At 71.1% G+C, this 56,575-nt stretch carries 53 protein-coding genes and 1 riboswitch (2 of these 54 running past the window's edge); of the genes, 24 read left to right on the forward strand and 29 right to left on the reverse strand.

Annotation, left to right across the window (positions count from 1 at the left end):
* The 10 genes from K8F61_RS08140 to K8F61_RS08185 form a co-directional block, all read right to left on the reverse strand.
* A protein-coding gene (locus K8F61_RS08140; RefSeq protein WP_231821299.1) for an FAD-dependent oxidoreductase crosses the window boundary here: on the reverse strand, positions 1–169 show its start. It extends 2,042 nt beyond the left edge of the window; only the first 169 of its 2,211 coding nucleotides appear in the window; its start codon is at positions 167–169; the stop codon falls past the left edge of the window.
* 31 nt (positions 170–200) lie between these two features.
* Complete coding sequence (locus tag K8F61_RS08145; protein ID WP_231821300.1) at positions 201–2,543, reverse strand: hypothetical protein; 2,343 nt, start codon at positions 2,541–2,543, stop codon at positions 201–203.
* 79 nt (positions 2,544–2,622) lie between these two features.
* A complete protein-coding gene (locus K8F61_RS08150) occupies positions 2,623–3,492 on the reverse strand; it encodes a carbohydrate ABC transporter permease (protein WP_231821301.1) in 870 nt (289 codons plus the stop codon).
* The gene (locus K8F61_RS08155; protein WP_231821302.1) at positions 3,492–4,439 is read right to left on the reverse strand and encodes a carbohydrate ABC transporter permease; all 948 of its coding nucleotides are present in this window, start codon (positions 4,437–4,439) and stop codon (positions 3,492–3,494) included. Before K8F61_RS08155 ends, K8F61_RS08150 begins: the two co-directional genes overlap by 1 nt.
* Entirely contained in the window at positions 4,436–5,815 is a 1,380-nt protein-coding gene (locus tag K8F61_RS08160) for an ABC transporter substrate-binding protein (protein ID WP_231821303.1), read from the reverse strand. Before K8F61_RS08160 ends, K8F61_RS08155 begins: the two co-directional genes overlap by 4 nt.
* A gap of 34 nt (positions 5,816–5,849) precedes the next feature.
* Positions 5,850–6,833, reverse strand: a complete 984-nt coding sequence (locus tag K8F61_RS08165) for a LacI family DNA-binding transcriptional regulator (protein ID WP_219085085.1) — start codon at positions 6,831–6,833, stop codon at positions 5,850–5,852.
* Between the two features lie 216 nt (positions 6,834–7,049).
* Positions 7,050–7,922: a carbohydrate kinase family protein gene (locus K8F61_RS08170; RefSeq protein WP_067246114.1), complete on the reverse strand. Its 873-nt coding sequence runs from the start codon at positions 7,920–7,922 to the stop codon at positions 7,050–7,052.
* A gap of 17 nt (positions 7,923–7,939) precedes the next feature.
* Positions 7,940–8,419: an Lrp/AsnC family transcriptional regulator gene (locus K8F61_RS08175; protein ID WP_067246110.1), complete on the reverse strand. Its 480-nt coding sequence runs from the start codon at positions 8,417–8,419 to the stop codon at positions 7,940–7,942.
* Between the two features lie 29 nt (positions 8,420–8,448).
* Positions 8,449–9,918, reverse strand: a complete 1,470-nt coding sequence (locus K8F61_RS08180) for an aldehyde dehydrogenase family protein (protein WP_231821304.1) — start codon at positions 9,916–9,918, stop codon at positions 8,449–8,451.
* 38 nt (positions 9,919–9,956) lie between these two features.
* Positions 9,957–11,396: an APC family permease gene (locus tag K8F61_RS08185; RefSeq protein WP_231821305.1), complete on the reverse strand. Its 1,440-nt coding sequence runs from the start codon at positions 11,394–11,396 to the stop codon at positions 9,957–9,959.
* A gap of 190 nt (positions 11,397–11,586) precedes the next feature.
* Between K8F61_RS08185 and K8F61_RS08190 the strand changes: the two genes are divergently transcribed.
* Complete coding sequence (locus K8F61_RS08190) at positions 11,587–13,002, forward strand: NAD(P)/FAD-dependent oxidoreductase (protein WP_231821306.1); 1,416 nt, start codon at positions 11,587–11,589, stop codon at positions 13,000–13,002.
* Positions 13,003–13,029: 27 nt separating this feature from the next.
* Here K8F61_RS08190 and K8F61_RS08195 read toward each other — a convergent pair whose 3' ends face one another.
* The 10 genes from K8F61_RS08195 to K8F61_RS08240 form a co-directional block, all read right to left on the reverse strand.
* Complete coding sequence (locus K8F61_RS08195) at positions 13,030–13,350, reverse strand: DMT family transporter (RefSeq protein WP_067246096.1); 321 nt, start codon at positions 13,348–13,350, stop codon at positions 13,030–13,032.
* A complete protein-coding gene (locus K8F61_RS08200; RefSeq protein ID WP_067246094.1) occupies positions 13,347–13,724 on the reverse strand; it encodes a DMT family transporter in 378 nt (125 codons plus the stop codon). The genes K8F61_RS08195 and K8F61_RS08200 overlap by 4 nt, the downstream gene beginning before the upstream one ends.
* Before the next feature lie 19 nt (positions 13,725–13,743).
* A complete protein-coding gene (locus tag K8F61_RS08205; protein WP_231821307.1) occupies positions 13,744–14,874 on the reverse strand; it encodes an adenosine deaminase in 1,131 nt (376 codons plus the stop codon).
* 127 nt (positions 14,875–15,001) lie between these two features.
* Positions 15,002–16,294: a thymidine phosphorylase gene (locus tag K8F61_RS08210; RefSeq protein WP_231821308.1), complete on the reverse strand. Its 1,293-nt coding sequence runs from the start codon at positions 16,292–16,294 to the stop codon at positions 15,002–15,004.
* A complete protein-coding gene (locus K8F61_RS08215) occupies positions 16,291–16,689 on the reverse strand; it encodes a cytidine deaminase (RefSeq protein WP_219085079.1) in 399 nt (132 codons plus the stop codon). The genes K8F61_RS08210 and K8F61_RS08215 overlap by 4 nt, the downstream gene beginning before the upstream one ends.
* 8 nt (positions 16,690–16,697) lie before the next feature.
* A complete protein-coding gene (locus K8F61_RS08220; RefSeq protein WP_219085078.1) occupies positions 16,698–17,972 on the reverse strand; it encodes an ABC transporter permease in 1,275 nt (424 codons plus the stop codon).
* On the reverse strand, positions 17,969–19,231 hold the full coding sequence (locus tag K8F61_RS08225) for an ABC transporter permease (RefSeq protein WP_231821309.1): 1,263 nt from the start codon (positions 19,229–19,231) through the stop codon (positions 17,969–17,971). Before K8F61_RS08225 ends, K8F61_RS08220 begins: the two co-directional genes overlap by 4 nt.
* The gene (locus K8F61_RS08230) at positions 19,228–20,742 is read right to left on the reverse strand and encodes an ABC transporter ATP-binding protein (protein WP_067246078.1); all 1,515 of its coding nucleotides are present in this window, start codon (positions 20,740–20,742) and stop codon (positions 19,228–19,230) included. Before K8F61_RS08230 ends, K8F61_RS08225 begins: the two co-directional genes overlap by 4 nt.
* 105 nt (positions 20,743–20,847) lie before the next feature.
* The gene (locus tag K8F61_RS08235) at positions 20,848–21,933 is read right to left on the reverse strand and encodes a BMP family lipoprotein (protein ID WP_217996220.1); all 1,086 of its coding nucleotides are present in this window, start codon (positions 21,931–21,933) and stop codon (positions 20,848–20,850) included.
* A 186-nt stretch (positions 21,934–22,119) separates the two neighbouring features.
* Positions 22,120–23,235, reverse strand: a complete 1,116-nt coding sequence (locus K8F61_RS08240) for a mannose-1-phosphate guanylyltransferase (RefSeq protein ID WP_067246075.1) — start codon at positions 23,233–23,235, stop codon at positions 22,120–22,122.
* 168 nt (positions 23,236–23,403) lie between these two features.
* Between K8F61_RS08240 and sdhC the strand changes: the two genes are divergently transcribed.
* From sdhC to K8F61_RS08325, 17 genes are all read left to right on the forward strand, one after another.
* Positions 23,404–23,841 carry a succinate dehydrogenase, cytochrome b556 subunit gene (gene sdhC, locus K8F61_RS08245; protein ID WP_084344533.1) on the forward strand — a complete coding sequence of 146 codons (438 nt, stop codon included), beginning with the start codon at positions 23,404–23,406 and terminating at the stop codon, positions 23,839–23,841.
* On the forward strand, positions 23,841–24,290 hold the full coding sequence (locus K8F61_RS08250) for a succinate dehydrogenase hydrophobic membrane anchor subunit (RefSeq protein ID WP_067246070.1): 450 nt from the start codon (positions 23,841–23,843) through the stop codon (positions 24,288–24,290). The genes sdhC and K8F61_RS08250 overlap by 1 nt, the downstream gene beginning before the upstream one ends.
* 39 nt (positions 24,291–24,329) lie before the next feature.
* Positions 24,330–26,156 (forward strand): succinate dehydrogenase flavoprotein subunit, encoded by a 1,827-nt coding sequence (sdhA, locus tag K8F61_RS08255; RefSeq protein WP_231821310.1) that lies wholly within the window; start codon positions 24,330–24,332, stop codon positions 26,154–26,156.
* Positions 26,156–26,917, forward strand: a complete 762-nt coding sequence (locus tag K8F61_RS08260; protein WP_067246065.1) for a succinate dehydrogenase iron-sulfur subunit — start codon at positions 26,156–26,158, stop codon at positions 26,915–26,917. Before sdhA ends, K8F61_RS08260 begins: the two co-directional genes overlap by 1 nt.
* A gap of 48 nt (positions 26,918–26,965) precedes the next feature.
* Positions 26,966–28,162: a YihY/virulence factor BrkB family protein gene (locus tag K8F61_RS08265; RefSeq protein ID WP_231821311.1), complete on the forward strand. Its 1,197-nt coding sequence runs from the start codon at positions 26,966–26,968 to the stop codon at positions 28,160–28,162.
* 49 nt (positions 28,163–28,211) lie between these two features.
* Positions 28,212–29,051 (forward strand): exodeoxyribonuclease III, encoded by an 840-nt coding sequence (locus K8F61_RS08270; RefSeq protein WP_067247755.1) that lies wholly within the window; start codon positions 28,212–28,214, stop codon positions 29,049–29,051.
* A 159-nt stretch (positions 29,052–29,210) separates the two neighbouring features.
* On the forward strand, positions 29,211–29,774 hold the full coding sequence (locus K8F61_RS08275; RefSeq protein ID WP_231821312.1) for a hypothetical protein: 564 nt from the start codon (positions 29,211–29,213) through the stop codon (positions 29,772–29,774).
* A 112-nt stretch (positions 29,775–29,886) separates the two neighbouring features.
* Positions 29,887–30,864 (forward strand): tryptophan--tRNA ligase, encoded by a 978-nt coding sequence (gene trpS, locus K8F61_RS08280; protein WP_231821525.1) that lies wholly within the window; start codon positions 29,887–29,889, stop codon positions 30,862–30,864.
* Positions 30,865–31,016: 152 nt separating this feature from the next.
* Positions 31,017–31,586, forward strand: coding sequence for a GNAT family N-acetyltransferase (locus tag K8F61_RS08285; RefSeq protein WP_219085071.1), 570 nt, complete (start codon positions 31,017–31,019; stop codon positions 31,584–31,586).
* 54 nt (positions 31,587–31,640) lie between these two features.
* The gene (locus K8F61_RS08290; protein ID WP_231821313.1) at positions 31,641–32,516 is read left to right on the forward strand and encodes an Fpg/Nei family DNA glycosylase; all 876 of its coding nucleotides are present in this window, start codon (positions 31,641–31,643) and stop codon (positions 32,514–32,516) included.
* Between the two features lie 68 nt (positions 32,517–32,584).
* Positions 32,585–32,737: riboswitch (FMN riboswitch) on the forward strand.
* Positions 32,738–32,792: 55 nt separating this feature from the next.
* Positions 32,793–33,842, forward strand: coding sequence for a bifunctional diaminohydroxyphosphoribosylaminopyrimidine deaminase/5-amino-6-(5-phosphoribosylamino)uracil reductase RibD (ribD, locus tag K8F61_RS08295; protein ID WP_219085069.1), 1,050 nt, complete (start codon positions 32,793–32,795; stop codon positions 33,840–33,842).
* The gene (locus K8F61_RS08300; protein ID WP_067247776.1) at positions 33,842–34,513 is read left to right on the forward strand and encodes a riboflavin synthase; all 672 of its coding nucleotides are present in this window, start codon (positions 33,842–33,844) and stop codon (positions 34,511–34,513) included. Before ribD ends, K8F61_RS08300 begins: the two co-directional genes overlap by 1 nt.
* The gene (gene ribA / locus K8F61_RS08305) at positions 34,510–35,811 is read left to right on the forward strand and encodes a GTP cyclohydrolase II (protein ID WP_231821314.1); all 1,302 of its coding nucleotides are present in this window, start codon (positions 34,510–34,512) and stop codon (positions 35,809–35,811) included. The genes K8F61_RS08300 and ribA overlap by 4 nt, the downstream gene beginning before the upstream one ends.
* Complete coding sequence (gene ribH, locus K8F61_RS08310) at positions 35,808–36,284, forward strand: 6,7-dimethyl-8-ribityllumazine synthase (RefSeq protein WP_231821315.1); 477 nt, start codon at positions 35,808–35,810, stop codon at positions 36,282–36,284. The genes ribA and ribH overlap by 4 nt, the downstream gene beginning before the upstream one ends.
* 47 nt (positions 36,285–36,331) lie before the next feature.
* Positions 36,332–36,685: a Fe-S protein gene (locus tag K8F61_RS08315; protein WP_219085065.1), complete on the forward strand. Its 354-nt coding sequence runs from the start codon at positions 36,332–36,334 to the stop codon at positions 36,683–36,685.
* A 163-nt stretch (positions 36,686–36,848) separates the two neighbouring features.
* On the forward strand, positions 36,849–38,303 hold the full coding sequence (locus tag K8F61_RS08320) for an MFS transporter (RefSeq protein ID WP_067247786.1): 1,455 nt from the start codon (positions 36,849–36,851) through the stop codon (positions 38,301–38,303).
* A 32-nt stretch (positions 38,304–38,335) separates the two neighbouring features.
* The gene (locus K8F61_RS08325; RefSeq protein WP_231821316.1) at positions 38,336–38,746 is read left to right on the forward strand and encodes an MmcQ/YjbR family DNA-binding protein; all 411 of its coding nucleotides are present in this window, start codon (positions 38,336–38,338) and stop codon (positions 38,744–38,746) included.
* Between the two features lie 88 nt (positions 38,747–38,834).
* Here the strand turns inward: K8F61_RS08325 and K8F61_RS08330 are convergent, their stop codons facing one another.
* Genes K8F61_RS08330 through K8F61_RS08340 form a run of 3 tightly spaced genes read right to left on the reverse strand, consistent with a single transcriptional unit; the run spans position 38,835 to position 42,189 of the window.
* On the reverse strand, positions 38,835–39,581 hold the full coding sequence (locus K8F61_RS08330) for a glucose 1-dehydrogenase (protein WP_231821317.1): 747 nt from the start codon (positions 39,579–39,581) through the stop codon (positions 38,835–38,837).
* Positions 39,578–41,242 (reverse strand): flavin-containing monooxygenase, encoded by a 1,665-nt coding sequence (locus K8F61_RS08335; protein ID WP_231821318.1) that lies wholly within the window; start codon positions 41,240–41,242, stop codon positions 39,578–39,580. Before K8F61_RS08335 ends, K8F61_RS08330 begins: the two co-directional genes overlap by 4 nt.
* Positions 41,239–42,189, reverse strand: a complete 951-nt coding sequence (locus K8F61_RS08340) for an alpha/beta hydrolase (RefSeq protein WP_231821319.1) — start codon at positions 42,187–42,189, stop codon at positions 41,239–41,241. The genes K8F61_RS08335 and K8F61_RS08340 overlap by 4 nt, the downstream gene beginning before the upstream one ends.
* Positions 42,190–42,333: 144 nt before the next feature.
* Here K8F61_RS08340 and K8F61_RS08345 point away from each other — a divergent pair, with 144 nt between their 5' ends.
* Entirely contained in the window at positions 42,334–42,939 is a 606-nt protein-coding gene (locus K8F61_RS08345) for a TetR/AcrR family transcriptional regulator (RefSeq protein ID WP_231821320.1), read from the forward strand.
* Positions 42,940–42,991: 52 nt separating this feature from the next.
* On the opposite strand, the gene K8F61_RS08350 is transcribed toward K8F61_RS08345, so the two are convergent.
* A complete protein-coding gene (locus K8F61_RS08350; protein ID WP_231821321.1) occupies positions 42,992–43,912 on the reverse strand; it encodes an NADP-dependent oxidoreductase in 921 nt (306 codons plus the stop codon).
* Between the two features lie 154 nt (positions 43,913–44,066).
* On the opposite strand from K8F61_RS08350, the gene K8F61_RS08355 reads away from it, so the two are divergent.
* On the forward strand, positions 44,067–44,273 hold the full coding sequence (locus K8F61_RS08355; RefSeq protein ID WP_157518194.1) for an AsnC family protein: 207 nt from the start codon (positions 44,067–44,069) through the stop codon (positions 44,271–44,273).
* A 59-nt stretch (positions 44,274–44,332) separates the two neighbouring features.
* Positions 44,333–46,210: an ABC transporter ATP-binding protein gene (locus tag K8F61_RS08360; protein WP_231821322.1), complete on the forward strand. Its 1,878-nt coding sequence runs from the start codon at positions 44,333–44,335 to the stop codon at positions 46,208–46,210.
* A gap of 332 nt (positions 46,211–46,542) precedes the next feature.
* Here the strand turns inward: K8F61_RS08360 and K8F61_RS08365 are convergent, their stop codons facing one another.
* Positions 46,543–48,411 (reverse strand): phosphoenolpyruvate carboxykinase (GTP), encoded by a 1,869-nt coding sequence (locus K8F61_RS08365; protein WP_231821323.1) that lies wholly within the window; start codon positions 48,409–48,411, stop codon positions 46,543–46,545.
* A gap of 109 nt (positions 48,412–48,520) precedes the next feature.
* Here K8F61_RS08365 and K8F61_RS08370 point away from each other — a divergent pair, with 109 nt between their 5' ends.
* Positions 48,521–49,960, forward strand: a complete 1,440-nt coding sequence (locus tag K8F61_RS08370; RefSeq protein ID WP_219085056.1) for a helix-turn-helix domain-containing protein — start codon at positions 48,521–48,523, stop codon at positions 49,958–49,960.
* A gap of 60 nt (positions 49,961–50,020) precedes the next feature.
* Here K8F61_RS08370 and K8F61_RS08375 read toward each other — a convergent pair whose 3' ends face one another.
* The 4 genes from K8F61_RS08375 to K8F61_RS08390 all read right to left on the reverse strand — a co-directional run bounded on the left by K8F61_RS08375 (position 50,021) and on the right by K8F61_RS08390 (position 54,201).
* Entirely contained in the window at positions 50,021–50,809 is a 789-nt protein-coding gene (locus K8F61_RS08375; protein WP_231821324.1) for a thioesterase family protein, read from the reverse strand.
* 38 nt (positions 50,810–50,847) lie between these two features.
* Positions 50,848–51,912 (reverse strand): winged helix DNA-binding domain-containing protein, encoded by a 1,065-nt coding sequence (locus K8F61_RS08380; RefSeq protein ID WP_231821325.1) that lies wholly within the window; start codon positions 51,910–51,912, stop codon positions 50,848–50,850.
* 130 nt (positions 51,913–52,042) lie between these two features.
* Positions 52,043–53,491 (reverse strand): glyceraldehyde-3-phosphate dehydrogenase, encoded by a 1,449-nt coding sequence (locus K8F61_RS08385; protein ID WP_231821326.1) that lies wholly within the window; start codon positions 53,489–53,491, stop codon positions 52,043–52,045.
* Positions 53,492–53,667: 176 nt separating this feature from the next.
* Entirely contained in the window at positions 53,668–54,201 is a 534-nt protein-coding gene (locus tag K8F61_RS08390) for a hypothetical protein (RefSeq protein ID WP_231821327.1), read from the reverse strand.
* A gap of 89 nt (positions 54,202–54,290) precedes the next feature.
* Between K8F61_RS08390 and K8F61_RS08395 the strand changes: the two genes are divergently transcribed.
* Together K8F61_RS08395 and K8F61_RS08400 are read left to right on the forward strand one after the other, a co-directional pair.
* On the forward strand, positions 54,291–54,890 hold the full coding sequence (locus K8F61_RS08395) for a TetR/AcrR family transcriptional regulator (protein WP_231821328.1): 600 nt from the start codon (positions 54,291–54,293) through the stop codon (positions 54,888–54,890).
* 216 nt (positions 54,891–55,106) lie between these two features.
* On the forward strand, positions 55,107–56,575 hold the 5' portion of the coding sequence (locus K8F61_RS08400) for a primary-amine oxidase (RefSeq protein WP_231821526.1). Its footprint extends 508 nt past the window's final position; 1,469 of the gene's 1,977 nt are visible here — the first part of the coding sequence; it begins with the start codon at positions 55,107–55,109; its stop codon lies off the right edge, out of view.

Genomic DNA, 56,575 nt, shown 5'->3' on the forward strand with positions numbered 1-56,575 from the left:
CGCCGACCACCCACACCCGCACCTCGGACGACGAGTTCCCGCCCAGCACCGGCCGGTTGGTGATCAGGGCCACCGTCCGCCCCTCCCGTGCCGCCGCGACCGCGGCGCACACGCCCGCGAGGCCGCCGCCGATCACCGTGAGGTCGGTCCGGCTCGTGCGCTCCTGCATCGTGTCTCCTGTCCTCTCCTGCGCCGTCGGCTCAGTCCTCGGTCGCGTCGCAGTCGCGGACGAGACCCCACACCAGCAGCGGTGCCCCGTCGAGCACGAGCGTGACGTGCCCCTGCTCCACCGGGATCGTCCGCTCCTGGCCGATCACGTCGATCACGCGGACCTCCTGCCCGGTCGCGGCCAGCCGCACCGGCGTCTTCGTCTGCCACGTGTCGATCCACGGCTCGGGGGACGCGTAGTCCGATCCCGCCCCGTGGTCGGCGTTGAGGATGTACCCGTCCTTCCGCGACCAGAGGACGGCCAGGTGGTCGCCGCCCTCTCCGGCGAACGACAGGCCGCGCAGGTCCGCGTCGGCGAACTCCAGCCGGCGCAGGAAGCTCGTGCGGTCGAACTGGCGCGCGGCCGTCGCGTAGGCCAGCAGCGACGCCTTGGGCGAGGTGTCGCGGTTCATCAGGCCGTAGTGGAACTCGGGGTTCGCGGGGTCGGCTTCCTGCGGGTGGTGCACGGTCGTGTCGTGCAGCTGGTACCAGTTGACGCCGTTGACCCCCTCGGACAACGCCAGCGCGAACGTCAGGACGACGTTCTCCGCCGCGTGCCGATGCGTGTCGTGCCACCAGGAGTTGGGTTTCGTGCAGGCGTACGCCTCGGTCAGCCACAGCTCCTTCCCGCCGCCCTCCTCCGCGATCAGGCGCTTGGCCTCCTGCACGGAGCCGAGGAAGTTCCAGTAGAGCCCGTTCGCACCCGGGTCCCAGTCCTCCACGGGCGGGGCGAAGTCGGGCGTGAAGTTCCCGCGCCCGGGGTGGATCGCGAGACCGTCGATGAGGTCCCATCCCCCGGCGTCGATGAAGTTGCGCAGCCACACCACGTCCATCCCGCCTGTGCCGGCGTTGAGCACCTTCATGTCTGATCCGGCTGCTCTCAGCGCGTCGACGGCGGGCCGGAGCCCCTGAGCCACGTACTCCGCGGCCTTGAGCCCCTGCATCCAGGGACTGTTGACCTCGTTGCCCACCTCGAACCACTGGGCGCCGGAGGCGATGGCGCTCGCGACGTTGGTCGCCGCCCACGCCTGGCCCTCCGCCGGGGTGCCGTCGATCGGGATGCGTCCGAGCTGCGTGTTGTGATCGATCCCGGCCGCGTCCAGCACCGCGGGATCCATGCCCTCGGTGTAGCCCATCGCGTTCCCCGGCTCGTAGGCGATGCGGACGCGGCGGACGCCGATCCGCTGCATGAGGGCGACGAGGTCCGCCGCGCTGGGCACGTGCAGCCACGGGTAGTTCGCGATGCCGAAGACGCTCTCGGCGCCCGCGAGGTAGGTGAACGGCGGCAGCACGGCGAGGGTCGTCCGGGCGAAGGAGCTCCCCTGGGGCGACGCGGCCACCGCCTCCACGAAGGCGATCCCCGAGGCCAGCGGCACGGCGAAGTCCGCATCGACGACGCCGCCAGGATCCACGGTGAACGACTGCGTGGTCGAGGTGAGCGTGCGTCCCTCGAAGTCCCGGGCGGTGAGCGTGATCGCGACAGAGGACGCCGCGGTCGTCCCGTTGCACGCCTGGGTGTGGACGGTCAGCGGCGCTGCGCCGTCGTCCCAGATGTTGAAGGGCCGATCGGTCCACAGCTCCACGCCGGTGGGACGCGCGGCGGCGATCGTCCGCGCGGCGCCGGGTCGGACGTCCGCGAGGACGAGCGACGCGGTCGTCACCGCGGTTCCCGCGGCGTCCAGAGTCCCGGGAGCGTGCACCCAGGAGGCGCTCGTGTACCGCGGATCGGTCTGCTCCAGCCCGAGGTACGCGCGGGTGGCGGCGAACGTCTCCTGGTACACGCCGCCGTCGGCGACCTCGAAGGGGATCCCCGCCGCGGGGCGCGTCCAGCGGTTCAGGGGCGTGTAGTGCTCGTCGTCGGTGTTGCCCACCAGCGTCCGGTTGATCATGAACCCGCTCGGCAGGAGCGTCGCCGGGCCGGTGACCTCCCACCGGAGGTTCGCCCGGCGTGCGGTGACGTCGACGGTCCCGACGACGGTGATCGCGGCGGCAGCGGCGGCCATGCGGTAGGCGAGCCGCAGGCCCGGGCGCCCGTCGGGGAGCGTGATCTCGGTGACCGTCGCCCCGTAGGTGCGCTGCTGGCCGAGTGCGGAGTCCTTCACCATCACGTGGGTGATCCGGATCCGCTCGCTGCCGCCCTCCTCCATGAAGGACAGGGTGCCGTCCGCCGCGGCCTCCACCCGGATCCCCGGGGCCGTCAGCGTGAACGCGGCCGCGGCGCGGGCGGGAGAGGCGTTCAGCGCCGAGATCGGGACGATGAGTCCGGTCAGCCCGATCGCGGTGCCGGTGAGGACAGCGCGGCGGGAGACGGTCAGGGACGTCGTCGGCTCTGCCATGTCTTGCTCCTTCGTTCGTCGGTCGTGCGTCGTCGGTCGTGCGGGTCGTGCGGAAGAGGGGTGTGCGCTCGCTCGCGGGTCAGCCCTTGAGGCCGGTGAAGCCCAGGCCCGCGACGATCTGCTTCTGGAAGAACAGGAACAGCACCACCGGCGGGAGCAGGGCCATGAGCATGGTGGCGATGAGGACGTCCTGCGGCGCCTGCGGCGCGAGGTTGACCAACGCGACGCTGATCGGCTGACGCGAGGGCTCGGTGAGCACCACGAGCGGCCAGATGAAGTCCTTCCAGGCGTGGGTGATGGCCAGCAGGCTCACCACGGCGAGGATCGGACGGCTCAGGGGCATCGCGATCCGCCACAGGATCGTCCACGTGCTCGCCCCGTCCACGCGCGCCGCCTCGAACAGCTCCCGCGGCAGCGTGTCGAAGAAGTTCTTCGCCAGCAGGACGTTGAAGGCGTTGGCCCCGGCGGGCAGCCAGATCGCCCAGTACGTGTTCGCGAGGTTCACGTGCAGCAGCGGAAGGTCGACCACCGTCATGAAGAGACTCACCATGGAGACCGTGTACGGCACGAACATGGTGGCGAGGATCGCCGCGTACACGACCCCGCCGAAGCGCGGGCGGAGCACCGACAGCGCATAGCCCGCGGTGACGGCGACGATGAGCTGGACGGCCCAGGAGCCGATCACGACCCACAGCGTGTTCATCAGGTAGGAGCCGACCTGGAGCTGGCCCAGGGCGATCCCGAAGTTCTCCCAGCGCGGGTCCTGCGGCCAGAGGGCGAGCGGGTCCGCCGCCATCTCGGCCGGGGAGGTCAGTGCGCCCTTGAGCATCCAGAACAGCGGGCCGAGCCCGAAGAGGACGAGCAGGAGCAGGGTCACGGCGTGCACGAGGCGGACGACGATGCGGGAGGCCCCCGTGCGGTACTCGTGGTCGGAGATGAAGCTCGACATCAGCGACTCCACCTCCTCGTGACCCGCAGGTAGACGGCGGACAGGATCCCGAGCGCGATCGCCAGGAGGAAGGACAACGCGGCGGCCTGGCCGTAGTCGCCGTTCACGAAGGCGTAGCGGAAGACGAGCAGCAGCACGGTCACCGTGGCGTCCTGCGGGCCGCCGCCGGTGAACACGTACGGCTCGGTGAAGACCTGGAGGGTGTTGATGAGCTGCATGAGCAGGAGCAGCCCGATCACGAAGCGCAGCTGCGGCAGGGTGACGTGCCAGACGCGGCGGAAAATGCCGGCGCCGTCGAGCTCGGCGGCCTCGTACAGCTCCGAGGGGATGCCGACGAGGGCGGCGAGGTAGATGAGGACGCTTCCGCCCATGCCGGCCCAGGTCGACTCGATGACGAGGCTCAGCATCGCGGTCGAGGGCGACTGGAGCCACGGGAAGGGGCCGGCGCCGATCAGCGCCAACAGGTTGTTGAACAGCCCGCTGTCCGGCTCGTAGAACCACTTCCACAGCAGCACCGACACGACCGGCGGGATGACGACCGGCAGATACACGAGGAACCGGTAGGCGCCGCCGCGTCGGCGCACGGTCGACATGATCGCGGCCAGGACGATCGGCAGGGGGAAGCCGATGAGGACCGCGAGCCCCACGAACAGGAGGGTGTTGAGGATCGCCGTGCCCAGGAGCGGATCCGCGAACAGGCGCTGGAAGTTCTCCATCCCGACCCACAGCGGCTCGTCGATGAGGTTCGTGTCCTGGAAGCTGACGAGCAGCCCCCGGATGATCGGCCACCAGGAGAAGAGCCCGAAGATGAGCAGCGCCGGGATCAGGAACACCCAGCCCGTGAGGTCCTGACGGGTGAGCGCCCTCCGCGGGCGCGGAGGCGGTTCGGGGGTGCCGTCCGCCGCCGCCGGGGCCGACGGCGACGGACGGGTCTGGGTCAAGGTCACTTCGCCCCCGAGGCGATCTTCTGCGCGGCGTCGCCCTCGGCCTTGGCGAGCAGAGCGTCGATGTCGGCGTTCTCGTCGGACAGGACGGCCTGGACCACGGTGTCGAGGATGCCGTACACGGCCTGCGCCGCCGCGGCGGGCTCCGCCTTGAGCTCCAGCGCCGGCGTCCCCTCCTTGTACGGCGCGAAATGAGCGAGCTCGACGTTCACGAACGGCGCGATCGCCTCATCGATCTTCGCCTGCTGCGCCTCGTCGAACATCGGCATCGCCGGCACGCCCACGGCCGAGGTCGGGTCCTGGGCGAGCGCCTCGGCCTGCGCGGCGGCGACCTCGGGGTCGTAGGCGGGCTGCGCATAGGCGAAGACGAGCCACTTCACCGCCGCGTCGAGCTTCGCCCCCTTCACGCCCGCGGGCACCATGAAGACCTGACCGCCGGTCAGGGTGGCGTCGCCGCCCGCCTGCGGCATCGCGGTGATCCCGAAGTCGTCGGGGTTCGGCATGCCGAAGTTGACCTTCGCGATCTTGTAGGTGCCCGGGGTGCCCATGTACATGCCGACCTCGCCGGCGGCGAACGCCTTGATGACGTCGTTCTGGTTGTTCAGGTGGCTGGTGCCCATCGACTGGTCCGCCCAGCGCATGTCGGCCAGCAGTTGCAGGGCCTCCGTCGTCTCCGCCGAGTCGAAGGCGGGGGCGTACCCGTCGCCGTCCTTCTTCTCCATCTCGCCGCCGAACGCGTAGTTCATCATGGCGAGCTGCCAGCCGCCCTGGTTCTCCTTCGATTCGATGAGGAACCCGACCTTGCCGGTCTTGTCGTGGATCGCCTTCGCGGCGGCGCGCACCTCGTCCCAGGTCTGCGGCGGCGAGTCCGGATCGAGCCCGGCCGCCTCGAACAGCGCGCGGTTGTACACGAGCCCCTGCGCGTACAGCGTGCGCGGGATCCCGTACACGTTGCCCTCGTCGTCGCTCAGCGGGGCGAGCGCCTGGGGGTTCAGCTCGTCGGCGTGGTCCCAGTCGGCGAGCGCCTCGTCGATGGGCGTCACCTGGCGGCGGTCGATCAGGCCCTGCGGCTCGGTGAGCGGCACCTCGATGACGTCCTCGATGCCGCCCCCGGCGAGCTTGGCCGAGAAGGTCATCGGATCCCACACGTTGGTGGATCCCTCGACGGTGATGTTCGGATACTTCTCCTCGAAGTCGGCGATCATCTGCTCGAACTGCGCCACTCCCGCCTGATCGGTCGCCGCCGGCATGCCCTGCACCTTGAGGGTGATCTTCTCGTCACCGCCCCCGGCATCGGCGGCGGGGGCGCTCGCGCCGCAGGCGGTCAGGCCCAGGACCAGCCCGGCGGCGAGGGCGCCGGTCAGGATCTTCTTGCTCACGATTTCTCCTTCGAAATGGATGCGGTGGGGATCGTCAGGCCGCGGGCCCGCTCGACGCCCGAGGGATGAAGCGGGTGGACACGACGTGCGGGGCCGACGAGGCTCGCGTGCTGCCCGGGTCTCCGGAGAGCTCGGCCAGCAGGGCGTCGGTGGCCGCGGCGGCGACGGCCTCGGGGTCGATCCGGACGGTCGCCAGGCCCGGGGTGGCCGTGGCCGCGAGGATGGTGTCGTCGATGCCGACGACGCTCACGTCCCGGGGCACGGAGACGCCCAGCGCCGCGAACTGCTGAAGCAGCCCCAGCGCCACGAGGTCGTTGTGCGCCACCACGGCCGTGGCCCCCGCGGAGAGCACGAGCGGGGCCGCGTGCACGCCGGTCTCGAAGCGCGCCTCGTACGGGCCGAACTCGACCACGTCCAGACCGGCGTCCGACAGCGCCCCGCGGATCGAGGCGGCACGCGGCGAGTCCGTCTCGTGCGCGTTCACGAACGCGCACCGTCGGTGACCGTACGCGACCAGACTCTCCCCCGCCTGCGCCACCCCCGGGGCGAGGTCGATGTGCACCTGCGGGAAGCCCTCCAGCTCGCGGTTGATGAGGACGACGGGGGTCTTGGCATGGATCTGCGCCAGCGTGTCCGCGTCGACGGTCGGAGACCACAGCACGAGCCCGTCCACCCGGGGCCGGAGGACCTCGATCGCGTCGAGCTCGGCGTCGGGGTGCTCCTCGCCGTCCGCGACCAGCACGGTCTGTCCGTGCCGGCGGGCCCGCACCTGGATGGCCTTGAGGATCGGCGCGAAGAACGGGTTGGTGATGTCGGGGATGATGAGCCCGATCGATCCCGAACGCCCGCCCCGCAGCAGCCGTGCCGCCTGGTTCGGCTGGTAGCCGAGCCGCTCGGCGATCACCCGCACCCGCTCCCGTGTCGACAGATTCACGACCTCGGGGTTCGAGAACGCCCGGGAGACCGTGGAGATCGACAGGCCCGCCTCGGCGGCGACCTCGCGGATGGTGACGGTCATGCGACCCTCTCTCGTCGGTGAGCGGATGTGACGACCAGCATTGCAAACGTTGTCATTCATGTCAATGGCACGCTCGACAATGCCCCTGACGACACAGGGAATGAGCATGAGGTCCGGGCTGCGCAACGTTTTCATTCCCCGCAGCAGGACACCGCCTCGCGGTGCCCGGCGTCCCCTATTCCGCGGCCGGACGCGGACCCGGTGCGGGGGCGCTCGCTAGGGGCGGAGGACGAGGTCGTCGAGCAGCGGGTGCAGGTGGCGCGAGCCGAGCACGGGCACCGCCGCGGCGGCCGCCGCCCGCAGCGCCGCGTCGAGGTCCCGCTCGTCCAGGACCGCGTCGAGGAGTCCGGCGAAGAACGCGTCCCCGGCGCCGTTGGTGTCCACGACGTCCGCCGGCGCCGCCCGGACCTCATGGATGCCGCCGTCGGCGTCGACGGCGATGGCGCCGTCGGCGCCGCGCGTGCAGACCGCCAGGCGCGCACCGCCGGCGATGCAGCGGCGCAGGAAGAGCACGGGATCCGGGAGCCGGTCACGACTGCACAGCACCGCGTCCGCCGCCTCCAGGAACGGGCGGTGGAACGCCGCCTCGCCGTCGTAGTCGTGCAGGTCCACCCAGATCGGCACCCCCGAGTCGGCGGAGACCTCGCGGGCCGTGGGGAGCAGACGGAGCCCCTCTGCGGACAGGTCGATCACGATGGCCGCCGAGCGGGCCATGGCCGCCACGACGTCGGGATCCACGGGACCGTCCAGCGCCGCAGCGGCCGACAGGTACAGCGAGACGCGCTCCCCCGCCGCGGTCATCAGGTTCAGGTGCCGCTCGGAGGCGCCGGACGCTCCGCCGCGCACCGTGATCCCGGCGTGCGAGAGAGCGGCGCGGATCCGCGCACCGGCCTCGTCCGCGCCGACGACGGTGTGCAGATGCACGTCCCGGCCCAGGGCGCGAAGGCTCAGCGCCTTCCCGGCGCTGGTGCCGCCGAGGCTCTGCCAGTCGGCCTCGGCGAACTGCATGTGCGGGACCGGTTCGGGCAGGCGGTCCAGCAGGACGAGGGTGTTCCACGAGACAGGGCCGGCGACGAAGACGGAGCGCACACCGTCATTCTGCCCGCTCAGTCCGCGCTGGAGACCTCCGGCACGCCCCAGCCGTAGGCGAGCTTGTGCACCTCGAGCACGAAGAACGACTCCGTCGCGACCACCTCGTCCAGCGCGCCGATCTTGTTCTCCAGGACGTCGACGATGTGCGCGACGTCGCGGCAGATCACCTCGACGAGCACATCGAAGCGGCCGCTCGTGAGCACGACGTAGCTCGTCTCCGGCAGGGCGGCGAGGGCGGTGCAGACCGCCCTCGCCGTGCCCGGCCGGACGCTGACCCCGATCATCGCCAGCCGGTCGAAGCCGATGGCCAGGGGGTTCGCGATCCCGACCACCTGCAGCACCCCGTCGTCCTCGAGGCGCTTGAGCCGGTAGCGGATCGAGGACGCGGGCACCTCGAGCTCCTCCGCCAGGGTGGAGAAGGTCTTTCGTCCGTCCACCTGGAGCGCGGCGATGATGCGGCGGTCGAGGTGATCCAGTCCGTCGATCTCGTTCACGTGTCGAGGCTATCGCGCAGGGCCGGGGATCAGCGCAGCCGGATCACGCCGGTGCGCAGGTCGCTCATGTCGATGAGCGTGTGCTTGCCGCCGATCCGTCCCCAGCCGGTCCGGGTTCCCCCTGCGCCGCCGAAGGGCATGTTGATGTCCCAGAACCCGTTGCTCTCGTTCACCACGACCTGACCGGTGCGGATCTCCTCCACGAAGCGGTAGGCCCGGGCGATGTCCTGCGTGAAGACAGCGCCCTGCAGTCCCAGCGCGTCCTCGTTCGCGAGCCGCAGCAGCTCGTCGTCGGAGTCCGCGGACACGATCGGGATGACCGGGCCGAAGGTCTCCGCGATGCTCAGCTGCGCGTCCGGAGCCACGCCGTCCACGATCGTGAAGTCGTAGTACAGGTCCGTCGGGTAGCCGGAGGCACGCCCGCCGCCGAGCGCGATGTCGAACCCGCGCTCGCGGGCCTCCGCGAGGTGCCGGTCGACCTTCGCCGCCGTCGCCTCGTTGTTCATCGGGCCCAGGGTCGTCGCCGGGTGGAACGGGTCGCCGAGGACCGCCTCGCGCGCGGCGGCCTTCGCCGCCTCCAGGAACTGCTCCCGGACCCGGCTGTGCACGAGGACGCGCCCGGTGGCGCAGCACACCTGGCCCGCGTTGAAGTACGCGCCGCGGACGGCGGCCCGCGCGGCCGCGTCGATGTCGGCGTCGTCCAGCACGATGACCGGCCCGTTGCCCGAGGCCTCGATGATCGAGCGCTTGAGCCCGGCGGTCGCGACGATCTTCTCCGCCGTCGCGGACGACCCGATGAAGCCGATCGCGTCGATGCCGGGGTGGCTGACGAGGTCCGCGCCGAACGCGCCCTCGCCGGGGAGGATGCTGACCAGCCCCGCGGGGACCCCCGCGTCCTCCAGGACCTCGACCGCGGCCAGGAGCGACAGGGCCGTGTGTGTCGGGGGCTTCACGACCACGGCGTTGCCGGTCGCGAGGCCCGGGGCCACGAACTCCGCGAACATGAGGACCGGGAAGTTCCACGGGATCACGATCGCCCAGGTGCCTACGGCCTGGTAGAAGGTCCACATCCGGATTCCGCTGTCGTTCGCCGGCAGGGTCTCGCCGTGCAGGCGCACCGCGTCCTCGGCGTGCAGGTGGAACAGCTGCGCGGTCTCGTCGATGTCGCCGTAGGCCTCACTGAGGGGCTTGCCCTGCTCCAGGGTCAGCAGGCGCGCGAGGCGGTCGCGGCGCTCGGAGATGAGGTCGCCGACGCGGTGCATGATCGCGGCGCGCTGCCAGACGCCGGTCCGGCTCCACGCGCCCTGCGCGGCCCGGGCGGCGGCGACCGCGCGGTCCAGGTCCTCCCGACCCGGCACCGCGACGGAGGCGATCACCTCGCCGGTGACGGGGCTGGTGACGTCGGTCGTCTCCCCCGAGGCGGCATCGACGTATTCTCCGGCCAGGAACAGGCGGGTGTGCGGGACCTCGACGTCGGCGGCGGTGATCTGTGCGGTCATGGTGATTCCTTTCAGAGGGCGGTTCGGGTGGACCGGGGTCAGGGTTCGGGATCGGGAACGGCCGCGCCGGCTCGCCGGCGGTCGGCGGCGCGGACGAACGCCCAGATCACCACGCCCAGCGCGAGGATCCCCAGCGCGATGCTCAGCTCCAGGATCCCGCCGTACCCGGTGATCGAGAAGCCCGTGGCCCCGACGACGAGGATGACGGCGAGCAGGATCGCGAGGACCACCGACATCGGCACGAAGAACCGCGGGAGGCGGATCGGGCGCACCGCGTCGGGGCGGTCCTTGCGCAGCAGGGCGAAGCCGGAGACCGCGAGCACGTGCGTGAGCACGTAGCCGAGGTTCCCGGTCACGATGATCGCGAGCGGCTGCTGAAGGACGACGAGAAGGACGACGTTGAGCACGAGCATGACGTTGAGCGCCCGCATCGGGATCCCCCGGCGATCGAGGCGCCCGACGGCGCGGACCGTCACTCCTTCCTTCCCCATGTTGAACAGCACGCGGGACGAGTCCGCCACCGAGGTCAGCATCACGAGCACGAGGGAGGCGATGAGGCACAGCACCATGACGTTCGCGGCGGCCTCCGAGCCGACGAGCTTCGCGAACGCTGCGACGAAGAAGGTGGCCGGGTCCTCCGCGATGGCGGCCTCTCCCGCGAACCCGCCGAGCGTGATGGGGACGAGGAAGAACACGCCGAGGCAGAACAGCGCCGCCGCACGGATGGCCCGCGCGGTGTCCTTGATCGGGTCGCGGTACTCGGAGGCGAACGTGGTGCACACCTCGACGCCGAGAGTGGTCCAGGCCATCACGTACAGCCAGACGAGCGCGGTGTGCACGCCCTCCCAGCCCTGGAGGTTCCAGCTGAGCTCCATCGGGTGCCACCCGCTGTTGAACAGCGGCAGCACGATGAACACGAACAGCGGGACCATGAGGATCGCCGCCGTGACGTACACGAAGGTCATCGTGACGCGCACGCCGATGGCGTTGATCGCGTAGAGGACGAAGATGACGACGAGGCCGATCACGATCGGGAAGCTGAGGTGGATCGGCCCGAGGTCGAGCTGCCAGGTCTGATCGGGGAACCACTGCGACTGGATGATGAGGCCGGTCAGCGCTCCGTAGGTCGCGAGGTTGGATCCCCACGGCAGCCAGTACCCGACGCCGGCGACCGGGGCGAGCCACGGCGCGCGGGTCTTCCAGGCTTCGGCCGCGAACCCGGCGATGCCGCCCGAGGACTCGGGGAACATGGTGGACAGCTCGATGTATATCCAGTTCACGGCGAAGGCGATCACCATGGAGACGGCCCAGAGGAACGCGGCCCCCCAGCCGCCGAGGCCCGCGATCGACGCACCGAGCGTGGCGATCAGGGCGGCCGGCATGGTCATCGACATCGCGAAGGCGTCGTACCACCGCAGCTTGCGCGGCAGCTTCTCCTGCTCACGCGGTGCCACAGCGGCGTCGGCGGTGCTGCTCATGTTTCCTCCATTGGTCCCATGACGGATGCGGAGCCGGATCTGCCGTGTCTCCACCCAGAGGCAGGCAGCTTCGCCTGCATGACAAACATCCTGGCCACTCTTTGCGAAATTGGCAAGTGTTGATCTAGATTTGCTCTCGATCGGCATACGAGAGCCGGCGAGGTCGCCGCTTTCGGGAACAGGAGCGCCCATGCCCTCGACCGTCTTCGAACGCCGGCCGGCCCCGGCGGCCGCCGTCGCGCACGCCCTGAGCGGCACGGCTTCGCGCGTGCTCTGGCAGGAGGACGCGCCCCGGGAGGAGCACCCGGCGCTCACGGCGGACACCACCGCGGACCTCGTGGTCGTCGGCGGCGGCTATCACGGGCTGTGGACGGCGCTGCTGGCCAAGGAACGCGACCCCGGACGACGGGTGGTCCTCCTGGAGGCGAACCGGATCGGGTGGGCGGCGTCCGGACGCAACGGCGGCTTCTGCGAGGCGAGTCTCACGCACGGATACGACAACGGGTTCCGCCGCTGGCCGGAGGACATGCCGGCGCTCGAGCGCATGGGTGCGGAGAACCTCGACGAGATCGCGGCGACCGTCGAGCGGTACGGCATGGACGTCGACCTGGAGCGGACCGGCGTGATCAAGATCGCCACCGAGGAGTACCAGCGGCGCCAGCTGCAGCAGGCGCCGAGCGACGACCGGCACGTCTTCCTGGACGGCCCCGATCTGCGCGCGGAGATCGCGTCGCCCACCTACGCCGCCGGCCTCTGGGACCGCGACGGCAACATCCTCGTGCAGCCGGCGAAGCTCGCCGCCGCACTCGCGCGGACAGCCGCCGGACTCGGGGTGGAGATCCACGAGCGCTCCCTCGTCCGAGGGGTCGAGCGTCAGGGCGACGGCGTGTCCGTCGTGACCGACGGCGGGACGGTCCGTGCCCGGCAGGCGGTGCTCGCGACGAACGTGTTCCCGTCGCTGCTGCGCCGCAACCGCCTGATGACGGTGCCGGTGTACGACTACGTGCTCGCAACGGAGCCGCTCTCGGCGCAGCAGCGCCGCGCGATCGGATGGCAGGGACGCCAGGGGCTGGCGGACATCGCGAACCAGTTCCACTACTACCGGCAGACCGCCGACCACCGCATCGTCTTCGGCGGCTACGACGCGATCTACCACTACGGCGGCCGCGTCCGCCCCGAGTACGAGGAGCGGCCCGCGTCCTTCCGCCGGCTCGCCGAGCACTTCCTCACCACGTTCCCGCAGCTGGAGGGCATCCGCTTCACCCACCGGTGGGCCGGAGCCATCGACTCCTGCTCCCGCTTCTGCGCGTTCTACGGGACGAGCCACGGCGGTGCGGTCGCGTACGCCGCAGGCTTCACGGGCCTGGGGGTGGCGGCGACGCGTTTCGCCGGCAACGTCGTGCTCGACCTGCTCGACGGCGCCGACACGGAGCGGACCCGTCTGCGGATGGTACGGGAGAAGCCGATCCCGTTCCCGCCCGAGCCCGCCGCCTCGGTCGGCATCAACGCGGTGCGGTGGTCCATGGACCGCGCCGACCACCGGGAGGGCCGACGCAACCTGCTGCTGCGCACGCTCGACGCGCTGGGCATGGGCTTCGACTCCTGAGCCGTATGCCGCGCGGCCACGCGCCGGTCAGTGCGTGCCGAGCTCCACGAGCACCACGCCGCCGACGATCACGGCGAGGCCGATGGCGGTGAGGGTCGAGATGTGGTCCTGGAAGAGCACCCGTCCGAGCACGGCGGTGGCTGCGACGCCGAGAGCCGCCCACACCGCGTACGCGATGCCCACCGGCATCCCCAGGGCGAGCACCGCGCCCAGGAGCACGTAGGACGTGAGGTATCCGACGACGACCACCGGGATCCACTTCTTCACCCGGAAGCCCGAGGAAGCCCGGAGGGACAGCGTCGCCGTCACCTCGCTCACGATCGCGCCGATCAGCAGGATCCAGGTCACGGCTCCCGCTCCCCCGCGTGGCGACGGCCCAGCTCCGCCATCAGCACCCCGGCCATGATGACGACCAGCCCCACCAGGGAGAGCGGGCTGAGCAGCTCGGAGAACAGCGCCGCGGCGGCCAGCGCCGTGAGCGCGACGCCCACCGCCGACCAGATGCCGTAGGCCACGCCCACCGGCATGCCCCGGGTCAGCACCATGCCGAGCAGCCAGAACGCCCCGCCGTAGCCGATCACGGTCGCGATCGCCCACCACGGCGCGCCGCCCGTCGCCACCGCGCGCAGACTCAGCGTCGCCGCCACCTCCAGCACGATCGCCAGCAGCAGCGGCGGCCAGGCGCTGCCCCGTCGCTGCGGGGGCGGCGTCTCGGCGGTCATCGACGCAGATCCTCGTGGCTCAGGCGTCGAAGCCCTCGGCGATGATCTCCACCAGCTCCTCGCGCTCCTCGACGGGGAGGAACGCGCCGGCGGCCGCGTTGAACTGGAAGGACTCCAGGTCCTCCAGGTCGTACCCGAACGCGTCCACCAGAAGGCTCAGCTCGCGGGTGATCGAGGTCGCGCTCATCGTGCGGTTGTCGACGTTCACGGTCACGGCGAACCCGAGCTGGTAGAGCAGATCGAAGGGATGGTCCGCGAGCTCGGTCCCCCAGGCGGCGATCGCCCCGGTCTGCAGGTTCGATGACGGCGACAGCTCCAGGGGGATCTCCCGGTCGCGCACCCAGCGGGCGAGGTCGCCGAAGCGCACCTGCACCTCGTCGCCGTCGCGACCCATGATCTCCAGATCCTCGGCGATCCGCACACCGTGCCCGAGGCGCAGCGCACGGCCGTCGATCAGGGCCGAGCGGATCGAGTCGGGCCCGGCCGCCTCTCCGGCGTGCACGGTGACCGGGAAGAAGTTCTCCGCCAGGTGGTCGAACGCGGCCCGGTGCCGCGACGGCGGGAAGCCGTCCTCGGGGCCGGCGATGTCGAACCCGACGGCACCGCGCCCGCGGAACGCCACGGCCAGCTTCGCGATCTCCAGCGAGCGGTCCGTGTGACGCATGGCGGTGACCAGCTGGCCGACGCGGATGCTGCGCCCGGATCGGTCGACGATGTCCTCGCCCTCCTCGATGCCGGCCTGCACGGCCTCGACGGCCTCCTCCAGGCTCAGGCCCCGGGCGAGATGCTGCTCGGGCGCCCAGCGCACCTCGCCGTACACGACTCCGTCGTCGGCGAGATCCTCGACGAACTCCCGCGCGACCCGGGTCAGCCCCTCCCTGGTCTGCATGACCGACGTCGTCAGGTCGAAGGTCTTCAGGTACTCCACGAGCGAGCCGGAGTCGCTCTGCGCGGCGAACCAGCGCCCGAGCGCCGCGGGATCCGACTCGGGCACCTCGAGCCCGACCGCGTCCGCGAGCTCGATGATCGTGGCGGGGCGCAAGGCGCCGTCGAGGTGATCGTGCAGCGAGATCTTCGGCAGGCTCCGCAGCGAGACCCCCTGAACGGTGGCGTCACCCGTGGCGTCGATTCCGGTCGCGTCGGTCGGCATGGCGGATCCTCTCGGATGAGTGACGGCGCTGTCAGCGGCTGGGGATGACGCACGCGGCGTCCGGGATCAGCCTAGTCATCCCGGAACGCCTCCGACACCGTCCGCCCGGCAGACCGCCCGCGGCGGCTCAGGCGGTGATGCGCTCGCGCACGAGCGGCGACGCCGCCGGCTTCTCCGCGCCGATCTCCCACGCTCCCGCGACGGCGTCCAGCGCACGCGAGAAGCGTGCCGCGTCGTCCGCGGACAGGGTGAACAGCGGGTCTCCTGCGCGGACCTGATCCCCGGGCTTCACGTGCAGGTCGATGCCGGCGGCGTGCACGACGGCATCCTCCGCCCGCGCCCGTCCCGCCCCGAGCCGCCACGCCGCGATCCCGAACGGAAGGGCGTCCATCCGCGTGACGAAGCCCTCGGCCTCGGCCGTGACCGTGTGCGTCTCGCGCGGGGCCGGGAGCGGCGCCGTGGGGTCGCCGTCCTGGGCGCGGATCATCGCGTTCCACACGTCCATCGCCCGGCCGCCGTCCAGCGCCTTCTCCACGTCGGCATCCGGGTGCCCGCTGAGCGCGAGCATCTCGCGGGCGAGCGCCAGGGTCAGCTCCCGCACGTCGGCGGGACCGCCGCCGGCGAGGACCTCCACCGACTCGCGCACCTCGTTGGCGTTGCCGATCGCGCGCCCCAGCGGGACGTTCATGTCGGTCAGCAGCGCGGTGGTGGACACGCCGGAATCGGTGCCGAGCTCGACCATCGTCCTGGCGAGCTCTCTGGCCCGCTCGATGTCCTGCATGAACGCGCCGGAGCCGAACTTCACGTCCAGGACGAGCGCGTCGGTGCCCTCGGCGATCTTCTTCGACATGATGCTCGACGCGATCAGCGGGATCGCCTCGACGGTGCCCGTCACGTCCCGCAGCGCGTAGAGCTTCTTGTCCGCGGGAGCGAGCCCCGAGCCGGCCGCGCAGATGACCGCGCCGACCTCGCCCTGGAGCTGCGCGAACATCTCCTCGTTGCTCAGCGCCGCGCGCCAGCCCGGGATCGACTCCAGCTTGTCCAGTGTGCCGCCCGTGTGGCCGAGGCCGCGGCCGGACAGCTGCGGGACAGCCACGCCGAACGAGGCGACCAGCGGCGCCAGGGGCAGGGTGATCTTGTCACCCACGCCGCCGGTGGAGTGCTTGTCGACCGTGCGCTTGCCCAGCGCGGCGAAGCTCATCCGCTCCCCCGACGCGATCATGGCGTCGGTGAGGACGCGGATCTCGTCCCGCTGCATCCCGCGCTGGAACACCGCCATCGCGAAGGACGCCATCTGCGCGTCCGAGACGTAGCCGCGCGTGTAGGCGTCGACCATCCAGCGCAGCGCGTCCTCGGGGACCGCTCCCCCGTCGCGCTTGGCGCGGATCACGTCCACGGCGTCGAACGGCTCCACGGTCATCGTGCCTCCTCCAGATCCCTGGGCCCGAACGCGTCGGGCAGGACCTCGTCGATCGTGCGGATCCCCGAGACGGTCTCCAGGAGCATCCCCGGCATCGCGTGCTCGAACAGCAGCTGACGGCAGCGCCCGCACGGCATGATCGTCTCGCCGTCGCCGTTCACGCAGACGAACGCGACGAGGCGCCCGCCGCCGGACATGTGCAGGTCGCCCACCAGGGCGCACTCGGCGCACAGGGTCACGCCGTACGACGCGTTCTCCACGTTGCAGCCGGCGACGATGCGTCCGTCCCCGACGAGGGCCGCGGCCCCCACCCGGTACCGCGAGTAGGGCGCGTACGCCTTGCGCATGGCGTCCTCGGCGACCTGGCGCAGCTCGTCCCAGTCGATGTCGGTCATGTCCCTCCTCAGGACTTGATGTAGGGGTCGCCGTCGGCGGCGGGCGGACGCGAACGCCCGACGAGGCCGGCGACCGCGAAGATCGTCACGACGTAGGGCAGCATCAGCATGAACTGGCTCGGCACCGGCGACCCGATCACGCTCAGCACACCCTGGAGGTTGGACGCGAAACCGAACAGCAGCGCCGCCAGCGTGGCCTTGATCGGATCCCACTTGCCGAAGATCACGGCGGCCAGCGCGATGAATCCGGCGCCCGCGGTCATCTCCGGATTAAACCGCGGCACCGACACGAGCGTGTAGAACGCCCCGCCCATACCGGCGATCGCGCCCGCGATCATCACGTTCATGTAGCGGGTCCGTGCGACGTTGATGCCGACCGTGTCCGCCGCCTGCGGGTGCTCGCCGACCGCGCGCATCCGCAGCCCCCACCGCGTCCGGTACATGCCGAACCAGACCGCGAACACCACCAGGTACATCAGGTAGACGACGATCGTCTGCCGGAACAGGATCGGGCCGAGCACGGGGATGTCGCCCAACAGCGGGATCGGGATCGGCGCGAACGGCGTCACCGTGTTCATCGTCGCCTGGTTGGGAGCGAGCACCTGTCGGAACAGGAAGGTCGTGACGCCGATGACCAGCACGTTCAGCACGACGCCGACGATCACCTGGTCGACGTAGTAGGTGATCGCGAAGACACCGAGCACGAGCGCCACCAGCACGCCCGCGACCATCGCGGCGATCAGTCCCGCCCACGGCGTCCCGGTCAGCGACCCGACCACCGCGGCGCTGAAGGCGCCCGCCAGCAGCTGCGCCTCGATGGCGATGTTGACGACGCCGGCCCGCTCTCCGATCACGCCGCCCAGCGCGCCGAAGATCAGGGGCGTCGCCAGGGCCAGCGCGCCGCCCAGCAGTCCGACCATTGGAAGCGTGCCGGAGCTGCCCGCGGCCGCCCAGGCGAGGAAGCCGAACACGAGCACGACGACGAACACGGCGATGAGCCACAGCGGCACCGCTCGTCGCTGCCGCGACAGCACGACGGAGACCACCGTCACGACGGCGAGGATCACGATGCAGATCCACGCGGTGGCCGTCCCCGGCACCACGAGATCCGGCAGGGTGAACAGGTCGCTGCCCGCGGAGAAGCGGAAGGTGGCGTCTCCCGGACGGGGGACGATCACCGGCAACAGGGAGAACAGCACCGTCACGACTGCGAAGATGATCGGCGTCTTCCAGGAGACGACCGAGACGGTGCGCGGCTGGGCGTCCAGCGTCTCCACGCTCATGCCGCCACCTCCTTCTTCATGGCGCGCCGCGTTCGGCGGTTCGCGCGGCCGGGCTGGGGCAGACCGAACATCGCACGCACCATCGGAGGTGCGGCGATGAACAGCACGATGAGCGACTGCACGACCAGCACGATCTCGATCGGCACGCCCTGCGAGGCCTGCATGGTGAATCCACCGGTCTTGAACGCGCCGAACAGGATGCCGGCGCCGAGGATGCCCAGCGGGCGGGATCGCCCGAGAAGGGCCACCGTGATCGCGTCGAAGCCGATCCCGGCGTCGATCCCGCCGCTGAAGCCCTTCGGCTCCGTGCCGAGGACCTGGCTGACTCCGGCGAGGCCCACGAGCGCGCCCGCGATCACCATCACCAGGAAGTACATCCGCCCGACCGAGATGCCGGCCACGCGCGCCGCGGCGGGGTTCTCCCCCACCGCGCGGAAACGGAAGCCGAGGCTGGAACGCTCGAGCAGCCACCACGTGATCGCGACGGCCACGAGCGCGAACAGGAACCCGAGGTGCAGCTTGTACATCGGTCCGAGGATCTGCGGGAGCACCGCGGTCTCGTCCATCGGCGCGGTCTTCGGGTTCTGCGACCCGGGCGCCTGCAGCACGCCCTGCGTGGCGAGCATCCAGGCGAGCAGATACACCGCGATGTGGTTGAGCATGATCGTCACGATCACCTCGTGCGCCCCCGTGCGGGCCTTCAACAGGCCGGCGATCCCGGCCCACAGCGCGCCGGCGAGGACGCCGGCGACGAGGGCCGCGACCATGTGCAGCGGGAACGGCATGTCCAGAGCGGTGGCGACATAGCCCGCCGCGGCGGCGGACATGAGCATCTGCCCCTGACCACCGATGTTGAACAGTCCGGCGCGGAACGCGAGCCCGACGCCGAGCCCCGCCGCGATCAGCGGCGTGGCGAACTTGAGCGTCTCGGTGAGGGGCCGGATGCCGACGGCGAAGCTGTCCGCGTTGACGTTGTAGATCGAGCCGCGGAACAGCGCCGCATAGGCGCCCGCCACCGCATCCCAGATCGCGCCGAACGTGTCGCTCGGCCGCTGGAAGAAGTATCCGGCGGCGGCCTGCACGTCCTTGTCCGTGGCGGCGATCATGATCGATCCGACGATCACTGCGGCGATGACGGCGAGAACCGAGATGATCGCGTTGCCCCTGACGACCTGCTGCACCGCGATGCGCCACCGCGAGGGGGGCGGCACGTCGGCCGTGCCGTTCGGCGCCGGAGTCTGCGTCTGCGCGGCGGTCATGCCGTGGCTCCTTCGTTCGCGGCGCCCGCCATCATCAGGCCGAGCTGGTCGCGCGGCGTGTCGCCGGGCACGATGCCGACGATGCGTCCGCGGTACATCACCAGGATCCGGTCGGCGAGCGCGGTGACCTCGTCCAGCTCCGTGGAGATGACGATCACGGGCACGCCGGCGTCGCGCGTGGCGACCACCCGCTTGTGGATGAACTCGATCGATCCGACGTCGACGCCGCGCGTGGGCTGGGCGGCGACGAACAGCGACAGGTCGCGGCTCAGCTCACGGGCGAGCACGACCTTCTGCTGGTTGCCTCCGGACAGACGCCCGGCGGCCTGGGACGGCCCTTGCGTGCGGATGTCGAACTCGTCGATCTTCTCGCGGGCGAACTGATCGAGCGCTTTCAGCTGCAGCGCCCCCGCCTTCACGAACGGCGCGCCCGAGGAGCGGTCGAGCATCAGGTTCTCCGCGATGGAGAACTCCTTGACCAGGCCGTCCACGCCGCGGTCCTCCGGGACGAATCCCACTCCGGCGTCGAGGATGTCGCGGACCGATCGCCCGACGAGCTCCTCTCCGTTCAGACGGATGCTGCCGCGGACGTGGGGCTGCAGGCCGACGATGGCCTCGGTCAACTCCGTCTGGCCGTTCCCCTGCACTCCGGCGATCGCGAGCACCTCGCCGCCGCGGACCTCGAAGGACGCCTCGTCGACGAGGACCGTCCCGGCGGCGTCCGTCACGGTCAGGTTCTCCACCACCAGCGCGTTGCTGCGCAGGTTCGGCGCGTCCTTGTGCACGGTCAGCTCGACCGCGCGGCCGACCATCAACGAGGCGAGCTCGGCGTTGGTCGCGTCGGGCGACGCCTCGCCGACGACCTTGCCGAGCCGGATGACCGTGATGCGGTCGGCCACCTCGCGGACCTCGCGGAGCTTGTGCGTGATGAAGACGATCGCGGTGCCCTGCTCCTTCAGGCTCCGCATCGTGGCCATGAGCTCGTCCGTCTCCTGCGGCGTGAGCACGGCGGTCGGCTCGTCGAAGACGAGGATGCTCGCGTCCCGGGACAGCGCCTTGATGATCTCCACGCGCTGCTGCACGCCGACCGGGAGATCCTCGACGATCGCATCCGGATCGACGTCGAAGCCGAACCGGTCGGAGATCTCCCGCACGCGCGCCCGCGCGGCACCGAGGTCGAGCCGACCGCCGAACGTCGTCTGCTCGTGGCCGAGCATCACGTTCTCGGCGACCGTGAAGACCGGGATCAGCATGAAGTGCTGGTGCACCATCCCGATCCCTGCCGCCATCGCGTCGCCGGGGCCGGAGAAGTGCTGCACCTCGTCGTCGAGGAGGATCTGGCCCTCATCCGCCTGGTAGAGGCCGTACAGCACGTTCATCAGCGTGGACTTGCCGGCACCGTTCTCGCCGAGGAGGCAGTGGATCTCGCCGGGCCGGACGACCAGGTCGATGTGATCGTTGGCCGTCAGCGCGCCGAACCTCTTCGTTATGCCGCGCAGTTCGAGCTTCATGTGTCGATCCTATTCGGGCGTGCTCAGACGCCGTGGGGTCGGGTGGGAAAGCGGAAAAGAGGGGAGGTCGGCGCGACGCCGACCTCCCCTGCGCCTCTCCGAGCGTTACTCGGAGAGGTAGGACGTGACGGTGATCTTGCCGTCGATGATGTCCTTGGTGACCTGGTCGACCTTCGTCATCAGCGCCGGGTCGACCTTGCTCTCGAAGTTGTGCAGCGGCGCGATGCCGACGCCCTTGTTCTCGAGGGTGCCGATGTACGGCTCGCCGGAGAAGTCGCCCTTCGAGCTCGCCATGACGGCCTCGTACGTGGACAGGTCCATCGCCTTCAGCACGGAGGTGAGCACGACGTCGGCCGTGGTCGGGTCGGTGACGAACAGGTCCGCGTCCGCGCCGATGAGGGCGATCTCGCGCCCGGACTCGTTGATCGCCTGCAGCGCCGACTGGTAGATCGGGCCGCCGACGGGAAGGAGCACGTCCACACCCTGGTCGATGATGTTCTTCGCGACCGTCTTGGCGTCCTGGTTGGCTTCGAAGCCGCCGGTGAAGGAGCCGGTCTTGCCGTCCCAGCCGACGACCTGCACGGCCGTGCCGTTCTCCTGGTTGTAGTGGTCGACGCCCTGCTTGAAGCCGTCCATGAAGATCGTCACGGTCGGGAACTCCATGCCGCCGAAGGTGCCGACCTTGCCGGCCTTCGAGTAGCCCGCGGACAGGTAACCGGCCACGAACGCCGCCTCGGCCGTGTTGTAGAGCAGCGGCTTGACGTTGTCGGGCTTGCTGTCGCCGCCCGCGTCGTCGACGAGGATGAAGTCGGTGTCGGGGTTGGCCGAGGCCGCGTCGACGGTGGCCTGCGAGAGGGCGAAGCCCACCGCGACGATGGCGTTGCAGCCCTCGGACACCATGTTGTCGACGTTCGGGCCGTACTCCGTCTCGGCGTTGGACTCCGCCTTCTTCAGCGTGACGCCCAGTTCGTCCGCGGCCTTCTGCGCGCCCTCCATCGACAACTGGTTGAACGACTTGTCGTCGAAGCCGCCGAAGTCCGAGACGATGCACGGCAGGAACTCGGATCCGCCGCCGTCACCGCCGCCGGCGCCCGGCTTCTCGGTCGGCGCCTGGCCGCAGCCGGCGAGTGCGATCGCGACGGCGGCGACGAGCGTCGCGCCGAACAGCTTCTTGGTGGTTGAGATGGTCACTCAGGCCTCCCCTGCACGCACCCGCGGCCATCGCGGGTCGATCAAAGTTACCCAGTGTGACGGCGCGTGCGCATCCGCGCTTGCCCTGGCGGCGAGGAATGGTTATCAAGCTGAAACCATATGAGCCCCAACGTGCTCATTTGAGCAGCTGCCCCTCTGATCCACCGGATTCAGAGCAGGGAATGCTCAGAGCACGTCACCGCGTCCGGTGACTTTGAGGGACTCCACGACGCCCTTGACGCGCTGTGCGTGCTCCGTCGTCGTCACCAGGAGCGCGTCAGGGGTGTCCACCACGACGATGTCCTTCACCCCGACGAGGCTGATGACACGCGACGTCTGGCTGACCAGGATCCCGCTGGCCGCGTCGCTGAGCACGCGCGCCTTCGGGCCGAGCACGGCGAGGTCGTTCTTGCGGCCGTTGGAGATGAGCTTGGTCAGCGACGCGAAGTCCCCCACGTCGTCCCAGTCGAAGTGCCCGGGGACGACGGCGAGGCGTCCGCGCTCGGCCGCGGGCTCGGCCACGGCGTAGTCGATCGCGATCTTCTTCAGCCGCGGCCAGATCCGGTCCACCGCCGGCCCGCGCCGGTCCCGGTCGTCCCACGCCTCGGCGAGCTCGAGCAGGCCCGCGTGCAGCTCGGGCTCGTTCGCGGCCAGCTCGTCGAGCAGCACCCCGGCCTTCGCGATGAACATGCCCGCGTTCCAGAGGTAGGTCCGCTCCGCGAGGTACGCCTTGGCGGTCTCCAGGTCGGGCTTCTCCACGAAGCGTTCGACCAGGGCCGCCTCGCGGGCGCCTTCGACGAGGAGCTCCTCGCCGCGCTTGATGTACCCGAACCCGACGGCGGGTTCCGTGGGCGAGATGCCGATCGTGCAGATGTACCCCTCCCGCGCCACCTCCACCGCGTCGCGCACGGCGAACTCGAACACCCGCGTGCCGCGGATCACGTGATCCGCGCTGAAGGAGCCGATGATGACGTCCGGGTCCCGACGGTGCAGGATCGCCGCGGCCAGCCCGATGGCCGCCGCCGACTCCCGCGGCTCGGACTCGAGGAACACGTTCTCGTCGGCGATGCCGGGCAGCTGCTCCTCCACGGCGGCGCGATGGGCGCGCCCGGTCACCACCGCGATCCGGTCGCGACCGGTGAGCGGCTCGAGGCGATCCCAGGTGTCGCGGAGGAGGGATTGGCCGGAGCCGGTGAGGTCGTGCAGGAACTTGGGCGCATCGGCGCGCGACAGCGGCCAGAGCCGGCTTCCGATGCCCCCCGCGGGGATGACGGCGTAGAAGTCCTCGATCGGCTCGCGCATGACACCCAGCGTAGCGAGCGCGCCCGGAAGGACGGGGCGGGGGATTATCTCGATGTCGAGATACTTAGGGTCCCCTTCGTCGCTCCCCGAGGGCCGACGGGAATAGGATGGACGCGATCGCGCGCGCCGCCATGCGCGCCGGGCCCGCTTCGACCAGGGAGGACGACCGTGTCCGCAGGCACTCGCTTGACACCGTCGATTTCGGAAACCACGTCCAAGACCCCGCGCGGCACCCTTTACCGGGGGCGCGAAGGCATGTGGTCGTGGGTGCTTCACCGCATCACCGGGATCGCGATCTTCTTCTTCCTCCTGGTGCACGTGCTCGACACCGCCCTGATCCGGGTCTCCCCCGGCGCATACGACGCGGTGATCGGCACCTACAAGAACCCGATCATGGCCTTCGGCGAGGTCGTCCTCGTGGCCGGCATCGCCTATCACGCCCTCAACGGGCTGCGCATCATCCTGGTCGACCTGTGGTCGAAGGGCGCGCGCTTCCAGCGGCAGCTCTTCTGGATCGTCATCGGCGTGTGGCTCGTGATCATGGCCGGCTTCGTGCCGCGTCACCTTGCGCTCGCGTTCGCCGGCTTCGGCGAGGGAGGACACTGATGACCGCTCAGGCTCCGGCACAGCTCGCCGCCCCCCGCCGCCAGCGCGGGTTCAACCTCGAGAAGTGGGGCTGGGTGTTCATGCGCGCCTCGGGCGTCGTGCTCGTGGTGCTCATCTTCGGCCACCTGTTCGTCAACCTCATGCTCGGCGAGGGCATCCACGCCCTGGACTTCGCCTTCGTCGCCGGCAAGTACGCCACGCCGTTCTGGCAGTGGTGGGACGTCATCATGCTCTGGCTGGCGCTCATCCACGGAGCCAACGGGATGCGCACGGTCGTCAACGACTACGTGACGCACTCGGGCGTCCGCAAGACCCTGCTCGGCGCGCTCGGCCTGGCCGCCGCCCTGCTCATCATCCTCGGCACCCTGGTCGTGTTCACCTTCGACCCGTGCAACGGCGTGTTCGAGGACGGCGCCATGTGGGAGACCTGCCAGGCCCTGGTCAAGTGACCGCCCCGGCAGCGCGAGAAGACAGATAGGCATAAGAGAGTGACCACGCAGACTCAGGATTCCGTCGTCAAGAACGGCGTGCACCACCACGAGTTCGACATCGTCATCGTCGGCGCCGGCGGCGCCGGGATGCGAGCGGCGATCGAGGCCGGGCCCGGCGCCCGCACGGCCGTCATCACCAAGCTCTACCCCACCCGGTCCCACACCGGCGCGGCGCAGGGCGGCATGGCCGCCGCGCTCGCCAACGTCGAGGAGGACAGCTGGGAGTGGCACACGTTCGACACCGTCAAGGGCGGCGATTACCTCGTCGACCAGGACGCCGCGGAGATCCTGGCCAAGGAGGCCATCGACGCGGTCATCGACCTCGAGAACATGGGCCTGCCCTTCAACCGCACGCCCGAGGGCAAGATCGACCAGCGCCGCTTCGGCGGCCACACCGCCGAGCACGGCAAGACCCCGGTGCGCCGCGCCTGCTACGCCGCGGACCGAACCGGTCACATGATCCTGCAGACGCTGTTCCAGAACTGCGTCAAGCTCGGGATCAACTTCTTCAACGAGTTCTACGTGCTCGACCTCATCACGGTGAAGGACGAGGCCGGCAAGACGGGCATCGCGGGAGTCGTCGCCTACGAGCTCGCCACGGGCGAGATGCACGTCTTCCACGCCAAGGCCGTGATCTTCGCGACCGGCGGCTTCGGCAAGATCTTCAAGACGACCTCGAACGCGCACACCCTCACCGGCGACGGCGTCGGGATCGTCTGGCGCAAGGGCCTGCCGCTGGAGGACCTCGAGTTCTTCCAGTTCCACCCCACCGGCCTCGCCGGCCTCGGCATCCTCCTCACCGAGGGCGCCCGAGGCGAGGGCGCGATCCTCCGCAACGCGTCCGGCGAGCGGTTCATGGAGCGTTACGCCCCCACCATCAAGGACCTCGCCCCGCGTGACATCGTCGCCCGCTGCATGGTCCAGGAGGTCGCGGAGGGCCGCGGCGCCGGCCCGCACAAGGACTACGTGCTCCTGGACTGCACGCACCTGGGCGCCGAGGTCCTGGAGACCAAGCTGCCCGACATCACGGAGTTCGCCCGCACCTATCTGGGCGTCGACCCCGTGGTGGAGCCGGTCCCGGTGATGCCGACGGCCCACTACGCCATGGGCGGCATCCCCACCAACAACAACGGCGAGGTGCTCGCCGACAACGACACGATCGTCCCCGGCCTCTACGCCGCGGGCGAGTGCGCCTGCGTCTCGGTTCACGGCGCGAACCGTCTCGGCACCAACTCCCTCCTGGACATCAACGTGTTCGGCAAGCGCAGCGGCCGCAACGCCGTCGAGTACGTCAAGACCGCCGAGTTCCTCCCCCTCCCGGAGGACCCGGCCAAGGACGTCCGCGAGATGATCGAAGGCCTGCGCACCAACACCGGCACCGAGCGGATCGCCGTGCTGCGCAAGACGCTGCAGGACGAGATGGACCGCGGCGCCCAGGTGTTCCGCACCCACGATTCGCTGCAGCACGTGCTCGGCGTCATCGCGGAACTGCGCGAGCGCTACAAGAACGTGCACGTCGACGACAAGGGACATCGCTTCAACACGGACCTCCTCGAGGCCGTCGAGCTCGGCTTCCTGCTCGACATCGCCGAGGTCGTCGTCTACGCCGCGCAGAACCGCGAGGAGAGCCGCGGCGGCCACATGCGCGACGACTTCCCCCAGCGCGACGACGAGAAGTACATGAAGCACACGATGGCGTATCTGACCGGCGACCCGCACTCGTCCGATCCGAGCGACCACATCCGTCTCGACTGGAAACCGGTCGTGTTCACGAAGAACGAGCAGGGCGAGCTGAACTACCCGCCGATGGAGAGGAAGTACTGATGTCCACCGCCGTCGTGGAGCAGGAGGTCGTCGAGGACACCGGCGTGCAGTCGTACCTCGTGACGTTCATCATCCGCCGCTTCGATCCCGAGGTCGACGCCGAGCCCCGCTGGGTGGACTACGACGTCGAGATGTACTCGACCGACCGCGTGCTCGACGCGCTGCACAAGATCAAGTGGGAGGTCGACGGCTCGCTGACCTTCCGCCGCTCGTGCGCGCACGGCATCTGCGGCTCGGACGCCATGCGTATCAACGGGCGCAACCGGCTCGCCTGCAAGACGCTGATCAAGGACCTGGACATCTCCAAGCCGATCTACGTCGAGGCCATCAAGGGGCTGCCGCTGGAGAAGGACCTCGTCGTCGACATGGAGCCGTTCTTCGCGGCGTACCGCGAGGTCAAGCCGTTCCTCATCGCCAACTCCGAGCCGGAGAAGGGCAAGGAGCGCATCCAGTCGATCGCCAACCGCGAGATCTTCGACGACACCACCAAGTGCATCCTGTGCGCCGCGTGCACCTCGTCCTGCCCCGTGTTCTGGACGGACGGGCAGTACTTCGGGCCGGCGGCGATCGTGAACGCGCACCGCTTCATCTTCGACTCGCGCGACGATGCCGGCGGCGCCCGCCTGGACATCCTCAACGACAAGGAGGGCGTCTGGCGCTGCCGCACGACCTTCAACTGCACCGAGGCGTGCCCCCGCGGCATCGAGGTCACCAAGGCCATCGCCGAGGTCAAGCAGGCGGTCCTTCGCGGCGGCCGCTGATCCGCACCCGCTCGCGGCACGTCCCCATCCTCTCGCTAGGGTGGGGACGTGTCCGCGTCCGCCCCTCGTGATCCGGTGCCGGGGAAGCCGGGCGCGGTGATCGCCCGCCTCGAGAAGCCGCTGGACCGCGCCGCCGCCCTCACCCGCCGGACGATGGCGGCGTTCCCGGTCCGGGTCTGGCGGCACTTCCTGCGCAACAACGGCTTCCTGCTCTCGGCCGGAGTGAGCTATCAGGGCCTTTTCGCCCTGTTCGCCCTCGTCTATATCGCCTTCGCCGCCGCCGGGATCTGGCTCGGCGGGAGCACGGAGGCCGTCGACGCCCTGATCGGGATCGCCAACGGCTACATCCCCGGTCTCATCAGCGAGCGCGGTCTCGCCTCCCCCGCCGACGTCCGGCAGATCGCGCAGGCGTCGGGAGGGGTGCTCGGGATCACCGGCGCGATCGCCGTGGCCGCGGTGCTGTGGACCGCGATCACCGCGGTGACCTTCACCCGACGTGCGGTGCGGGACATCTTCGGCCTCGGCCAGGATCCGCGCAACGCCGCCCTGCTGAAGCTGAGGGACCTCCTCGCGGCTGCGGCCTTCGGGTTCTCCCTCCTCGTCGGGGCGGCGCTGTCGCTGCTCGGCGTCTGGGCTCTGACCGGGCTCTTCGACGTGCTCGGGTGGAGCACCGCCTCCTGGGCGTTCGGGCTCGGCGTGCGCGTCGGATCCATCCTCGTGATCTTCCTCGTCGACGCGCTCGCACTGGCCCTGCTCGTGCGCTTCCTCACGGGCATCGCCCTCCCCTGGCGCACGATCCTTCCCGGCGCTGCCCTCGGCGGCGCGGCGGTGACCGTGCTCCAGCTCGGCGCGGGGCTGCTGCTGTCGCGGACCCCGACGAATCCGCTGCTCGCGACCTTCGCGGTGGTCATCGCGATGCTGCTGTGGTGCCGCTGGGTGGCGGTCGTCGTCCTGGTGGCCTGCTCGTGGATCGCGGTGGCGGCCGCGGACCGCGACCAGCCACTGGAGCGGGAGGACGAGACCGCCGCGCGCCGGGCCGAGCAGGAGGCCCTCGTGCTCGCCGCCGCCGTACGGCGACGCCGCGCGGCCGAGGCGCTCGACGCCGCGCCGTGGCACCGCCGGGCCGGGGCGCGCCGCGTCCTCCGCCGGGCGGAGGAGGAATGGGAGCGGGCCGTCGCCGACGCCGAGGTCTCCGACGAGGCCCACCGCCGCGCCGCCTCCCGCCTCGGCGACGCGATCGGCTGACCGCACCCGCCCGGTCCGCCGTGTCCGAGGCCGTCGTTAGGCTGGAGACATGCCTCATCTGCGTGTCGCCTCGGTCAATGTCAACGGGATCCGCGCGGCGGTCCGCAACGGGATGCACACCTGGCTCGATGCCGCGGACGTCGACGTGCTGACGCTCCAGGAGGTCCGCGGGCAGGACGAGCACCTCGAGGCCGCGTTCCCCGGCTGGTCCGTCGTCCACCACGAAGCCACGGCCAAGGGTCGCGCCGGGGTCGCCATCGTGAGCCGCGAGCCTGCGCTCGCCTCTCGCACCGACTTCGGCGACGAGGACTTCGACTCGGCGGGCCGCTGGATCGAGGCGGACTTCCTCCTCGGGCAGACGCCGCTCACGGTCGTGAGCGCCTACGTCCACACCGGCGAGGCCGACACCCCGAAGCAGCTCGAGAAGTGGCGGTTCCTCGACGCCATGACCACCCGTCTGGGCCAGCTCGCGGAGAACGATGCCCTGGCGCTCGTCACCGGCGACCTCAACGTCGGCCATCGCGAGCTGGACATCAAGAACTGGCGGGGCAATCGCACCAAGGCCGGGTTCCTTCCCCGCGAGCGGGCGTACTTCGACCGGTTCCTGGGAGCCGTCGGCGAGGAGATCACGGGCGTCGACGGATCGGTGGGTCCGGGCCTGGGCTGGATCGACATCGGTCGCACGGCGCACGGCGAGATCGACGGCCCGTACACGTGGTGGTCGATGCGCGGCAAGGCGTTCGACAACGACAGCGGCTGGCGGATCGACTACCACCTGGCGACGCCGTCCCTCGCGGCCCGCGCCGGCGGCTACCACGTGGCCCGGGCGGCGACCTACGCCGAGCGCTGGAGCGACCACGCCCCCGTCATCGTCGACTACTCGTACTGAGGCCCCCTGACGCGGCGGCTCGCGACCAGGGGACGCGGCTGACCCAGCGGGCACCGGCGCGGCCGCCGTGGACGGCCCCTTCGACGGGCGGGCTTTCCCGAAAACCCCGGAGGGATGTCCCGGTGTCCCCGACGTCGCGCTCACGGGATGCTCGGAACTGTGAGTCCCTCCGTCTTGCTCAGGTCCTGGTTCGGCTGTCTGCTGGGCGGCCTTCCTCTTCTCGCGCTGCTTCTGACCCCGCCGCTGATGCGGAGCCGCGCCGGCGGCGAGGGGCTGCTGGGAATCGGAGTGCTGCTGCTCGCAGCTCTCCTCACCGGGGCGTTTCTGCTCGCCCCGACCATGACCTCCTGGTTCGCGCCGGCACGCGGCTCCTGGGCGCCGCCGACCGCTCACCGTGCCGCTCGGGCGGTGTGGCGCGAGCACACCGGTCCGGCGGTCGTCGCGCTCCTTCTCGGGCTCGGGGTGTACGCGCTCGGACAGGTCGCGGGCTACGCCGTCGGCATCGTGCTCCCGCCCGTGCTCGACGACCCGACGGCAGGCCCTGGGCAGTCGCCCTGGGTCATCGACTACCCCGCTTACGCCATCCAGGCCGCGGTCGTCTACCTCGTCACGACGGGGGCGATCGCGCTGTACGGCGTGCGGCTGCGCATCCTGCATCTGCACCACCACGCCGGTGCGCGCACGCGGCCGGCAGACCGCACACGCCGAACCGGGCCCGGATGAGCACGTCTGCGAGCACCGCCCCGGCGATACCGCCCGCCCCGAAGGGCGACGAGAAGCGCTCCCGGCCCCGCATAGGATTGAGAGCGTGACGAAGCCCCGCCTCTACTCCGGAATGCAGCCCTCCGCCGACTCCCTCCAGGCCGGCAACTACATCGGAGCGCTGCTGCAGTGGCGGGACCTGCAGAGCTCCTACGACGCGTTCTTCTCCGTGGTCGACCTGCATGCGCTGACCGTCGCGCAGGATCCGGCGGAGCTGCGGGAGAAGACCCGGCGCACGGCCGCGCAGTACATCGCCGCCGGGATCGAGCCGTCGCAGTCCACGCTCTACGTCCAGTCGCACGTCCGTGCGCACGCCGAGCTCGCCTGGATCCTGAGCACCATCACGGGCTTCGGCGAGGCCGGACGGATGACGCAGTTCAAGGACAAGTCCTCGCGGTACGGCGCGGACGCGACCTCGGTCGGTCTGTTCACCTACCCCGTGCTCATGGCCGCGGACATCCTGCTCTACCAGACCGATGTCGTCCCGGTCGGCGACGACCAGAAGCAGCACGTCGAGCTCACCCGCGACCTCGCCGAGCGCTTCAACTCCCGCTTCGGGACGACGTTCACGATTCCGATGCCGGTGATCCAGAAGGACACCGCCCGCATCTACGATCTGCAGAACCCGACGTCGAAGATGTCGAAGTCCGCCGAGAGCGACGCCGGCGTCCTCTGGCTGCTGGACGACCCGGCGAAGTCCGCGAAGAAGATCATGCGCGCGGTGACCGACACCGAGGGCAGCGTTCGCTACGACCGGGACGAGAAGCCCGGGGTCTCCAACCTGCTCACGATCTACGCCGCGCTGACCGGACGACAGGTCGCCGCGATCGAGGACGAGTACGCGGGCCGCGGCTACGGCGATTTCAAGAAGGGTCTCGCCGAGGTCGTCGTGGAGGAGTTCGGGCCCGTGCGGGAGCGTGCGCAGGAGCTGCTCGCGGACCCGGCCGAGCTCGACCGCATCCTCGCGGCGAACGCCGCCCGCGCCGACGAGGTCGCCGACGCGACCCTCGCCGACGTCTACGACAAGGTCGGCCTGCTCCGCCGCGTCTGACGGTCCGCCGGGCCGGCGGTGCCCGTTTTGGGGCTCGTTACGGCACAAGAACACCCCGAAACGAGCCCCGAATCCCCGAACGGCGCCCCAAGAACCGGCGCTGACCGGGGCCGGGAACCGGGGCGGCGGCCCCTCCGAGATATCCTGGAGGGATGGATTCCGTCGTGCTGCACACCGATCGTCTCGTCCTCCGCCCGCCGACGGAGACCGACGTCGACGCGATCACCGCAGCATGCCAGGACCCCGAGATCCCGCGCTGGACGACGGTCCCCAGCCCGTACTCCCGCAAGGACGCGGAGGACTTCGTCGCCTTCGTCGCACAGGCCTGGGACGACGGCAACGAGGCCGTATGGGGCGTCTACCGCGACGAGTCCCTCATCGCGTGCGTCGGACTGCACCACATCACCGAACACCGCGCGGGCGGGCACGCAGAGCTCGGGTACTGGACCGCTCCCGCCGCACGCGGGCACGGCTACCTCAGCGAGGCGGCCCGCGCCGTCGTCGACTGGGGTTTCCGTGACCTCGGCCTCGCCCGCATCCAGTGGCAGGCGGTGGAGGGCAACATCCCGTCGGCGCGCACCGCCCGCGGCCTCGGCTTCCGCTTCGAGGGCACGCGCCGTCAGGCCCTCGTCAGCCACCGCGGCCGCGACGACGGCTGGACGGCGGGTCTGCTGTCGACCGACGACCGCTCCCCCGTCGATTGGCCGGTGGATCTGGGCTGACCGAGCGGGGACGAGACCGGCACGGATGTCGGCGTCCGGTGGCAGGATGGGCGCATGCCCGAGATGCCGGAGGTCCAGGGTCTCGTCGACTTCCTCGCCGAGAGGACGACAGGTCTGACGCTCACGCGCGCCGCGGTGTCCGCCATCGCCGCGCTCAAGACCTTCGACCCGCCGCTGACGGCGCTGCCCGGCGCCGCCGTGCGGGGCGTGCAGCGACACGGGAAGTTCATCGACCTGGACCTCGCGGCGCCGGGCGGCGAAGGCCTGCACCTCGTGTTCCATCTCGCCAAGGCCGGGTGGCTCCGCTGGTACGAGCAGGTGCCGACCGCCCCGGTCCGTCCCGGCCGCTCGCCGATCGCCCTCCGCGTGGCCTTCGACGACGACAGCGGCTTCGATCTCACCGAGGCGGGCACGAAGAAGTCCCTGGCCGTGTACGTCGTCCGAGACCCCGCAGAGGTCCCCGGGATCGCCCGGCTCGGCCCTGACCCCTTGGATCCCGCCTTCACGAGGGAGACGTTCGCCGCGCTCCTCGAGGGGCGACGCACGCAGATCAAGGGGCTCCTGCGCGATCAGGGGGTGATAGCCGGGATCGGCAATGCGTACTCGGACGAGATCCTGCACGCGGCGCGCATGTCGCCGTACGCGGCGGCCGCCTCTCTCGGCCCGGAGGACGTGACCCGGCTCTACGACGCCATGCACTCCACCCTGGCCGAGGCGGTGGCCGCGGCCTCCGGAAAGCCCCCGGCGGACCTGAAGGACGCCAAGCGGCGCGGGATGCAGGTCCACGGCCGACGCGGCGAGGCCTGCCCCGTCTGCGGGGACACCGTGCGCAGCGTCTTCTTCGCGGACCGGTCCCTGGAGTACTGCCCGACCTGTCAGACCGGTGGGAAGACGCTCGCCGACCGCCGCCTCTCGCGATTGCTCAAGTAACCCGGAGACGCGGGAAAGATGCAACGGAATAAGATCGGGGGTGATGCGTTGAGGAGACTCAGAGCATCAACGTGCTCCGGGGTCGGTGAGAATCCGAACCGGCGGTGAGAGTCCGCGAACCGAGGACGCGCCCCGCGCGACCGAGGCCGATCCGGTGGAATTCCGGAACCGACGGTGATGCGAGGCAGAGCCTCGTCAGTCCGGATAGGAGGCAGCACGCGAGTATTCGACGTGCGTCCCCGGAGCCATCGATCAGGTCGGAAAGGGACGACGCACATGACGACGACGGCGGCTGAGCGCGCGGCCATGACGCGCGCCATCGAGCTGGCCCGTCGCGGTCCCCGCGGCGTCAATCCGCAGGTCGGCGCCGTTCTGCTCTCCCCTACGGGTGAGACCCTTGCGGAAGGCTGGCATCGCGGCGCCGGGACCCCGCACGCCGAGGTCGATGCCCTGTCCCGCCTCGCTCCCGGCGCCGCGCACGGCGCCACCGCGGTCGTCACGCTCGAGCCGTGCAACCACACCGGTCGCACCGGCCCGTGCGCGGTCGCCCTCATCGAGGCCGGCGTGTCGCGCGTCGTCTACGCGCTGGACGACCCGGGAGAGCTGTCGGGGGGCGGGGCCGAGCGCCTGCGCGGCGCCGGCGTCGACGTCGAGGCCGGCGAGCAGGCGGACGCCGCCAGGGAGGTCGTCGCCGACTGGATGACCGCCCAGCGTCTCGGGCGCCCGCACGTCACCGTGAAGTGGGCCCAGAGCCTGGACGGACGCGCGGCCGCGGCCGACGGGTCGAGCCAGTGGATCACCGGCGCCGCCGCGCGCGCCGACGTGCACCGCCGTCGTGCCCGGGCGGATGCGATCGTCGTGGGCACGGGAACCGTCCTCGCCGACGACCCTGCGCTCACCGCACGCGACGGCGGCCGCCTTCTCGACCACCAGCCGGTCCCTGTCGTGATCGGCAGCCGTGCGGTCCCCGCCGACGCCGCGCTGCGACAGCACCCGCACGAGCCGATCCTGATCCCCGGACACGACCTCCGCGAGGCGTTGCTGCTGCTGCATGACCGCGGCCTCCAGCGCGTCTTCGTCGAGGGCGGCCCGACGCTCGCCAGCGCGTTCGTCGCCGCCGGGCTCGCGGACGCCGTCCTCGCCTACATCGCGCCGGTCCTGCTGGGAGGCCCCCGGCTCGCCCTGACGGACATCGGCGTCGCCGACATCTCCGGGGCGCGGCGCCTCGTCGTGGACGAGTGGCTGCCCCTCGGAGCGGATCTGCTCGCGATCGCCCGGCCCGCCTCGCCCCACGACCACGACGGACCCCCCGAAGGAGCAGCCTGATGTTCACCGGAATCATCGAGGAGGTCGGCGAGATCACCGCGATCGTCCCGGCCGGAGACGGCTGGCGGCTCACCGTGCGTGCTCCCCGCGCGGCCTCGGACGCCGTGCACGGGGAGTCGATCGCGGTGAGCGGCGTGTGCCTCACCGTCGTGGGCTCCACGACGGACACCTTCGACGCCGATGTCATGAAGCAGACCCTCGACGTCTCGGCGATCGCCGACGCGCAGGTCGGCACGCGGGTCAACATCGAGAAGGCGATGCCCGTCGGCGCCCGCCTGGGCGGGCACATCGTGCAGGGGCACGTGGACGGCATCGGCACGGTGCTCGACGTCCGCCCGGGTGCGCAGTGGAGCGTGCTGCGCGTCTCCCTGCCTGCGGACCTGGCGCCGCTGGTGGTGGACAAGGGGTCGATCAGCGTCGCCGGAACCTCCCTCACGGTCAGCGCCGTGAGCGCCCCCACGGCCGCGAGCGGACACTGGTTCGAGGTCTCCCTCATCCCCGAGACGCTCGCCGCGACCACTCTCGGCGCCCTCCGGGTCGGCGATCGGGTCAACCTCGAGACCGACGTCCTCGCCCGTCACGTCGAGCGCCTCCTGGCGTTCCGCGCGCACACTCCGGCAGCTCAGACCCCCGGCGCACCGGACGCCGGCACGGAAGGAGGCTCGCGATGAGCCTGTCCACCATCCCCGAGGCCCTCGACGCGCTGCGCGCCGGACGGCCCGTCATCGTCGCCGACGACGAGAACCGCGAGAACGAGGGCGACGTCATCCTGTCGGCCGAGCTGGCCACGCCCGAGTGGGTGGCCTGGACCGTGCGCTGGTCCTCCGGCTTCCTGTGCGCGCCCATGCCCGCCGACATCGCGGACGCCCTGAACCTCCCCCCGATGGTCGAGGTGAACGAGGATGCCCGCTCGACCGCGTACACGGTGAGCGTGGACGCCGCCGCCGGCGTCACCACCGGCATCAGCGCCTCGGACCGCGCGCGCACGCTCAACGTGCTCGCGGATGCCGCGTCGACGGCCTCGGACCTCATTCGCCCGGGCCATGTCCTCCCGCTCCGCGCCGTCGACGGCGGGGTCCGCGAACGCAGTGGCCACACCGAGGCCGCCGTCGAGCTCATGCGACTGGCGGGTCTGCGTCCGGTCGGGGCGATCGCCGAGGTCGTGGCGGAGGACGGCAGCATGATGCGGCTGCCCGGCCTCCAGGAGCTCGGCGCCCGCGACGGGGTCCCCGTGATCACGATCGAGCAGCTCATCGACTACCTCGACGAGCACGAGCCGCGCGAGGAGTCCTCGCCGGCGGCGACGAGCCGGCGGCGGGTGAGCCTCCGCGCCGACGCGAACGTGCCGACGACTCACGGCACGTTCCGGTTCCTCGCCTACAAGGATCGCGTGACGGGCACCGACCACATCGCGGTCGTCTCCGGCGAGCCCGGCGAGACGGCGCTGGTGCGCGTGCATTCCGAGTGCCTGACCGGCGAGGCGTTCGGCTCGCTGAAGTGCGAGTGCGGCCCGCAGCTCGAGGCGGCCCTCGACGCGATCGAGCAGGAGGACGGCATCGTCATCTACATGCGCGGCCACGAGGGGCGCGGCATCGGCCTCATCAACAAGCTGCGCGCGTACAGCCTCCAGGAGGAGGGGCTGGACACCGTGGACGCGAACATCGCGCTGGGCCTGCCTGCCGACGCGCGCGACTACGCCGCGGCGGCGGGGATCCTCGCCGACCTCGGCGTGTCCAAGGTGCGTCTGCTGACGAACAACACCGACAAGGTCTCCCAGCTGCGCGAGCTGGGTCTCGACGTGGTGGAGCAGGTCCCCCTCATCGTCGGGGTCGGACCGAACAACCACCAGTACCTGGCCACCAAGCGCGATCGGATGGGACACATCATCGGCGAGGCGGAGCTGGCCGCCGCCCTCGCGCGCACCGAGGAGATCGCCGACGGCGAGCACGAGCTGAAGGAGCACGCATGAGCGGCGCAGGAGCACCCGAGACCGGCGGCATCGACGCGACGGGCACCCACGTGGTCGTCGTCGCGGGGACGTGGCACGACACCATCACCAACGGCCTGATCGCCGGGGCGCAGCGTGTCCTCGACGCGGCCGGGGCCACGCATCGCCTCGTCCGCGTCCCCGGTTCGTTCGAGCTCGCGGTGGCCGCGCAGGCCGCCTTCGCGGGCGGGGCCGACGCGGTGGTGGCGCTCGGGGTGATCATCCGTGGCGGCACGCCGCACTTCGAGTACGTCTCGGCCGCGACGACCGACGGGCTCACCCGGGTCGCGCTCGACGCCGGACGCCCGGTCGGATTCGGCGTCCTCACCCTGGACGACGAGCAGCAGGGGCTGGATCGCGCCGGTCTCCCCGGCTCCCGCGAGGACAAGGGCGCGGAAGCGGCGGACGCCGCGCTGCGGACCGCCCTCGTGATCCGCGAGCTGCGCGGCGCCTGAGGGTCGCCTTCCTAGCGCCGGTGCGGCGCCAGGCCTAGGCTTCCGCCATGGAGACCCTGCGCCTGATCGTCGTGTTCGTCCATCTCATCGGCTTCGCCGTGCTCTTCGGAGCATGGGCCGCCCAGGCCTTCGGCGGCGAGCGCCGCATCACCAAGATCATGGACTGGGGCCTCGCGATCGCCGGTGTCGCCGGGCTCGCCCTCGCCGCTCCGTGGGGCATCTCCTACGACCTCAACTACGTCAAGATCGGCGTGAAGCTCGTCGTGCTGCTCGTGATCGGCGCCATGCTCGGCATCGGCGCCGCACGCCAGAAGCGCGGCGAGGCGGTGCCGTCCGGAGTGTTCTGGCTGATCGGTCTGCTCACGCTGGCCAACGCCGGGATGGGCCTGCTCTGGCGCTGACCCCCTTGCCGTCGATGCGGCCGGTTCCGGGAACGGACCGGCCGCATCGTCGTCTGCGATATTCCGCGTCGGTCGCGGTCCGCACGGTTCATCGGCCGTAGACTCCCTCTGCTCACCGAGAGCAGCCTCGAGGGGGAGGCTTCATCACCGACCGGAGGAACCGATGGCCACCGTCGCCACACCCGCCAACCCGCGCTCGCGCGTCATCCTCGCCAGCCTCATCGGCACGACGATCGAGTTCTACGACTTCTACGTCTACGCGACGGCCGCCGTCCTCGTCTTCCCTGCACTGTTCTTCCCGACCGGCAACGACACCACCTCGCTGCTGTCGTCGTTCGCGGTGTTCGGCGCCGCCATGGTCGCCCGCCCGGTCGGCGCCGTCGTCTTCGGCCACTTCGGCGACAAGTTCGGACGCAAGGCCACGCTCGTCGCCTCGCTCCTGACGATGGGCATCGCGACGTTCCTCATCGGGCTGCTCCCGACGTTCCACGACATCGGCGTCTGGGCCGCGCTGCTCTTGCTCATCCTCCGCCTCGCGCAGGGGTTCGCGCTCGGCGGCGAGTGGTCGGGGGCGGCACTGGTGGCCACCGAGAACGCCCCGCAGGGCAAGCGCGCGTGGTACGGCACGTTCCCGCAGCTCGGTGCGCCGCTGGGCTTCATCATCGCCAACGGCCTCTTCCTCATCATCAACGCGCTGCTCCCGCACGAGTCCGACCCGAGCCTCAAGTCCGAGGCGTTCCTGAGCTGGGGCTGGCGCGTGCCGTTCCTGTTCTCGGCGGTCATGGTCGTCATCGGCCTGTGGGTGCGGCTGAAGCTCGTGGAATCGGAGACCTTCACGCGCGCCGCGGACAGGGGCGTGATCCGCAAGCTCCCGCTGGCGACGGTGTTCCGCCACCACGGGAAGCAGCTGATCCTCGGCACGTTCATCATGCTGGCCACGTACGTCCTCTTCTATCTGATGACGAACTTCACGCTGTCGTACGGGACCAAGCCCGCATCGCTCGAGGTCGCCTCGGCTGCCGCGCAGAAGGCGACGGAGGCCGCGGGCGGGACCTTCGATCCGGAGGCGTTCGCCGCGCAGTTCTACCCGGGGCAGGGCTTCGGGTACACGCACTTCGTGATCATGCAGATCATCGGCGTGGTCTTCTTCGGGATCTTCACCCTCGTCTCCGGCCCGCTCGCCGACCGGTTCGGCCGCCGACGCCTGCTGCTGTGGGTGACCGCCGGGATCATCGTGTTCGGCCTGACCTTCTCGCTGTTCCTCCTCCCCCAGGCGACCCCTGAGCTGACGACGATCCTCACCCAGTGCTTCCTCATCCTCGGTTTCCTGCTCATGGGCATGACCTTCGGTCCGATGGGGGCGCTCCTGCCCGAGCTGTTCCCGACGAACGTCCGCTACTCCGGCTCGGCGATCTCGTACAACGTGTCCTCGATCCTCGGCGCGGCGGTGGCGCCGCTGATCGCCGTGTGGCTGTGGGCGCTCGGCGACGGCTCGCCGTGGCTGGTCGGCGTCTACCTCTCCGCCATGGCGGTGCTGACGTTCATCGCGCTGCTGCTGACCCCCGAGACCAAGGACCACGCCTACGAGGACGATCTCGGGATCGCCGCGCAGCCGTAGCGGCGTCGCCGTCGGCCGCCTACACTGACCGCATGGCGACGCTCGAGGATGTGCGCCGGATCGCGCTCGCGCTCCCGCAGGTGACCGAGAAGGTGGACGGTCATCGCGGCGGGGCGACCTGGCGCACGGCCGCCGGACTGGTCGTCTGGGAGCGGCCGCCGAGCAAGCGCGACCTGGAGCAGCTCGGCGCCCTCGGGCTCGACTGGCCCGACGACACCGTGGTGGGCGTGCGCGTCGACGGGCCGCAGGCAAAGGCGGCACTGCTCGAGACCTACCCGGACGCGTTCTTCACCATCCCGCACTTCGAGGGCTACCCGGCCGTGCTGATCCGCCTGAGCGCCATCGACGACGCCCTGCTGCGCGAGACCATCACGGACGCCTGGCTGTTGCGCGTGCCCTCCGCGGTCGGCGCCGACTGGCTGGCCGCGCAGGGCCTGTCCTGAGCCGGGGCTCAGGACAGGCCCTCGGCCGACGCGGCCCAGATCGACGCGGGCAGCCCGGCGACGAGTATCGACCGGCGGGCCGGCCGTGTCAGACGAGCGTTCCGGCGGTGATCCCGCCGTCGACGACGAACTCGGCGCCCGTGCAGTAGCTGGACTCGTCTCCGGCGAGGAAGACGACGAGCCCGGTCACCTCCTCAGGACGCGCGAGCCTCGTGAGCGTGCTCCCCTCGAGGTCCGCATCAGTGATCTCGCGGAACGCCTCGATGAGCGGGGTGGCGACGCCGCCCGGATGGAGCGAGTTGACCCGGATCCCGACCGATGCCAGCTCGAGGGCGGCGGACTTCGTCAGCCCGCGCAGCCCCCACTTCGACGCGCCGTACGCGTGATAGCCGGGGTAGCCCTCCATGCCCGCCGTGGACGAGACGTTGACGATCGATCCGCGCCCCGAGGCCGTCAGGGCGCCGAGCGCGGCGCGCATGCCCAGGAACGGACCGGTCAGGTTGATGTCCAGGATGCGATGCCAGGTCTCCGGCGTCGTCTCCTCGAGGGGCGCGCGCAGGAAGACGCCCGCGTTGTTCACGAGGACGTCGAGGCCTCCGAACTCCTCCTCAGCCACACGCACCGCAGCGGTCCAGCCCTCGGCGTCCGTCACGTCGAGGTGGACATAGCGCGCGGCGTCGCCGAGCTCGGCGGCGAGAGCGCGCCCCTCGTCGTCGGCGACATCGGCCAGCACGACGCGCGCTCCCTCGGCGACGAAGGCGCGGGCGTGCGCGGCTCCCATCCCCCGGGCGGCGCCGGTGATGAGCGCGCGCTTTCCGTCGAGTCGTCCGGTCATGGCTGGTACTCCTTCGCAATGGTGGTGGTCGTGGTCCCGGCGCGCTCCGCCGCGGACACGGGTTCGGCTCCGGTGAGGTGGAACCCGGGATAGCCGTTCTCCGCCTCGGCGTCGCAACGCCGGCGGTAGTCGAGGAGGCCGCCGGCATACACGAGTGCCCTCGTCGGCTTGCCCTCGATGTTCTGCCCTCGATACCAGGAGCGGGCGCGGGTCTTGAGCGTGCGGCCGAAGGCCGCCTCGACGGTCTCGGACCACTCCTGCTCGGACGCCTCCCGCGGCTCGATGGCCGCGCCGCCGGTTCCGAGGCGCGTGATCGCGTCGACGACCCATTCGACGTGCTGCTCGATCGCGGCGAACATGTTGACGAGGACGGACGGCGACTGCGGGCCGGTGATCATGAAGAGGTTCGGGAACCCCGCCGTCTGTATCCCGAGGTACGTCCGGACGCCGTCGCGCCAGGCATCCGCCAGCGCGACACCGTCCCGACCTCGGTAGTCCACGCGCGTCAACGCGCCGGTGAGGTTGTCGTAGCCGGTCGCGTACACGATCACGTCGAACGGGCGCTCCCCGGATCGCGTGGCGACGCCGCGGGGCGTGATGCGCTCGATCGGATCCGCACGGAGGTCGACCAGGTCGACGTGCGGGAGGTTGAACGTCGCATGGAAGTCGGTGTCCGTGACGATCCGCTTGCCGCCGATCGGGTAGTCCCTCGGGGTGAGCGCCTCCGCGGTCTCCGGATCCTCGACGGTCTCCGCGATGCGGTCGCGGACGTAGTCGGCGAGGCGCTCGTTGGACTCGGGATCGACCGGCGCGTCGATGAACGTCGTGAAGAAGAGGTTCCCGCCGAGCTTCCACGCCTCGTCGAGTCGGCGGGAACGCTCCGGCTCCGGGGTGTCGCGCAGCGTCTGCGTGGTGAAGATATCCGACAGCCCCGAGGGCGATGCGCGTCGCCGGTCGGCGCGTTGGCTCGCCTGCTTCCGCGCCCGGATCACCTCGTCCGCGTACAGCGGGCGGTTGCGCGCGGGGATCGTGTACGCGGGCGTGCGCTGGAAGACGGTCAGCTCGGCCGCGGTCCTGGCGAGCTCCGGGATGAGCTGCACGCCCGAGGATCCGACCCCGATCACGGCGACGCGGGCCCCGGAGAGGTCGACGCCGTCGTGCGGCCAGCGTCCCGGATGGAGGGAGACGCCCTCGAAGTCCTCCACACCCGCGAACGGCGGGACGGAGGTCGCCGAGATCGAGCCGCTGGCCGCGACGACGAACCGTGCCCGTGTGGTCGTCCCGTCCGAGGTCACGACCTCCCAGACGGCCTCTCGCTCGTCGTAGCGGGCCGACGTCACCGTCGTTCCGAAACGGAACGCGGAACGGACTCCGAGACGGTCCGCGACCCAGTCGGCATAGCGGAGGATCTCCGGAGCCGTCGCGTACCGCTCGCTCCAGGTCCAGCCGTCGTTGATCCCCGGATCGAACGCGTACTGGTAGTCCAGGCTCTCGACGTCGCAGCGGGCACCCGGATACCGGTTCCAGAACCAGGTCCCGCCGACGCCGCTTCCCGATTCGAACCCCGTCACGCGGAGCCCTCGTCCGCGCAGCGCGTGCACGGCGTAGATCCCGGCGAATCCGGCGCCCACGACGACGACGTCGGCGTCCGTGGCCGTCATCGGGACACCTCCGCGACGGGCGCGAGCGCGCGGGCGAACGCCTCTCGGATGTCCGCGAGCTGACGCTGTGACACGCGCGCGGCCGGAGCGATGCTCGCCGAGGCGTGGAACGTGCCCGGATACAGGTGCGCCTCGCACGGCACGCCCGCCTGGGCGAGGCGACGGGCGAACTCGAGGCCCTCGTCGCGCAACGGGTCGACCTGGTTCACGGAGACGAACGTCGGCGGGAGGCCGGACAGATCCGACGCCCGCGCGGGGGCGGCATAGGCATCCGCCGTCGCCCCCTCGCCGAGGTACGCCCGCCAGCTCAGCTCGGCGTTGCGCCGGTTCCACATCGGTGTGTCCTCGTACGCCCGCGCCGACTCGGACGAGACGCGGTCATCGGTGACGGGGATGTCGAGGAGGAGCAGTCGCAGCGTCGGCCCCCCGGTGTCCCGCAGACGCAGCGCGACACCGGCTGCGAGCGCACCGCCGGCGCTCTGACCGCCGATCGCGATGCGGTCCGGGTCGATGCCGAGGCGCTCGGCGTCACGGACGAGTCCGAGGACGGCGGCGACGCCGTCCTCGATCGCTGCGGGAAACACGGACTCCGGCGAACGCCGGTACTGCACCGAGGCGACGATCGATCCCGACGCGCGCACGACCGTCTCCAGCAACGGCAGCGATTCCGCCGCGTCTCCGAGCACGAAGCCGCCGCCGTGGAACCACACGACGACCGGTGCGGGGCCGGCCTCCTCCGGGCGCAGCAGCTCGATCGCCACAGGAGGAGCGCCGTCCGTTCCCGGCACAGTGACGGTCTCGCGGCGAACCCCCGGCCCGGGCTCGTAGGGCGGCAGCACCGCCGCGGCCTCGGCGAGTCGCCGGCGGGTGCCCTCGATGTCGCGGAGGTCGATGTCGGGCAGATACGGCATCGCGGGGGCCAACTCGGGATCGTACGGGTGGGACATGGGAGCCTCCTTCGGCTTCGTCTCCCTGGCGGCATCGGCCATCGATGCGCTCCCCCACACCACCAAGGATCTGACACCGCGTCAATCCACCTGTCATGCCGTCGTGTGACTAGACAAATGCGCGAGGGTGTCTAGTATCGACGCATGGAACACTCCCGCCCGGTCCCGCTTCGCCAGCGCCAGAAGGCCGCCACGAGGGAGGCCCTCGTGGACGCGGCGATCGAGGTCTTCGCCGAGACGGGATACCCGCACACCCGGATCGACGACATCGCCGCGCACGCGGGCGCGAGCAGAGCGACCTTCTACCTGCACTTCGGAAGCAAGGCGGCGCTGCTGGAGGAGATCATGTCCCGCGCCGCGGACGGCTTCGAGCCGAGCTACGACGACCTCGCTGCGTTGCTGCGCTCGCGCGACGACGCCGGGCTGCACCGCTGGATCGCCGGCGCGCTCGCCAACTGGGCGGACACCGCGCCCCTCATGCGCCCCGTCTACGAGGCCGCCGAGTCCGACGCCCGGCTCGCAGCGCGCCTCCTCCCCGACGCGCTCCCCGGCGCCCATCGCCTCGCTCGGGCGCTCCGTGACGGAGGTGTCGTCGACGACGAGGAGGACGCGGCGATCACGGCGATGGTGCTCCTCGCCCCGCTTCACGTCGCGTTCCGTCGCCGCGCCGGCGGCCATCCCGTCGACGAGGACCGGCTCGCCACCGTCACCGCGGCGATGTGGGCCGCCTACCGCGCTCCCGCGAGGTGAGGCGACGGCGGCGCGTCCCGCGGCGGATGCCGGCGGCCGCCCGGGAACACGCTCAGGGCACGATGACGAGCTTGCCGCGCGTGTGACCGGTCCGGCTCGCCCGGAACGCGTCGCCGACCCCGTCGAGCGGGTAGGTGCCGGCGATCTCGAGCCGCAGATGACCGGAGTCGGCCAGGGCGGCGAGGCGCGCGGTCTCCGCCCCGTCGGGGCGCACCCAGATCGATCGCCCGCCGTGTTCGGGCACCGTGGCATCCGCCACGGACGCGTGCGGCCCGCCGTCCCGGAGCACCGCGAGCGTGGTCTCCAGCTGCCCGCCGACGAAGTCGGCCACGGCGTCCACCGGTCCGCCCGCCAGCGCGCGCACTCGCTCGGCCAGCCCCTCGCCGTACACGACCGGGACGATGCCGAGTCCGCGCAGGTACTCGTGATTGCGCTCCGAGGCGGTCCCGATCACCCGCGCGCCCCGATCCGCGGCGATCTGCACGGCGAGGGCGCCCACGCCGCCGGCTGCGCCGTGCACCAGAAGGGTGCGACCGTTCAGGTCGCCGAGGGCGTCGATCGTCCGCAGCGCCGTCCCGCCCGCGAGCGGCAGGGCGCCGGCCTGCTCCCAGCTCAGCGAGGCGGGCTTGTGCGCCACCGCGTGCGCGGACACGGCGACGCGCTCGGCGAACGTGCCGTCGGCGACCACGTCCTTGCGCGCGTACGCCATCACCTCGTCGCCGATCGCGAACTCCGGGGTGTCCACGCCGAGCCCCACCACGACGCCCGCGACATCCCAGCCGGGGATGACCGGGAAGCGGGCGTCGATCAGCCCCTCCAGGTACCCGGCCATGACCTTCCAGTCGACCGGGTTCACGCCCGCGGCGCGCACCTCGATGAGGACGGAGCCCGGGAAGAGCTTCGGCTCGGCGACGTCCCGGACGACGACCTCGTCCGGGTCCTGGGTGTAGTGGTCGTAGACGGCGGCGCGCATGCGGTCCCTCTCGGTTCGGTGGATCTCCATCCTCACCCCGTCCGCGAGCCCCTGGCGCGGATCCGCCCGATCCCCGGACGATCCGTCACCCCGCGGACGATCGATCGTCAACGATCATTGACATTCCCCGGGGGGGTCAACCATGATTGACGACATGACCACGCACACCGCCCTCGCCACCGACCCGGACGACGAACCGATCGCCGAGCTGCACCGTCTCGCCGGGGTCCGCCGCGAGATCGCCCGCGCCGAGGAGGCCCAGGTGCGCCGCGCGCGTCTGGCCGGATACTCCTGGCAGGCGATCGCCAGCGCCCTCGGCGTCACCAAGCAGGCAGCCCATAAGAAGTACGGCAGACAATAGAAGCACCCCCTCATGCTCCCCCGGCCCGCCCGTGCGGGCCCGCACAGAACGAGGTCCCCATGTCCTCCCCGGCGACAGCACGCCGTCGTGGACGCCGCGCACCGCAGGACGGCCCCCGCGCGACGTTCCGCCAGCTCCTCCCGTTCCTCCTCGAGCACAAGAAGGTGCTCGTCCTCGTCACGATCCTCAGCATCCTCGGCGCTGCGGCGACGCTCGTCCAGCCCGTGCTCGTCGGGCAGGTGATCGACCGGGTGCAGAAGGAGCTGCCGCTCGGAGCGCTGATCTGGCTGCTCGTCGGATTCGTCGTCGTGTCCTCGCTGATCTCCGGCTACCAGCACTACCTGCTGCAGCGCACCGGCACCGCCGTCGTGCACTCGAGCCGCCGCCGACTGATCGCCCGGATCCTCCATCTCCCGATCAGCGAGTTCGACGCCCGCCGCACCGGCGACCTCGTTTCGCGGGTCGGCACCGACACGACCCTCCTCTACGCCGTGCTCACGCAGGGATTGGCGGACGCGATCGGCAACGCGCTGCTCTTCGTCGGCGCGATCGTCGCGATGCTCCTGATCGACCCGATCCTGCTGCTGCTCATCGTTCTCGTCATCGGCACCTCCGTCGCCGCGGTGGTGCTGCTGAGCACGCGCATCCGCACGGCATCCGCCGCACAGCAGGAGAAGGTCGGGGAGCTCGCGTCCGGCGTGGAGCGCGCCGTCGGATCGATCCGGACCGTCCGCGCCTCGGGCGCGACCGAGCGCGAGACGGCCGCGGTGAGCGGCCTGGCCGCCGAGGCCTACGGTCTCGGTGTGCGGATCGCCAAGGTCTCGGCCCTCGTCGTCCCCGTCGCCGGGATCGCGATGCAGCTTTCGCTGCTCGTCGTGCTGGGCGTCGGCGGCTTCCGTGTCGCGTCCGGCGCCCTGTCGATCGCGGACCTCGTGATCTTCATCATGTTCCTCTTCCTGCTGATCATGCCGCTCGGATCGGCCTTCGGCGCGATCACGTCCGTCAACCAGGCGCTCGGAGCCCTCGGACGGATCCAGGAGGTCCTCGACCTGCCGATCGAGTCGGACGGCGACGAGCCCGACGAGGCGAGCACGCACGCCGTCGCCGGCGCGCCCGCGATCGAGTTCCGCGACGTGCGGTTCCGGTATCCGGAGAACGTCGTGACGGCTCGGCGGGCCGCCGCTGAGCAGGCGCGCGTACTGCTGGCGGACGCGCACGTCGGCGCGGAGGCGGATGCCGACCCCGTCGGCGCCGCGCAGGACGTCCTGCGCGGGGTCTCGTTCGCCGTGCCCCGCGGTTCCCGCGTCGCCCTTGTCGGCCCGAGCGGTGCGGGAAAGAGCACGATCCTCTCGCTCGTCGAGCGCTTCTACGACCCCACGGGCGGATCCATCCGTCTGAACGGGCACGACATCCGCACCTACTCCCGCGAGCGCCTGCGTGCGCACTTCGGCTACGTGGAGCAGGACGCCCCGACGCTCGCAGGCACGCTCGCCGACAACCTCCGGCTAGCCTCCCCCGACGCCACCGACGCGGCGTGCGAGCAGGTCCTGCGCGCGGTGAACCTCGCGGACGTGCTGGAGCGAAGCCCCCTCGGCCTCGACGCGCCGGTCGGCGAGGACGGCGTCATGCTCTCGGGCGGCGAGCGCCAGCGCCTGGCGATCGCCCGCGCCCTCCTGACGGACGCGCCGATCCTGCTCCTGGACGAGTCCACGTCCTCGCTCGACGGCGTCAACGAGCAGCGGATGCGGGAAGCGATCGACGCCGTGGCCGAGGGACGCACCCTCATCGTGATCGCGCACCGGCTGTCGACCGTGGTCGACAGCGACCGCATCGTGGTGCTGCAGGACGGCGAGGTCGTCGGCCAGGGAACGCACGACGAGCTGATCGAGTCCACCCCGCTCTACCGCGACCTCGCCCGTCACCAGCTCCTCGTCTGACCCTCGGAGATCCCCGCCCCGCCGGACAACACCCGCTCTGACGGAGAACCCCCACCCCCGCGGACATCCCGCGCTTCCGCGGAGGAAATCCGCTCCGGCGGACGTCCCCCGCGCCGGCGGAAGGGAACCCACTAGTGGTCCGCGGGAGGCTGTGGCCACCGCCTCAGCCACAGCGACGGGGCCGGGGAAGAGGGAGGAGACAGAAGAGAGACGGAGGAGTGGAAGGACGCGGCGGCGGGATGCCCGGGACCACTCAGCCTGTTCATCCCTGACATCCCGCCGCCGCGGGTCTGTGTCCGCCGCGCGGGGCCTTGCCCCGCGCGGCGGTCGCCTCAGCGCGACACGGCCGCGAGCCGGTGGCGCAGCGCCGCGAGCTCGGTATTGAGCGCGGCGGGGAGGTGGTCCCCGAAGGTGGCGAAGAACTCCTCGGTGGACTCGGCCTCACGACTCCACGAGGCGGGGTCCACGGCGAACAGCTCGTCGAGGTCCTCCGCGGTCACGTCCGCGCCGTCGAGGTTCAGGTCCTCGATCCGCGGCAGACGGCCGATCGGGCTGTCGACAGCGGTGACGTCGCCTTCGATGCGACGGATGATCCAGTCGAGCACACGGGCGTTGTCCCCGAATCCCGGCCAGAGGAAGCGCCCGTCCGCGCCCCGGCGGAACCAGTTCACCTGGAAGATGCGGGGCAGGCGGTCGAAACGGACCGAACGCCCGACCTTGAGCCAGTGCGCGAAGTAGTCGCCCATGTTGTATCCGCAGAAGGGGAGCATCGCGAACGGGTCGCGGCGCAGCTCCCCGACAGTGCCCTCCGCGGCGGCGGTCCGCTCCGACGAGATCGTGGCTCCGAGGAAGACGCCATGGCTCCAGTCGGTGGCCTCGACGATCAGGGGGACGTTGGTGGCACGACGCCCGCCGAACAGGATGACGTCGAGCGGGACCGACTCCTCCCAGTCGTCGGAGATCTGCGGGCACTGCGCCGCCGAGACCGTGAACCGCGAGTTCGGGTGGGCCGCGGGCCGACCGGAGTCCGGCGTCCAGGGCTGACCCTGCCAGTCGATGAGCTCGGCCGGCGCCTCGTCGGTGAGTCCCTCCCACCACACGTCGCCGTCCGGACGGAGGGCCACGTTGGTGAAGATCGTGTTGCCCCACAGGGTCTCGACCGCGGTCACGTTCGTGGACTCGCCGGTGCCCGGCGCGACGCCGAAGAACCCGGCCTCGGGGTTGATCGCCCACAGGCGCCCGTCCTCGCCCGGACGGATCCAGGTGATGTCGTCGCCGAGGGTCTCGACCTTCCAGCCCGGGATCGTCGGACGCAGCATCGCGAGATTCGTCTTGCCGCACGCCGACGGGAACGCCGCGGCCACGTGGTACGCCTTGCCCTCCGGGGAGATCACCCGGATCAGCAGCATGTGCTCGGCGAGCCAGCCCTCGTCGCGGGCGATCACGGAGGCGATGCGCAGCGCGAAGCACTTCTTGGCGAGGATCGCGTTGCCGCCGTACCCGGAGCCGTACGAGTAGACCTCGAGCGTGTCCGGGAAGTGCACGATGTACTTCTCGTCGTTGCAGGGCCACTCGACGTCTTCCTGCCCCGGTTCCAGAGGTGCTCCCACCGAGTGGACCGTGCGCACCCAGGGGGCGCCGCCGGCGATCTGGCGCGTCACGGCGTCGCCGACCCTGGTCATGATCCCGATCGAGACGACCGCGTACGCGCTGTCGGTGATCTGCACGCCGATGTGGGAGAGTGGCCCGCCGACGGCACCCATGGAGAACGGCACGACGTACATCGTGCGACCGCGCATCGACCCTTCGAAGATCTCGGTCATGGTGGCGCGCATCTCGGCGGGGTCGGCCCAGTTGTTCGTGGGCCCGGCGTCCTCCTCCCTCTCGGAGGCGATGAAGGTGCGCGCTTCGGTGCGCGCGACGTCGCTGGGGTGCGAGCGGGCGAGGTACGAGCCCGGGCGCCACTCCGGGTTGAGCTTGATGATCTTGCCCTCGTCGACGAGGCCGCGCAGAAGCGCGTCGTTCTCGGCGCGGGAGCCGTCGACCCAGTGCACGCGGTCGGGCTGCGTCAGCGCGCGGATCTCCTCGACCCACGCGGCCAGCTCGGCGAACGCCGGGGTGTCGTACTCCGGTGCTGCCCCGAACTCCCGGACGGGGGCGACGGGGGAAAGCGTCGGGCGGGACGTCTCGGCGATGACCATGTCTGCTCCTTGTAAGAGGCGGGCGTTGCACCCAGTCTCCGCGCATTTTGTCGGCGTTTTGCACCGATTCCGGTCGTAAGAACACACTTTCTTTCGCTATCATCAAGGAATGCCCTCAGGACTCGAGCTCACCACCCTCGGACACCGCATCCGGCACCACCGCACCAGACAGGGCCTGACCCTCGACGAGCTGGGCGCCGCCGTCGGCGTCGCAGGCTCCCAGCTCAGCCTCATCGAGAACGGCAAGCGCGAGCCCAAGCTGTCGCTGCTCCAGGCGATCGCCGACGCCACGGGCACGGAGGTCTCCGACCTCATCTCCGGCGAGCCCCCGAACCGGCGCGCGGCCCTGGAGATCGAGCTCGATCGTGCGCAGTCCAGCTCGGTGTTCCGCCAGCTGGGCGTCGCCCCCGTCCGTGTGACCAAGGGGATGAGCGACGAGACCATCGAGTCGATCCTGGGCCTGCACCGCGAGCTCCTGCGGCGCGAGCGCGAGGCGATCGCCACTCCGGAGGAGGCACGGCGCGCGAACACCGAGCTGCGCCTGCGGATGCGTGCGCGGGACAACCACCTGCCCGAGATCGAGGCGCTGGCTGAGAAGCAGCTCAAGGCCGCCGGGCACACCTCCGGGGCGCTGACCCACCGCACGGTGAGCATCATGGCCGAGCAGCTCGGCTTCGAGCTGCTGTACGTCGACGACCTCCCCCATTCCACGCGGTCCGTCACCGATCTGGAGAACGGGCGCATCTACCTCCCGCCCGCGTCGATCCCCGGCGGCCACGGTCTGCGCTCGATGGCGCTGCAGGCGATGGCCCATCGCCTCCTCGGCCACACCCCGCCGACGGACTACGCCGACTTCCTCCAGCAGCGGCTCGAGATCAACTACTACGCCGCCTGCTGCCTCATCCCCGAGACCGCGGGCGTCGCGTTCCTCCAGCAGGCGAAGAAGGACCGCAACCTCGCCGTGGAGGACTTCCGGGATGCCTTCGGCGTCACCCATGAGGCCGCGGGCATGCGCATGACGAACCTCATGACGACCCACCTCGGCATGCGGCTGCACTTCCTGCGCGTCGACGAGACGGGCGCCCTCACCCGCGTCTACGAGAACGACGACCTGCCCCTGCCCATGGACGTCACCGGCTCCGTCGAAGGACAGCCGGTCTGCCGGCACTTCTCCGCCCGCGCGGCGTTCTCGCAGCAGAACCGCACGACGGAGCACTACCAGTACACCGACACCCCCTCGGGCACCTACTGGTGCTCCACCCAGACCGGCTCGACCGACGGCGGCGGCTTCTCCATCACCGTGGGCGTGCCCTTCGACGATGCCCGGTGGTGGCGCGGGCGGGAGACCACGCACCGCGCGCAGTCGACCTGCCCGGACGAGTCGTGCTGCCGGCGACCGCCGACGGGCATGGCCCAGCGCTGGCGCGGCAAGGCGTGGCCGAGCGCCCGCGTGCACACGCACATGTTCTCCCCGCTCCCCCGCGGCGCGTTCCCGGGCGTCGACGACAGCGAGGTGTACGCGTTCCTCGACCGGCACGCCGAGGAGTGAGCGCGGCGCGATCGCGCCAGGCTACGGCGGGACCGGTTCCCCGCGCGGCCGGAGCGCGTCTCAGCGGGGCCGGACCGTCAGCGTCTGCGACGACGTGCCGACCGGTCCCGCCTCATCGCTGAGCACGGTCTCGGTGAGCCCGATCCCGTCCGGCCCGAACGACACACGGGTGTCGTAGCCGATCCACTCGCCGACCGGCTCGCGGAGCAGGCTCGCCGTCAGGTCCACGTTGGGATACAGCGCCTCCTCGGGACGGACGCGGGTCGCGATGCCGTTGGCGAAGTCGGCCGCGCCGAGAAGCCGAGCCCGCGCCGACACGGCCTCATCCGGCAGGATCGGGTGCTTCGGCCGCAGCCAGACCTGCGCGCGCCCGGCCTCGGAGGAGGCGCGGACGGCGTCGATCGAGCGGATCGCCCCACCGGGCCAGACGTCCGCCGCCGACCAGGGCTCCAGACGGTCCCGCGGCGGCATGGCGTCGAACGTCGTCCCGGCCATCGCCGCGGTGTCGATCGACTGGAGCAGCCAGGCCCGCAGCACCACCGCGGCCCGCCCCGCGTGGGAGAGCGTCGCCTCGACGAGCTCGATCGTCCGCCCGGGCCGCAGCACGCGAGAGCTCACCTCGAACGGCTCCATGGGGATCACCCCGAGGATGTCGTAGCTCGCGCGCGCCAGGTTCAGCGGGGACCGGTCTCCGCGCCGCACGCGGTGGTCGGCCTCGACGAGATGCGCCATCAGCCCGAGGACGGGGGCGATGTGCTGCTCCCGCTCGTTCCAGGCCCCGCCGACGTGCTCGGTGGGCTCGAACTCGGTCGCGGATCGGCGGAGGAAGTAGCTCGTCACGACACCCATCCTGTCAAGGATCGCCGAGGCGCCCGTCCCGGCCGCCCTCAGCCGCCGATGAACGCGGCGTAGTGACGCAGGGCGGCGGCCGTCGCCTCGGTGTCGAGCGAGGGATCGAACAGCTCGGCGATCGGCTCCTCTCGATGGCGGCCCACGGCCGCGGAGTGCGACCATGCGCCGACGATCCGCCCGGAGGAGAGCAGGCTCGCCCGGACCATGCCGTTCTTGCCCGGGCCGATCCGGGTGGCGGCGTCCGGATCGGCGACGACGGAGCGGTCCGCGTAGGAGATGTAGTACTCGTCGAACATCGGCAGGGCGAACGTCGCGGCGTCGTCGGCGCCCCGTGCCCGTCGCGGGCGATCCGCTGCGAGGAACACCCCCTCCTCCACCTCCGTCACCCGGGCACGCGCCCGCTCGACGGCCTCCCTCGCCACCCCGAGCGTGAGGCCCGACCACCAGGCGAAGTCGGCCGCCCCCGCCGGACCGTGTCCGTCGATGTAGCGGACGAAGAACTCCGCGAGCGGATCGTCCGGCTCGGCGGCATCGGGGAGATGACCGTCGGCGAGGACGAAGAGCTGCTCGCGGGCGATCGCATCGTCGCGCGTGACCACCGGCCCCTGCACGAGGACGAGGTCCAGGCACAGGGCGCCCAGGATGTGCACTCCGCGCTGGCCCGCCGGATCGATGCCCAGGTCCGTCAGGTCGTCGAAGAGCTGCGCGCGCGTGCGCCCGCCGTCGGCCAGCCGGATGCGGAAGTCGCGCTCCACGCGGGCGAGCAGCTCGCCGTCGATACCGAGCTCACGATGACGCGCCGCCGTCTGTCGCCGCTGGCGCTCGGCGGTGATCCCCAGCATCCAGCGAAGGTCCCCGGCCGGGACGATGTGCAGCGTGCCGCGCATCGGCCACGAGCGCACCAGCTCACCCCGGTCGAACGCCCGATCGACCTGCGCGAGGGTGGCGGATCGGGTGCGGATGCCGAGCGCCCACCGCCCGGCGGCGAACTCCTGCGCCTGCACCGCGAGCATGTGCCGTGCCGCGGCCACCGGGGTGGCCGCGGGGGCGGTCAGGCGATGGGAGCGAAGACGTTCGGACAGCAGGGCGCGCGGCGTCATGAGGCCATGATGCCCGACCCCACCGACAGACGCCGTCCGGGGCGTGTACCGGGGTTTCGGGGCGGGATTCGGGGCCGATCCACCCCAAGGTGGACCCCGAAACCCCGGGATGCGCCGCGAAATCCGCCACTCAGCCGGCCAGCGTCACCTCTCGGCGCGCCGGGACGACCACGGGGTGCGAGCCCGCCATGACCTCCAGGACCCGGACGACCTGGCAGGAGTAGCCGTACTCGTTGTCGTACCAGACGTAGAGGACCACGTCCTTGTCGTTCGCGATCGTCGCCAGACCGTCCACGATCCCCGCGCGATGGGACCCGACGAAGTCCGTCGACACGACCTCCGGCGACTCGACGTAGTCGATCTGCTGGCGCAGCTTCGAGTGCAGCGACACCCGGCGCAGATAGTCGTTGAGCTCGTCCTTGGTCGCGGGCCGCTCCAGCGACAGGTGCAGGACCGCCAGGGAGACGTCGGGCGTCGGCACGCGGATCGCCGACCCGGTGAGCTTGCCCGCGAGCTCCGGCAGGGCGCGGGCCACGGCCTTGGCGGCGCCGGTCTCGGTGATGACCATGTTCAGCACCGCGGACCGGCCGCGGCGGTCGCCCTTGTGGAAGTTGTCGATGAGGTTCTGGTCGTTCGTGAAGGAGTGCACCGTCTCGACGTGTCCGCGCACGATGCCGTACGCCTCGTCGACGGCCTTGAGCACCGGGGTGATGGCGTTCGTGGTGCACGACGCCGCGGACAGGATCCGGTCCTCGTCCGCGATGTCGGTGTGGTTGATGCCGTGCACGATGTTCTTCAGCGCGCCCTTGCCGGGTGCCGTGAGGAGCACGCGCGCCACTCCGGTCGACCGGAGGTGGCGGCTCAGCCCCTCCTCGTCCCGCCAGCGCCCCGTGTTGTCCACCACGATCGCGTCCCGGATGCCGTAGGCGGTGTAGTCGATCGTGCCGGGATCGTCGGAGTAGATGACCTGGATCCGCGTGCCGTTCGCGATGATCTGCTCGGCCTCCTCGTCCACCGAGACCGAGCCCTCGAAGCGTCCGTGCACCGAGTCGCGCAGCAGCAGGGAGGCCCGCTTGACGAGGTCGTTCTCGGATCCGCGGCGCACCACGATCGCGCGCAGCCGCAGCCCGTTGCCGCCTCCGGTGTGGGCGATGAGGATCCGCGCGAGCAGGCGTCCGATCCGGCCGAAGCCGTAGAGCACGACGTCCGTGCGCTCGGCGGTCCGCCCGGTGCCCGCGGCGGCGAGCGCGGCGCGGACGTGCGCGCGGAGGTCGCCCCCGGCGGCGGCGTGGTCCTCGACGATGCGGGCCACGTCGATCGACGCGGCCTCGGGAGCCAGCTCCCGCAGAGCCTCCAGAACCGCGAGCGTGTCCTCGAGGGCGAGCTCGGCGTGGCCGAGCTGCGCGACACGCTCGTGCACCTCGAGGATCCCGGTGGTGGACAGCCCCAGCAGGCGGTGCCCGTGCAACGACGTCACGACCTCCCGCTCGCGGGTGAGGGCTCCGATGAGCGGGATCATCCGCTCGGCGAGTTCTTCACGGGCCATCCAGTCGTCGCGTCGCGCGGCGAAGTCGTTCATCTGCGTCCTTGCGGGGTGGTCGTGCGCCGGGGTCCGGGCGCGTTCGAAGGCGGGCCGATCGCCCGCCCTTCCAGCGTACGGAGCCGTCGTCGCGCGCCCCGGCCGTTCGCGGACGCAAGAACCCGCATTCCTTTGGCCTCCGCAAGATCGTTCCCGCCGCCCGGGCCCGCCCGGCCTCAGCCGGACAGCGCCATCACGCCCATGATCGCCGTGGCGATCGCCATCCCCGTCCCCTCCGCCACCAGCAGCCACCGGGCGCGCCTCGACGGGTCGCCCGCGAGCGCGCCGCGAACGTGGTGCAGGGCGCCCGCGAGCACCACGAGGACGCCTGCGAGAACGACGACGCCGACCGGTGCCGCCCCGCCGTGCGTGTGCACCGCGACGGGACCCGCGCCGCGTCCGAGGGGGGCGAGGGCGCAGGCCGTCATGACCAGGGTGGCGAGGGCACGGTGAAAGCAGGCCTCCGCATGACGGCGCCCGCGAAGGCCGACGGTGCCCAGGAGCGCCGACAGCAGCCCCGCCGCCGCGACAGCGAGCAGCACCGCCGGGTCCGTCGGCGCGATCGCCGACGCGATCATGCCCGCGGCCATCACGACCGCGCTCTGGCGCCCCTGCCAGGGCACTGCCGGGCCGGCGACGAGGCTGCACACGGCGGCGACCGTCGCCGTGAGCGACATCAGCGCCATCGCCACCGCATGCGGATCCTGCACGAGGGCATCATATTGAGCGATCGCTCAAGAAAGGAAGCCCCTGCCCACGGCCCTCCCGCCTCCGGCATGCGATGCGGAAGGATGGGGGCATGCCCCGTGTCGTCGACCACGACGAGCGCCGCCGCGAGATCGCCGCCGCGCTGCTCGCCGTCGCCGCGCGGGACGGACACGAGCAGGTCTCCTCCCGCGCCGTGGCGCGCGAGCTCGGCATCGCGACCGGCGCGCTCTGGCACTACTACGCCGGCTTCGACGACGTGGTCCGCGCCGCCGCCGCCGAGGTCACCCGCCGCACGCACGAGCGCATCCGCGCGGCCACGGTCGGACGACGCGGGCTGGACCGGCTCGAAGCGCTCATGTCCGAGGTCCTTCCCGTGGACGCGACCACGCGCACCGAGGCACACGTCGTCGTGGGGTTCTGGGGCCGGCTGGCCGCGCTGGCCCCCGCGCCCGATGCCGGGGCGCCCACCGCCGCACCGTGGCACCATGACCTGGCCGACGCGATCGAGGAGGCCGTCGCGGACGGCGAGCTGCAGGCCGCGACGCCGCGCGCGGATCTGCTCGCCCTCCTTCGCGCGGTGACCTACGGCCAGCAGATCGTCGAGGTCACCGAGCCGCAGTCCCCCGCGGCTCATCGCGCGGTCCTCGCCGCGGTCCTGGCGCCCTGGCGCGTGCCCGGCCTCCTGCACTGAGGCCGCGCCATCCGCCCGGAACGGGCGTCGGCGCGCGTCGCGAACGCACCGATGAGGGCGCCGAGGACGCGGAGCGCGCGCCGAATCGATCCCGGACGACCCGTCCTCTCGCCCGGCACCACTCCGCCCTTGCCCCCGGGCCCGGCTCGTCGTAGCATCGACCCAACCGTTTATTGAGCAACTGCTCGAAAACAATCACCCACCGTGAGGTCGACGATGTCCCACCACAGCCCCGTTGCCGCGACGCTCGCCGTCAGCCACCCGCTCGATCCGCTGACCGGCGCGGAGATCGCCGCCGCCCGGGCGATCCTGGACCGGGAGGGCCTGCTCGGCGACACCGTGCGCGTGCCGATGCTGCTCCCGGACGAGCCCACGAAGGCGGAGCGCGCCGCGTGGACGCCCGGATCCCCCATCGACCGCCGGGTGGACGTCGTCCTCCTCGACACCGCCACCGGGGTCGCCACGGATGCCATCGTCTCCCTGACCCGCGGCGAGGTCGTGCGTGCGGAGCGGATCCCGAACGACGCGCCCCCTTACGGTCAGCCGCAGTACCTCTTCGAGGAGTACGAGCGCGCCGAGGCCATCGCCAAGGCCTCGCCGGAGTGGCGGGCGGCGATGGAGCGGCGCGGCCTCGCCGAGCACGCCGAGCGCGCGTTCTGCTCCCCGCTCGCGCCGGGCTACACCGGCCGCGCCGACGAGGTCGGACGCCGCGTGATCCGGTCTCTGACCTTCCTGCGGTACGACGACCTCGACTCTCCGTGGGCGCACCCCGTCGAAGGCCTGATCGTGCACATCGACCTCACGACGAACAGCGTGATCCGTGTCGAGGACCACGGTGACGTCCCCGTCCCGGCCGGCCACGGCAACTACTACCCCGAGGTGCAGGGCCCCGCGCGCACGACCCTCAAGCCCATCGAGATCACCCAGCCGGACGGGCCGAGCTTCGCGGTGACCGGGTCGCTCGTGGAATGGGAGGACTGGTCGATGCGCGTGGGGTTCAACGCCCGCGAGGGCCTCGTGCTCCATGACGTCACGTTCGCCGGGCGCTCCGTTCTCAGCCGCGCGAGCGTCCCGGAGATGGTGGTCCCCTACGGCGACACCGCGCCCGGCCGGTTCTGGATCAGCTACTTCGACGCCGGGGAGTACCTGCTCGGCAAGAACGCCAACCACCTGGCGCTCGGCTGCGACTGCCTGGGGGTCATCCGCTATCTCGACGGGTACGTCGCCGACGACCACGGCAACCCCGTGCGGATCCCGAACGTCGTGTGCATGCACGAGGAGGACGACGGGATCCTCTGGAAGCACACGGACCTCCAGGGCCGCTCGGACGTCCGCCGCGCCCGTCGCTTCGTGGTGTCGTACTTCTCCACGATCGGCAACTACGACTACGGCTTCTACTGGTCCTTCGGCCTGGACGGCTCGATCCAGCTGGAGGCGAAGGCGACGGGGATCGTGTTCGCCGGCGCGGGGGAACCCGGCATCCGCCAGCGGCACGCGACCGAGCTCGCTCCCGGCGTCTTCGCCCCCGTGCACCAGCACCTGTTCTGCGCGCGCCTGGACGTGGCCGTCGACGGCGAGGACAACCGGCTGATCGAGATCGACGCGGAGCGCATCCCGATGGGCCCGGACAACCCGTTCGGAAACGCCTTCGGATGGACCGAGACCCTCCTCGCGACCGAGCACGC

The organism is Microbacterium resistens (assembly GCF_021172025.1).
GTDB lineage: Bacteria > Actinomycetota > Actinomycetes > Actinomycetales > Microbacteriaceae > Microbacterium > Microbacterium resistens.

Excerpts from the sequence above, each read along its gene's own strand:
- K8F61_RS08320 (WP_067247786.1), top strand. The coding sequence starts at position 36,849 with ATGGCCACCGTCGCCACACCCGCCAACCCGCGCTCGCGCGTCATCCTC.
- K8F61_RS08210 (WP_231821308.1), bottom strand. The coding sequence starts at position 16,294 with ATGACCGTGGAGCCGTTCGACGCCGTGGACGTGATCCGCGCCAAGCGC.
- K8F61_RS08200 (WP_067246094.1), bottom strand. The coding sequence starts at position 13,724 with ATGACCGCCGAGACGCCGCCCCCGCAGCGACGGGGCAGCGCCTGGCCG.
- K8F61_RS08335 (WP_231821318.1), bottom strand. The coding sequence starts at position 41,242 with ATGACGGCCACGGACGCCGACGTCGTCGTCGTGGGCGCCGGATTCGCC.
- K8F61_RS08225 (WP_231821309.1), bottom strand. The coding sequence starts at position 19,231 with ATGACCGCCGCGCAGACGCAGACTCCGGCGCCGAACGGCACGGCCGAC.
- K8F61_RS08325 (WP_231821316.1), top strand. The coding sequence starts at position 38,336 with ATGGCGACGCTCGAGGATGTGCGCCGGATCGCGCTCGCGCTCCCGCAG.
- K8F61_RS08345 (WP_231821320.1), top strand. The coding sequence starts at position 42,334 with ATGGAACACTCCCGCCCGGTCCCGCTTCGCCAGCGCCAGAAGGCCGCC.
- K8F61_RS08270 (WP_067247755.1), top strand. The coding sequence starts at position 28,212 with ATGCCTCATCTGCGTGTCGCCTCGGTCAATGTCAACGGGATCCGCGCG.
- ribA (WP_231821314.1), top strand. The coding sequence starts at position 34,510 with ATGAGCCTGTCCACCATCCCCGAGGCCCTCGACGCGCTGCGCGCCGGA.
- K8F61_RS08230 (WP_067246078.1), bottom strand. The coding sequence starts at position 20,742 with ATGAAGCTCGAACTGCGCGGCATAACGAAGAGGTTCGGCGCGCTGACG.
- K8F61_RS08205 (WP_231821307.1), bottom strand. The coding sequence starts at position 14,874 with ATGCCGACCGACGCGACCGGAATCGACGCCACGGGTGACGCCACCGTT.
- K8F61_RS08365 (WP_231821323.1), bottom strand. The coding sequence starts at position 48,411 with ATGGTCATCGCCGAGACGTCCCGCCCGACGCTTTCCCCCGTCGCCCCC.
- K8F61_RS08215 (WP_219085079.1), bottom strand. The coding sequence starts at position 16,689 with ATGACCGACATCGACTGGGACGAGCTGCGCCAGGTCGCCGAGGACGCC.
- K8F61_RS08375 (WP_231821324.1), bottom strand. The coding sequence starts at position 50,809 with ATGGGTGTCGTGACGAGCTACTTCCTCCGCCGATCCGCGACCGAGTTC.
- K8F61_RS08380 (WP_231821325.1), bottom strand. The coding sequence starts at position 51,912 with ATGACGCCGCGCGCCCTGCTGTCCGAACGTCTTCGCTCCCATCGCCTG.
- K8F61_RS08385 (WP_231821326.1), bottom strand. The coding sequence starts at position 53,491 with ATGAACGACTTCGCCGCGCGACGCGACGACTGGATGGCCCGTGAAGAA.
- K8F61_RS08190 (WP_231821306.1), top strand. The coding sequence starts at position 11,587 with ATGCCCTCGACCGTCTTCGAACGCCGGCCGGCCCCGGCGGCCGCCGTC.
- K8F61_RS08350 (WP_231821321.1), bottom strand. The coding sequence starts at position 43,912 with ATGCGCGCCGCCGTCTACGACCACTACACCCAGGACCCGGACGAGGTC.
- K8F61_RS08165 (WP_219085085.1), bottom strand. The coding sequence starts at position 6,833 with ATGACCGTCACCATCCGCGAGGTCGCCGCCGAGGCGGGCCTGTCGATC.
- K8F61_RS08370 (WP_219085056.1), top strand. The coding sequence starts at position 48,521 with ATGCCCTCAGGACTCGAGCTCACCACCCTCGGACACCGCATCCGGCAC.
- K8F61_RS08340 (WP_231821319.1), bottom strand. The coding sequence starts at position 42,189 with ATGTCCCACCCGTACGATCCCGAGTTGGCCCCCGCGATGCCGTATCTG.
- K8F61_RS08360 (WP_231821322.1), top strand. The coding sequence starts at position 44,333 with ATGTCCTCCCCGGCGACAGCACGCCGTCGTGGACGCCGCGCACCGCAG.
- K8F61_RS08240 (WP_067246075.1), bottom strand. The coding sequence starts at position 23,235 with ATGCGCGAGCCGATCGAGGACTTCTACGCCGTCATCCCCGCGGGGGGC.
- ribH (WP_231821315.1), top strand. The coding sequence starts at position 35,808 with ATGAGCGGCGCAGGAGCACCCGAGACCGGCGGCATCGACGCGACGGGC.
- K8F61_RS08355 (WP_157518194.1), top strand. The coding sequence starts at position 44,067 with ATGACCACGCACACCGCCCTCGCCACCGACCCGGACGACGAACCGATC.
- trpS (WP_231821525.1), top strand. The coding sequence starts at position 29,887 with ATGCAGCCCTCCGCCGACTCCCTCCAGGCCGGCAACTACATCGGAGCG.
- K8F61_RS08290 (WP_231821313.1), top strand. The coding sequence starts at position 31,641 with ATGCCCGAGATGCCGGAGGTCCAGGGTCTCGTCGACTTCCTCGCCGAG.
- K8F61_RS08185 (WP_231821305.1), bottom strand. The coding sequence starts at position 11,396 with ATGAGCAGCACCGCCGACGCCGCTGTGGCACCGCGTGAGCAGGAGAAG.
- ribD (WP_219085069.1), top strand. The coding sequence starts at position 32,793 with ATGACGACGACGGCGGCTGAGCGCGCGGCCATGACGCGCGCCATCGAG.
- K8F61_RS08220 (WP_219085078.1), bottom strand. The coding sequence starts at position 17,972 with ATGAGCGTGGAGACGCTGGACGCCCAGCCGCGCACCGTCTCGGTCGTC.
- K8F61_RS08315 (WP_219085065.1), top strand. The coding sequence starts at position 36,332 with ATGGAGACCCTGCGCCTGATCGTCGTGTTCGTCCATCTCATCGGCTTC.
- K8F61_RS08250 (WP_067246070.1), top strand. The coding sequence starts at position 23,841 with ATGACCGCTCAGGCTCCGGCACAGCTCGCCGCCCCCCGCCGCCAGCGC.
- K8F61_RS08285 (WP_219085071.1), top strand. The coding sequence starts at position 31,017 with ATGGATTCCGTCGTGCTGCACACCGATCGTCTCGTCCTCCGCCCGCCG.
- K8F61_RS08300 (WP_067247776.1), top strand. The coding sequence starts at position 33,842 with ATGTTCACCGGAATCATCGAGGAGGTCGGCGAGATCACCGCGATCGTC.
- K8F61_RS08150 (WP_231821301.1), bottom strand. The coding sequence starts at position 3,492 with ATGTCGAGCTTCATCTCCGACCACGAGTACCGCACGGGGGCCTCCCGC.
- K8F61_RS08395 (WP_231821328.1), top strand. The coding sequence starts at position 54,291 with ATGCCCCGTGTCGTCGACCACGACGAGCGCCGCCGCGAGATCGCCGCC.
- K8F61_RS08145 (WP_231821300.1), bottom strand. The coding sequence starts at position 2,543 with ATGGCAGAGCCGACGACGTCCCTGACCGTCTCCCGCCGCGCTGTCCTC.
- K8F61_RS08260 (WP_067246065.1), top strand. The coding sequence starts at position 26,156 with ATGTCCACCGCCGTCGTGGAGCAGGAGGTCGTCGAGGACACCGGCGTG.
- K8F61_RS08180 (WP_231821304.1), bottom strand. The coding sequence starts at position 9,918 with ATGACCGCACAGATCACCGCCGCCGACGTCGAGGTCCCGCACACCCGC.
- K8F61_RS08330 (WP_231821317.1), bottom strand. The coding sequence starts at position 39,581 with ATGACCGGACGACTCGACGGAAAGCGCGCGCTCATCACCGGCGCCGCC.